The sequence below is a fragment of the Specibacter sp. RAF43 genome, assembly GCF_052114065.1.
Classification (GTDB): Bacteria; Actinomycetota; Actinomycetes; order Actinomycetales; family Micrococcaceae; genus Specibacter.
The window spans coordinates 1-56,684 of sequence record NZ_JBFREA010000006.1 but is presented as its reverse complement, the minus strand read 5'-3'; the positions used below and the strand labels follow the sequence as shown (position 1 = coordinate 56,684).

At 68.0% G+C, this 56,684-nt stretch carries 52 protein-coding genes, 2 pseudogenes and 1 riboswitch; of the genes and pseudogenes, 38 read left to right on the top strand and 16 right to left on the bottom strand.

The window, feature by feature from the left end; translation table 11 throughout:
- Positions 1-259 precede the first annotated feature (259 nt).
- The 5 genes from AB4Y80_RS05110 (at position 260) to AB4Y80_RS05090 (ending at position 4,975) form a co-directional block, all read left to right on the top strand.
- Positions 260-1,543: an ABC transporter substrate-binding protein gene (locus AB4Y80_RS05110; RefSeq protein ID WP_442212321.1), complete on the top strand. Its 1,284-nt coding sequence runs from the start codon at positions 260-262 to the stop codon at positions 1,541-1,543.
- 118 nt (positions 1,544-1,661) lie between these two features.
- Complete coding sequence (locus tag AB4Y80_RS05105) at positions 1,662-2,690, top strand: carbohydrate ABC transporter permease (RefSeq protein WP_442212319.1); 1,029 nt, start codon at positions 1,662-1,664, stop codon at positions 2,688-2,690.
- On the top strand, positions 2,687-3,577 hold the full coding sequence (locus AB4Y80_RS05100) for a carbohydrate ABC transporter permease (RefSeq protein WP_442212317.1): 891 nt from the start codon (positions 2,687-2,689) through the stop codon (positions 3,575-3,577). Before AB4Y80_RS05105 ends, AB4Y80_RS05100 begins: the two co-directional genes overlap by 4 nt.
- Positions 3,578-3,835 (top strand): hypothetical protein, encoded by a 258-nt coding sequence (locus tag AB4Y80_RS05095; RefSeq protein WP_442212316.1) that lies wholly within the window; start codon positions 3,578-3,580, stop codon positions 3,833-3,835.
- 126 nt (positions 3,836-3,961) lie between these two features.
- Positions 3,962-4,975, top strand: coding sequence for a LacI family DNA-binding transcriptional regulator (locus AB4Y80_RS05090; protein WP_442212314.1), 1,014 nt, complete (start codon positions 3,962-3,964; stop codon positions 4,973-4,975).
- A 202-nt stretch (positions 4,976-5,177) separates the two neighbouring features.
- Here AB4Y80_RS05090 and AB4Y80_RS05085 read toward each other — a convergent pair whose 3' ends face one another.
- From AB4Y80_RS05085 to AB4Y80_RS05065, 5 genes are all read right to left on the bottom strand, one after another.
- Complete coding sequence (locus tag AB4Y80_RS05085) at positions 5,178-6,020, bottom strand: hypothetical protein (protein WP_442212312.1); 843 nt, start codon at positions 6,018-6,020, stop codon at positions 5,178-5,180.
- A 3-nt stretch (positions 6,021-6,023) separates the two neighbouring features.
- Complete coding sequence (locus AB4Y80_RS05080) at positions 6,024-6,827, bottom strand: exodeoxyribonuclease III (RefSeq protein WP_442212309.1); 804 nt, start codon at positions 6,825-6,827, stop codon at positions 6,024-6,026.
- Positions 6,828-6,878: 51 nt separating this feature from the next.
- Positions 6,879-8,603, bottom strand: coding sequence for an AMP-binding protein (locus tag AB4Y80_RS05075; RefSeq protein WP_442212307.1), 1,725 nt, complete (start codon positions 8,601-8,603; stop codon positions 6,879-6,881).
- A gap of 111 nt (positions 8,604-8,714) precedes the next feature.
- Positions 8,715-9,536 (bottom strand): ammonia-dependent NAD(+) synthetase, encoded by an 822-nt coding sequence (gene nadE, locus AB4Y80_RS05070; protein ID WP_442212304.1) that lies wholly within the window; start codon positions 9,534-9,536, stop codon positions 8,715-8,717.
- A 76-nt stretch (positions 9,537-9,612) separates the two neighbouring features.
- Positions 9,613-10,407 carry a FadR/GntR family transcriptional regulator gene (locus AB4Y80_RS05065; protein WP_442212302.1) on the bottom strand — a complete coding sequence of 265 codons (795 nt, stop codon included), beginning with the start codon at positions 10,405-10,407 and terminating at the stop codon, positions 9,613-9,615.
- A gap of 137 nt (positions 10,408-10,544) precedes the next feature.
- Here AB4Y80_RS05065 and AB4Y80_RS05060 point away from each other — a divergent pair, with 137 nt between their 5' ends.
- From AB4Y80_RS05060 to pyrE, 5 genes are all read left to right on the top strand, one after another.
- The gene (locus AB4Y80_RS05060; protein WP_442212300.1) at positions 10,545-11,825 is read left to right on the top strand and encodes an ABC transporter substrate-binding protein; all 1,281 of its coding nucleotides are present in this window, start codon (positions 10,545-10,547) and stop codon (positions 11,823-11,825) included.
- Between the two features lie 136 nt (positions 11,826-11,961).
- The gene (locus AB4Y80_RS05055) at positions 11,962-12,858 is read left to right on the top strand and encodes a carbohydrate ABC transporter permease (protein WP_442212298.1); all 897 of its coding nucleotides are present in this window, start codon (positions 11,962-11,964) and stop codon (positions 12,856-12,858) included.
- The gene (locus tag AB4Y80_RS05050) at positions 12,859-13,749 is read left to right on the top strand and encodes a carbohydrate ABC transporter permease (RefSeq protein WP_442212296.1); all 891 of its coding nucleotides are present in this window, start codon (positions 12,859-12,861) and stop codon (positions 13,747-13,749) included. It begins immediately after the preceding gene.
- Positions 13,750-13,762: 13 nt separating this feature from the next.
- Positions 13,763-14,911 (top strand): galactonate dehydratase, encoded by a 1,149-nt coding sequence (gene dgoD / locus AB4Y80_RS05045; protein WP_442212294.1) that lies wholly within the window; start codon positions 13,763-13,765, stop codon positions 14,909-14,911.
- 25 nt (positions 14,912-14,936) lie between these two features.
- Positions 14,937-15,503, top strand: coding sequence for an orotate phosphoribosyltransferase (gene pyrE / locus AB4Y80_RS05040; RefSeq protein WP_442212292.1), 567 nt, complete (start codon positions 14,937-14,939; stop codon positions 15,501-15,503).
- 102 nt (positions 15,504-15,605) lie between these two features.
- Here pyrE and AB4Y80_RS05035 read toward each other — a convergent pair whose 3' ends face one another.
- Positions 15,606-15,854, bottom strand: coding sequence for an SCO4226 family nickel-binding protein (locus AB4Y80_RS05035; RefSeq protein WP_442212289.1), 249 nt, complete (start codon positions 15,852-15,854; stop codon positions 15,606-15,608).
- 163 nt (positions 15,855-16,017) lie between these two features.
- Here AB4Y80_RS05035 and AB4Y80_RS05030 point away from each other — a divergent pair, with 163 nt between their 5' ends.
- Complete coding sequence (locus AB4Y80_RS05030; protein WP_442212287.1) at positions 16,018-16,644, top strand: thymidine kinase; 627 nt, start codon at positions 16,018-16,020, stop codon at positions 16,642-16,644.
- A 15-nt stretch (positions 16,645-16,659) separates the two neighbouring features.
- Here AB4Y80_RS05030 and AB4Y80_RS05025 read toward each other — a convergent pair whose 3' ends face one another.
- Complete coding sequence (locus AB4Y80_RS05025; RefSeq protein WP_442212285.1) at positions 16,660-17,454, bottom strand: HAD-IIA family hydrolase; 795 nt, start codon at positions 17,452-17,454, stop codon at positions 16,660-16,662.
- Positions 17,455-17,547: 93 nt separating this feature from the next.
- On the opposite strand from AB4Y80_RS05025, the gene AB4Y80_RS05020 reads away from it, so the two are divergent.
- From AB4Y80_RS05020 to AB4Y80_RS05005, 4 genes are all read left to right on the top strand, one after another.
- Positions 17,548-18,216, top strand: a complete 669-nt coding sequence (locus AB4Y80_RS05020) for a TrmH family RNA methyltransferase (RefSeq protein ID WP_442212283.1) — start codon at positions 17,548-17,550, stop codon at positions 18,214-18,216.
- A 103-nt stretch (positions 18,217-18,319) separates the two neighbouring features.
- Positions 18,320-20,344: a S53 family peptidase gene (locus AB4Y80_RS05015; protein ID WP_442212281.1), complete on the top strand. Its 2,025-nt coding sequence runs from the start codon at positions 18,320-18,322 to the stop codon at positions 20,342-20,344.
- Between the two features lie 224 nt (positions 20,345-20,568).
- The gene (gene fbaA, locus AB4Y80_RS05010; protein WP_442212279.1) at positions 20,569-21,588 is read left to right on the top strand and encodes a class II fructose-bisphosphate aldolase; all 1,020 of its coding nucleotides are present in this window, start codon (positions 20,569-20,571) and stop codon (positions 21,586-21,588) included.
- Between the two features lie 4 nt (positions 21,589-21,592).
- Entirely contained in the window at positions 21,593-22,018 is a 426-nt protein-coding gene (locus tag AB4Y80_RS05005; RefSeq protein WP_442212277.1) for a DUF3151 domain-containing protein, read from the top strand.
- Between the two features lie 130 nt (positions 22,019-22,148).
- Here the strand turns inward: AB4Y80_RS05005 and AB4Y80_RS05000 are convergent, their stop codons facing one another.
- Positions 22,149-22,892 (bottom strand): DUF2249 domain-containing protein, encoded by a 744-nt coding sequence (locus AB4Y80_RS05000; protein WP_442212275.1) that lies wholly within the window; start codon positions 22,890-22,892, stop codon positions 22,149-22,151.
- Between the two features lie 61 nt (positions 22,893-22,953).
- On the opposite strand from AB4Y80_RS05000, the gene AB4Y80_RS04995 reads away from it, so the two are divergent.
- The 18 genes and pseudogenes from AB4Y80_RS04995 to AB4Y80_RS04910 all read left to right on the top strand — a co-directional run.
- Entirely contained in the window at positions 22,954-23,703 is a 750-nt protein-coding gene (locus AB4Y80_RS04995) for a helix-turn-helix transcriptional regulator (protein ID WP_442212272.1), read from the top strand.
- A complete protein-coding gene (locus AB4Y80_RS04990) occupies positions 23,700-24,869 on the top strand; it encodes a hypothetical protein (RefSeq protein WP_442212270.1) in 1,170 nt (389 codons plus the stop codon). Before AB4Y80_RS04995 ends, AB4Y80_RS04990 begins: the two co-directional genes overlap by 4 nt.
- Entirely contained in the window at positions 24,866-27,556 is a 2,691-nt protein-coding gene (locus tag AB4Y80_RS04985; RefSeq protein WP_442212268.1) for a multicopper oxidase domain-containing protein, read from the top strand. The genes AB4Y80_RS04990 and AB4Y80_RS04985 overlap by 4 nt, the downstream gene beginning before the upstream one ends.
- Before the next feature lie 44 nt (positions 27,557-27,600).
- On the top strand, positions 27,601-27,936 hold the full coding sequence (locus AB4Y80_RS04980; protein WP_442212266.1) for a hypothetical protein: 336 nt from the start codon (positions 27,601-27,603) through the stop codon (positions 27,934-27,936).
- An 83-nt stretch (positions 27,937-28,019) separates the two neighbouring features.
- Entirely contained in the window at positions 28,020-29,219 is a 1,200-nt protein-coding gene (locus tag AB4Y80_RS04975; protein WP_442212264.1) for an FAD-dependent monooxygenase, read from the top strand.
- Positions 29,220-29,310: 91 nt separating this feature from the next.
- Entirely contained in the window at positions 29,311-29,667 is a 357-nt protein-coding gene (locus AB4Y80_RS04970) for a hypothetical protein (protein ID WP_442212262.1), read from the top strand.
- A 305-nt stretch (positions 29,668-29,972) separates the two neighbouring features.
- Positions 29,973-31,262 (top strand): adenylosuccinate synthase, encoded by a 1,290-nt coding sequence (locus tag AB4Y80_RS04965; RefSeq protein ID WP_442212260.1) that lies wholly within the window; start codon positions 29,973-29,975, stop codon positions 31,260-31,262.
- Between the two features lie 203 nt (positions 31,263-31,465).
- On the top strand, positions 31,466-32,272 hold the full coding sequence (locus tag AB4Y80_RS04960) for a carbon-nitrogen hydrolase family protein (RefSeq protein WP_442212258.1): 807 nt from the start codon (positions 31,466-31,468) through the stop codon (positions 32,270-32,272).
- A 61-nt stretch (positions 32,273-32,333) separates the two neighbouring features.
- A complete protein-coding gene (locus AB4Y80_RS04955; RefSeq protein WP_442212256.1) occupies positions 32,334-33,011 on the top strand; it encodes an SUKH-4 family immunity protein in 678 nt (225 codons plus the stop codon).
- Between the two features lie 237 nt (positions 33,012-33,248).
- The gene (locus tag AB4Y80_RS04950; RefSeq protein ID WP_442212254.1) at positions 33,249-34,241 is read left to right on the top strand and encodes a type IV toxin-antitoxin system AbiEi family antitoxin domain-containing protein; all 993 of its coding nucleotides are present in this window, start codon (positions 33,249-33,251) and stop codon (positions 34,239-34,241) included.
- Positions 34,242-34,379: 138 nt separating this feature from the next.
- Positions 34,380-34,796, top strand: coding sequence for a CoA-binding protein (locus tag AB4Y80_RS04945; RefSeq protein ID WP_442212252.1), 417 nt, complete (start codon positions 34,380-34,382; stop codon positions 34,794-34,796).
- Positions 34,797-34,815: 19 nt separating this feature from the next.
- Positions 34,816-35,739 carry a polysaccharide deacetylase family protein gene (locus AB4Y80_RS04940; RefSeq protein WP_442212250.1) on the top strand — a complete coding sequence of 308 codons (924 nt, stop codon included), beginning with the start codon at positions 34,816-34,818 and terminating at the stop codon, positions 35,737-35,739.
- A gap of 36 nt (positions 35,740-35,775) precedes the next feature.
- Positions 35,776-36,372 (top strand): dihydrofolate reductase family protein, encoded by a 597-nt coding sequence (locus tag AB4Y80_RS04935; RefSeq protein WP_442212248.1) that lies wholly within the window; start codon positions 35,776-35,778, stop codon positions 36,370-36,372.
- Positions 36,369-36,773, top strand: a complete 405-nt coding sequence (locus AB4Y80_RS04930; protein ID WP_442212246.1) for an MmcQ/YjbR family DNA-binding protein — start codon at positions 36,369-36,371, stop codon at positions 36,771-36,773. The genes AB4Y80_RS04935 and AB4Y80_RS04930 overlap by 4 nt, the downstream gene beginning before the upstream one ends.
- On the top strand, positions 36,757-37,338 hold the full coding sequence (locus tag AB4Y80_RS04925; RefSeq protein WP_442212244.1) for a DUF1990 family protein: 582 nt from the start codon (positions 36,757-36,759) through the stop codon (positions 37,336-37,338). The genes AB4Y80_RS04930 and AB4Y80_RS04925 overlap by 17 nt, the downstream gene beginning before the upstream one ends.
- 70 nt (positions 37,339-37,408) lie before the next feature.
- A riboswitch (SAM riboswitch) is annotated at positions 37,409-37,522 on the top strand.
- Between the two features lie 191 nt (positions 37,523-37,713).
- Positions 37,714-38,985 carry an acyl-CoA dehydrogenase family protein gene (locus AB4Y80_RS04920; RefSeq protein ID WP_442212242.1) on the top strand — a complete coding sequence of 424 codons (1,272 nt, stop codon included), beginning with the start codon at positions 37,714-37,716 and terminating at the stop codon, positions 38,983-38,985.
- Between the two features lie 19 nt (positions 38,986-39,004).
- Positions 39,005-40,447 carry an APC family permease gene (locus AB4Y80_RS04915; RefSeq protein ID WP_442212240.1) on the top strand — a complete coding sequence of 481 codons (1,443 nt, stop codon included), beginning with the start codon at positions 39,005-39,007 and terminating at the stop codon, positions 40,445-40,447.
- Positions 40,444-41,706, top strand: a pseudogene (locus AB4Y80_RS04910) (LLM class flavin-dependent oxidoreductase); the annotation flags it as partial. The gene AB4Y80_RS04915 and the pseudogene AB4Y80_RS04910, both read left to right, overlap by 4 nt.
- Positions 41,707-41,757: 51 nt before the next feature.
- On the opposite strand, the gene purL reads toward AB4Y80_RS04910, so the two are convergent.
- From purL to purS, 3 genes are read right to left on the bottom strand one after another with little or no spacing between them, the layout of a single operon-like run.
- A complete protein-coding gene (gene purL / locus AB4Y80_RS04905) occupies positions 41,758-44,082 on the bottom strand; it encodes a phosphoribosylformylglycinamidine synthase subunit PurL (RefSeq protein ID WP_442212238.1) in 2,325 nt (774 codons plus the stop codon).
- Positions 44,083-44,847, bottom strand: a complete 765-nt coding sequence (purQ, locus tag AB4Y80_RS04900; protein WP_442212236.1) for a phosphoribosylformylglycinamidine synthase subunit PurQ — start codon at positions 44,845-44,847, stop codon at positions 44,083-44,085.
- A 2-nt stretch (positions 44,848-44,849) separates the two neighbouring features.
- Complete coding sequence (gene purS, locus AB4Y80_RS04895) at positions 44,850-45,101, bottom strand: phosphoribosylformylglycinamidine synthase subunit PurS (protein WP_442212234.1); 252 nt, start codon at positions 45,099-45,101, stop codon at positions 44,850-44,852.
- A 346-nt stretch (positions 45,102-45,447) separates the two neighbouring features.
- On the opposite strand from purS, the gene AB4Y80_RS04890 reads away from it, so the two are divergent.
- Positions 45,448-48,138 carry an exo-alpha-sialidase gene (locus tag AB4Y80_RS04890; RefSeq protein WP_442212232.1) on the top strand — a complete coding sequence of 897 codons (2,691 nt, stop codon included), beginning with the start codon at positions 45,448-45,450 and terminating at the stop codon, positions 48,136-48,138.
- Positions 48,139-48,241: 103 nt separating this feature from the next.
- Here the strand turns inward: AB4Y80_RS04890 and AB4Y80_RS04885 are convergent, their stop codons facing one another.
- Together AB4Y80_RS04885 and AB4Y80_RS04880 are read right to left on the bottom strand one after the other, a co-directional pair.
- Positions 48,242-49,153, bottom strand: coding sequence for a 3-methyladenine DNA glycosylase (locus AB4Y80_RS04885; protein ID WP_442212230.1), 912 nt, complete (start codon positions 49,151-49,153; stop codon positions 48,242-48,244).
- A gap of 28 nt (positions 49,154-49,181) precedes the next feature.
- On the bottom strand, positions 49,182-49,643 hold the full coding sequence (locus AB4Y80_RS04880) for a MarR family winged helix-turn-helix transcriptional regulator (RefSeq protein WP_442212228.1): 462 nt from the start codon (positions 49,641-49,643) through the stop codon (positions 49,182-49,184).
- Positions 49,644-49,750: 107 nt separating this feature from the next.
- Between AB4Y80_RS04880 and AB4Y80_RS04875 the strand changes: the two genes are divergently transcribed.
- Both AB4Y80_RS04875 and AB4Y80_RS04870 read left to right on the top strand, forming a co-directional pair.
- A complete protein-coding gene (locus AB4Y80_RS04875) occupies positions 49,751-49,975 on the top strand; it encodes a hypothetical protein (protein ID WP_442212226.1) in 225 nt (74 codons plus the stop codon).
- 99 nt (positions 49,976-50,074) lie between these two features.
- Positions 50,075-50,302 carry a hypothetical protein gene (locus AB4Y80_RS04870; protein ID WP_442212224.1) on the top strand — a complete coding sequence of 76 codons (228 nt, stop codon included), beginning with the start codon at positions 50,075-50,077 and terminating at the stop codon, positions 50,300-50,302.
- A 134-nt stretch (positions 50,303-50,436) separates the two neighbouring features.
- Here the strand turns inward: AB4Y80_RS04870 and AB4Y80_RS04865 are convergent, their stop codons facing one another.
- Complete coding sequence (locus tag AB4Y80_RS04865) at positions 50,437-51,723, bottom strand: aspartate kinase (RefSeq protein WP_442212223.1); 1,287 nt, start codon at positions 51,721-51,723, stop codon at positions 50,437-50,439.
- Between the two features lie 315 nt (positions 51,724-52,038).
- On the opposite strand from AB4Y80_RS04865, the gene AB4Y80_RS04860 reads away from it, so the two are divergent.
- Both AB4Y80_RS04860 and AB4Y80_RS04855 read left to right on the top strand, forming a co-directional pair.
- Positions 52,039-52,992 (top strand): ABC transporter ATP-binding protein, encoded by a 954-nt coding sequence (locus AB4Y80_RS04860; RefSeq protein WP_442212221.1) that lies wholly within the window; start codon positions 52,039-52,041, stop codon positions 52,990-52,992.
- Entirely contained in the window at positions 52,989-54,167 is a 1,179-nt protein-coding gene (locus AB4Y80_RS04855) for an ABC transporter permease (protein ID WP_442212219.1), read from the top strand. Before AB4Y80_RS04860 ends, AB4Y80_RS04855 begins: the two co-directional genes overlap by 4 nt.
- 45 nt (positions 54,168-54,212) lie before the next feature.
- On the opposite strand, the gene recR is transcribed toward AB4Y80_RS04855, so the two are convergent.
- Both recR and AB4Y80_RS04845 read right to left on the bottom strand, forming a co-directional pair.
- Positions 54,213-54,812 carry a recombination mediator RecR gene (gene recR / locus AB4Y80_RS04850; RefSeq protein WP_442212218.1) on the bottom strand — a complete coding sequence of 200 codons (600 nt, stop codon included), beginning with the start codon at positions 54,810-54,812 and terminating at the stop codon, positions 54,213-54,215.
- Between the two features lie 76 nt (positions 54,813-54,888).
- Positions 54,889-56,684: pseudogene (locus AB4Y80_RS04845) on the bottom strand (hypothetical protein); the annotation flags it as partial.

Here is a 56,684-nt window from a genome sequence, read left to right as displayed (position 1 = left end):
CCCGCCGCGTTACCGTCGCCGGTCGAACGCGGAAAAGTCGGGTAAGCCCGATAAATTGCGGCGCCAGCGCATCATGGGGCGCGGCCGATTCGGGCCGGGAAGCCATGGGCTGGTCCGTTCATAATGAAATGGTCACAATTTTGCGTAAGCGCTTGCACTGGTGCCTTTCCCGTTACTAGAGTGAGCCGCATCACCTCAAGACCGCACGCAAGCACCGGCGTGCCGTTGCTCCACTTTTACTTACGGGAAAGAGTTTGGAATGAGACACTCAACCAGATTTGCGGGATTGGCCGCTGCATCGGTCCTGGCCATGACGCTGGCGGCCTGCGGCGGGGGCGGCAGCGGCGGAACCGGGGGAGGCGGCGGGGATGCCGCGAACAACCTGGACGGCCGCGGGCCGATCACTTATGTCCAGGGCAAGGACAACTCCAACGTCGTCCGTCCGCTGGTGGACAAATGGAACGCCGCGCACCCGAACGAGAAGGTGACCTTCAAGGAGCAATCGGACAAGGCAGACCAGCAGCACGATGACCTGGTCAAGAACTTCCAGGCCAAGACGGCCGGTTACGACGTCGTGGACGTTGACGTGGTGTGGACCGCGGAATTTGCGGCCAAGGGCTGGCTGCAGCCGCTCAAGGACAAGCTGGCCTTTGACACCTCAGGGTTCCTGCCGGCCACCGTGGCCACCGGAACGTACAAGGACGTCCTCTATGCGGCCCCGCAAACCTCCGATGGCGGCATGCTGTACTACCGCAAGGACCTTGTCCCCACCCCACCCAAGACCTGGGAGGAGATGATGGGCATGTGCTCCATCGCCAAGGCCAAGAACATTGACTGCTACGCGGGCCAGTTCTCCCAGTATGAGGGCCTGACCGTCAACGTGGCCGAGGCCATCAACACCGCGGGCGGCACCGTGGTCGATAAGAACGGCAAGGCCACCGTGGACAGCGCCGACGCCAAGGCCGGGCTGAACAACCTGGTGCAGGCCTACAAGGACGGCAACATCCCCAAGCAGGCCATCACCTACCAGGAGGAGCAGGGCCGGCAGTCCTTTGAGGCCGGCAAGCTGCTGTTCCTGCGCAACTGGCCGTATGTGTTCAACCTGGCCAAGACCGACGGGTCCTCCGTGGTCAAGGACAAGTACGCCGTGGCCCCGCTGCCCGGCAAGGACGGCCCCGGCGCATCCTCGCTGGGTGGCCACAACATGGCGATCAACGTCTACTCCAAGTACAAGGCCACGGCCAAGGACTTCCTGGCGTTCATGACCAGCGTTGAGACGGAGAAGTTCTACGCGACCCAAGGCTCCCTGGCCCCGGTTCGCGCCGAGCTGTACAAGGATGCGGCACTGGTTGCGAAACTGCCGTACCTGCCCGTGCTGCTGACCTCGATCGAGAACGCCGTGCCGCGCCCCGTGAGCCCCTTCTACCCGGCGGTCACGCTCGCCGTGCAGCAAAACAGTTTCGCCGCCATCAAGGGTGACAAGACCGTTGACCAGGCCCTGGCGGACATGCAAAACGCCATCAACTCGGCCGGCGCGCAGTAACCATCGGCGTCTTCCGCGTGGTGTGCCGGCCACCTGTGTTGTAGGGCCGCCGGCACACCATCGGAACGCTTCACCGCTGCGGTGGTGAAAAACGTTTTTGTGGTGAAAGGAAGCAGTCATGACAACACAGGTTGAACCCGGCGCCAGGCGGGGACGCACGACGCCCCGTGCCGGTGGGCCGGACAAGGAAGTCGGCCAGGACCGGAAGGAAAAAACCCAGGGCCGTGCCGCGGCGCTCTTGGTCATCCCGTCCCTGATTGTGCTCTCGATCGTGATCCTGTACCCCGTGGTGAACGCGATCATCATGTCCGTGCAGCAGGATCAGGGCCTGGACCCGGTCACCGGGACCTTCGTGGCCGGCGGGTTCGCCGGCGTGGCCAACTACACGCACTGGCTCTTGCAGCAGTGTGCCTCGCCCAACGGCACCGCCACCTGTCCGCCGGGCACGTTGGGCGCACAATTCTGGAGCGCCACCGGTGTCACATTCTTCTTCACCGTGGTCACCGTTGCACTGGAAACCCTGCTGGGGTTCTGGATGGCCATCATCATGGCACGCACATTCCGTGGTCGCAGCGCCCTTCGTGCCGCCGTCCTGGTCCCGTGGGCCATCCCCACCGCCGTCACCGCCAAGCTGTGGTTCTTCATCTTCGCCTTTGACGGCATTGCGAACACCCTCTTCAACACCTCCATCCTGTGGACCGGGAGCGACGGGCCGGCACGGGCCGCCATCATCATCGCCGACGTCTGGAAAACGACGCCGTTCATGGCACTGTTGATTTTGGCGGGCCTGCAAATAATCCCCGCCGAGGTGTATGAGGCGGCCAAGGTGGACGGTGCCTCGGCCTGGCAGCGCTTCACGCAAATCACGCTCCCGCTCGTCAAGCCGGCCCTGATGGTCGCCATTTTGTTCCGCGTCCTTGACGCGCTGCGCATGTACGATCTCCCGGCCATCATGACCGGCGGCGCGAACGGCACCACCACCTTGTCAATTCTGGTGGTCAACCAGATCGGCGTCGGCTTCAACTCGGCCGCCGCCCTGTCCACCATCACGTTCTTGATCATCTTCATCGTGGCGTTCATCTTCGTGCGTTTCCTGGGGGCCAACGCCGTTGAATCCGCCAGCGGCGGAGCGAGGGGGAAGAAATGAGCACCGCAACATCCACCGTCAGTGCGCACACGGCGGCCGCCAAGTCGGTGGCCCGCAGACGCGAAAACTGGGCAAGCACCCGGACCTACACCAGCGCGGCCGTCATCTTCATCTGGTGCCTGCTGCCCTTCTACTGGATGATCGTCACCGCGTTCCGCGACGTCGGCTTCACCTTTGACTCGGCCCCGTTCTTCACGCACGTGACCTGGGACAATTTCGTGACCGTCTTCTCCGAGGACCTGGGAAACCACTTTGCCCGGAACCTGTGGAATTCCTTCTTCATCTCGTCCGTGACAACCGTGGTGGCCTTGCTTTTCGGCGTTTTCGCCGCCTATGCCCTGGCGCGGCTGAACTTCCGCGGAAAGTTCCTGGTGCTCGGCTTCATTCTGGGAGCCTCCATGTTCCCGGGGGTTGCGATCGTCACGCCGCTGTTCCAACTCTTCACCGACATCGGCTGGATGGGCAGCTACCAAGCCATGATCATCCCGAACATCTCCTTTGTCCTGCCGCTGACCGTTTACACGCTCACATCCTTCTTCCGCGAAATGCCGTGGGAACTGGAGGAGTCCGCGCGCATCGACGGCTGCACCCAGGGGCAGGCATTCCGCAAGGTGATCATGCCGTTGGCCGCACCGGCCGTCTTCACCACCGCCATCCTGGCCTTCATCGCCTCCTGGAACGAGTACCTGATCGCCAACCTGTTCTCCAATGAAGCGACGAAGACCGTGACCGTGGCAATTGCCTCCTTTGCCGGCTCCCAACCACACCAGGAACCGTACACCGCCGTCATGGCGGCAGGTACCGTGGTCACCATTCCGCTGGTCATCCTGGTGTTGGTGTTCCAGCGAAAGATCGTCGCGGGCCTGACCGCCGGGGCGGTGAAATAGATGCCGGCGCGCGCGCCCAAGGACTCGGGCCTGCACGCCCCCGCGTCCCGGCAGCGCAGTGCCGAAGATTTTGACATGATCATCGGCTTCCTGGGGTTTTGGACGTTGGTCGTCCTGGCGATCACCATCTGGTTGGAGGTGACCGGGCAGCCCGCCATACTCTGGGCGCTGGGCCTGCTGGCCATGGTCCTGGGACTGTGGGGGATGATCCGGCTCCGGCGGAGGCTGCCACCGCGCGTGGGGAGGCGCCCCCGCTAGGGCACCGTGAGCGGGTCCGGCGTCGAGCTTGATAAGCTACTGCGGCGACCCGTTCCGGGACAAAAGCGCCGGACCGGTGAGTATCCGTCGGGACGACGACCGTGGATATTAGTTGGGAAAGTGAAAATGGGCGTCAGCATCGATGACGTTGCCGCGCGCGCGCAGGTCTCCACCGCAACGGTGTCGCGCGCCCTGCGGGACCTGCCCCGGGTCCGGGCCTCCACCCGGGCCAAGGTGATGGCGGTGGCGGCCGAGCTCGGCTACGTCCCGTCCCCGTCGGCCACGGGCCTGGCCACCGGGCGCACCAAGACCGTTGGCGTACTGGTGCCGTTCGTGGACCGCTGGTATTTTGGGCACGCGATCGAGGGCATCGACCAGGTGCTGCGCGAGAATGGCTACAACCTGCTGCTCTTCAGCCTGGGCGGCTACGTGCACGGACGCCAGCGATCCTTCACCGAGACCATGGTCCGCAACCAAATCGACGCCCTGGTGGTGCTCTCGCTGGGGCTGACCCCCGAGGAGCTCAGCCAGCTTCAGCGCACCGAGATCCCCCTGATATCCGTGGGCGGCCCGGTGGAGGGCTGCCTGGGCGTGCACATCGACGACGACGCTGCCGCCACGGCCGCCACCTTGCACCTGGTCGGACTGGGCCATCGCAAGATCGGGCACTTGCGCGGCGGTACGGAGGGAGAATACAACTTCAAGGTTCCGGCGCTGCGAAACCTCGCCTTCGAGCGTGCCATGGCCGCGGCCGGCCTGGACGTGCGCCCGGAGTGGAGCGTGCCGGGGGACTTTACCGTCACGGAGGGTGTGCGCGCGGCCGAGAAAATCTTTGACGCGCCGGGAGACGCCCCGACGGCGGTTTTTTGCGGTTCTGACGAGATGGCCCTGGGGCTGATGTTCGTGGCGCGCCGCCGCGGCATCCGCATCCCGGAAGACCTCTCGGTCATCGGGATCGACGACCACGACTTTTCGGCCCCCGCCGGGCTGACCACCATCGCCCAGAAGCCGCTGGAACACGGGCGGACGGCCACCGAAATGCTGCTGGCCGAACTGCGCGGGAAACCGGCGGCCATCCAGGACCGCGTCCAGCCGTTTGAGCTGGTGATCCGTGAATCCACGGCCCCGCCGCAGCGCTGAGCCCGCGGGCTGCCCCGGCGCGCTCCAGCGCCCCGAAGCGTCCCCAAAGCGGCGCCGAGTGCGTAGATAAGGTTGTTCCCAACGGCGGGAACGACGTTATCTACGCACTCGGCAGCTCAGCACTCGGCAGCTCAGCACCCGGCTCTCTGCACCCGGCAGCTCAGCGTTCGGCAGTTCTGCACCAAAGGGGACGGAGCGGACCCTAATTGGCGCGGGCAAGCTGGCGGATGGGAATCCACCGGGACGCGAGCCGGCGGTATGCCGCGGCGGCTCCGGTGAGGTCGCCGTCGGCCAGGCACTGCAGCCCGGTGTGGACGTCGGCGGGGGACTCGTCCGGGTGGACCCGGTTCGCGACCGGCCCGTAGTCCAGCTCCACCACGCCGTCATCGCTGAAGCCGTCCAGCCATTCATGGAGCTCGGCCAGCTCCTCAAAGAGGTCCAGCTCCGGCGCCATTTCCGCGAGCATCTTCAGCGTCCGCCCGCTCCGGCCGACGGCCACCGGCAGCGGCACCTGGATGCGCACCGTGAGCACCCGGCCATTCGCCTCCACCACCTCCATGCGGTCGTTGGCGTACACCAGCGTGAACCAGCTAAACGGGATCCCCCACGTGGAGGTGCGGGTCTGCAGCGGGCCGATCAGTTGCGGCACGGCCCCGGCCCGGGTCACGTGGGTGCGCCACTCCGTCTCCGGCACCACCAGGTGCGCCAATGGTGCGGTGGCGCCGCTGAGCAATTCAACGGCCGCCGCCACGGCCCGCGCGGCCACCTGGTTCGGCGCGTACAACAGCGGGGAGCCCTGCGTCATCTGCAGGATCCGCACCCGATCCACCGCCGGGGTGGGCAGCGGGTTGGGCGAGTTGCGGCTGACCCGCCCGAGCGAGTCCGCCAGTTCCTGCGCGTCCACGCTGACCGGGTTTTGTTCGGCGTCCAGCCTGCCCTGGAGGTAGGCGAACTGTTCGGCCGTGTACGCCTCGCGGGGCAAATAGATGCGCAGGCTGGAAACAAACGGCAATTGCACGCCGCCCAAATACAGCCCGTTGCGCATGGCCTAGCTCAGCTCCACAATCACCGGGGCATGGTCCGAGGCGCCCTTGCCCTTGCGTTCCTGGCGGTCAATCCGGGCGTCCGTCACCCGGGCGGCCAGGGCGGGCGAGGCCATGACAAAGTCAATGCGCATGCCCTCCTTCCGTGGGAAGCGCAGCTGCGTGTAGTCCCAGTAGGTGTAGACGCCCGGTCCGGGATGCAGGGGCCGGACGACGTCGGCAAATCCTGCCGCGACAAATGCGCCAAAGGCCGCCCGCTCCGGTTCGCTGACGTGGGTCAGGCCCTCGGTGCGGAAATAGTCGATGTCCCAGACGTCGTCGTCCTGGGGGGCAATGTTCCAGTCACCCATGAGGGCGATCTGGGCCCCGGGATCGGCGGCCAGCCAACCCGTGGCCTGGCTCTTCAGCTCGCTGAGCCACTGCAGCTTGTAGGGCATGTGTTCATCGTTGAGCGCGCGGCCGTTGGGCACGTACAGGCTCCAGACGCGCACGCCGTTGCACGTGGCACCGATGGCGCGCGCCTCCTGGACCGGGTCCTTGCCGCCCTTGCCAAACACCGGCTGGCCGGCAAAGGTGCGCTCGACGTCCTCGAGCCCGACCCTGGAGGCGATCGCCACGCCGTTCCACTGGCTCAGCCCGAAGTGGGCCACCTCGTAGCCGTTGTTTTCAAAGAGCTCCCAGGGGAAGTTCTCATCCCGGCACTTGGTTTCTTGGATGGCCAGCACGTCCACGTCGGTGCGGCGCAGCCAGTCCTCCACGCGGTCGGCTCGGGCGCGCAGCGAATTCACATTCCAGGTAGCAATCAGCACGTACCCAAGCTATCAAGTTATCGGGCCCGGCGCGCCGGCCCGGCGGCGGCGTTATTTGTCCGTGAACTCGGTGTCCGAATATTCCCGGCCCAGGCCGGTCGGAACGGCCGCGCCGCCGTGGCGCTGCTGTTCATGCGCCCGCAGCTCCACGCGTCGGATCTTTCCGGAAATGGTCTTGGGCAATTCCGCGAATTCCAGCCGGCGGATCCGCTTGAACGCGGGCAGGTGGGCGCGGCAGTACGCGAAGATCTCACCGGCCAGCGCGTCGCTGGGCTCGTAGGCGGCCGCCAGCACCACGTAGGCCTTGGGCACGTTCAGGCGCAGGGCGTCGGGGGACGGGACGACGGCGGCCTCGGCCACKGCCGGGTGCTCGATCAGCACGCTTTCAAGCTCGAACGGGGACAGTCGGTAGTCGGAGGACTTGAAGACGTCGTCGCTGCGCCCGATGTAGGTCAGCACGCCGTTCTCATCCCGGCTGGCAACATCCCCCGTGTGGTAGTAGCCGCCCCGGAACGCCTCCGCCGTCTTTTCGGGGTCGCCAAAGTAGCCCTTGGTGAGCCCCACGGGGGCCGGATCCAGGCGCAGGCAAAGTTCGCCGTCGTCTCCCTCCTCCCCTGTGAGCAGGTCAACCAGGGCCACGTCGTAACCCGGCAGGGGCCGGCCCATGGAGCCGATCTTGATGGGCACCCCGGGGGTGTTGGCGACCTGCACGGTGGTCTCGGTCTGGCCAAAACCGTCGCGGATGGTCTGGCCCCACGCGCGCTCGACCTGCTCGATCACCTCCGCGTTCAGCGGCTCACCGGCGGAAACCACCTTGGTGGGCGGGTTTTTCAACAGGGTCAGGTCCGCCTGGATGAGCATGCGCCACACGGTGGGCGGGGCGCAAAAGCTGCTCACATGCTCGCGGTCCATCTGCGCCATGAGGGCCTTGGCGTCGAAGCGGGCGTAGTTGTAGATGAAGACGGCGGCCTCGGCGATCCACGGGGTGAAGACGTTGGACCAGGCGTGCTTGGCCCAGCCGGGCGAGGCGACGTTTAGGTGGACGTCCCCGGGCTCGAGCCCAATCCAATACATGGTGGACAGGTGGCCCACGGGGTAGGAGGTGTGGGTGTGCTCGACGAGCTTGGCCTTGGAGGTGGTGCCGGAGGTGAAATAGAGCAGCATGGTCTCATCGGCCAGGGTGGGTGCGGTCGCGGTGAAGTCCGTGGCGACGCGGGCCGCATCCGCATAGTCCAGGACCGGCCGGCCGACGTCCCCATCCCGGGCCCCGGCGCCGATGCCGATCAGGGTGTAGTCACCGGGCACGTGCGCAAATTTGGCGAGGTCCTCGGTCCGGGCGCCGACCCAGCGGGCGGCGCCGCGTTCCACCCGGTCCCGCAGGTCCGCCGGGCCCATCATGGTGGTGGTGGGGATCATGACCACCCCGAGCTTGATGCAGGCGAGCATCAGTTCCCACAGTTCCACCTGGTTGCCGAGCATGATGATCATGTGGTCCCCGCGGGCGATGCCCTTCCCGCGCAACCAGTTGGCCACCTGGTTGGAACGGGCGGAAAGGTCGGCGAAGCTCCGGCGCATGGCGCGCCCGTCCTCCTCCACAATGACCAGGGCGGGCTTGGCGCCCCGGATCGGGTCCCGGGCGATCGCGTCGATCCAGTCCAGGGCGAAGTTAAACTCGGTGAATTGCGGCCACTGGAATTCCCTGTTGGCCCGGGCGTAGTCCAGGCGCAGCGCCAGCAGGTGGTCGCGCGCTGCACGGAATTCTTCAGTGACGTTCATGGTGTTCACCTTTCGCCTGCGCTGCCGGCCTGTGGCGCGGCACCAGCGGGACTCAATTCACGGTCGTTGACTCATCTTGAAATATACGCGCRCCTCGGCGAAGTTGGCCCGCTAGTGCCACCACGTGTCCAGCAGGGAGACCGGGGTGGTGCGCTTGTGCCGGGTCCGCACGAAGCGGCGCTCGATCGACGCAGCGGCAGCCTCGGGGATGTCCCTGCCCTCCAGGTAGTCATCGATGTCGTCATAGCTGACGCCGAGCTCGTCCTCGTCAGTGCGCCCGGGCCGCCCATCCAGCAGGTCGGCGGTCGGAACCTTGTTGTAGAGCTGCTCCGGGGCGCCAAGCTCGCGGAGGAGGGCCCGGTTTTGGCGCTTGTTCAGCGTGAACAGGGGCAGGATGTCGGCGCCCCCGTCGCCAAACTTCGTGAAGAAGCCCGTGACCGACTCCGCGGCGTGGTCGGTGCCGATCACCAGCAGGTTTTCCTGCCCCGCCAGCGCGTACTGGGCCACCATGCGGGAGCGGGCCTTGATGTTGCCCTTGTCGAAGTCGCTGATCACCCCCTCCGCAGTCGTGGCGAACGCGGCCGCAAACCCGTCCACGGCCAGGGCGATGTCAAACGTCTTCGCGGTCTTGGGCCGGATGAAGTCCATGGCCGCCCGGGCGTCGTCTTCGTCGTGCTGCACCCCGTACGGCAGGCGCACGGCGATGAAGTTGGCCTCGATTCCCTCCTCGGCGAGCCGTTCGACGGCCAGCTGCGCCAGCCGCCCGGCCAGGGTGGAGTCCAGCCCGCCGCTGACGCCCAGGACGAAGCCCCCGGTGCCGGTGGCCTTGAGGTAGTCCACCAGGAAGGACACCCGCCGGGTGACCTCCGCGGCCGGGTCAATCCGGGGCTTGACGCCAAGTTCTGCAATGATTTGTGCCTGGAGTTCGCGCATGGGACCAGCGTAGCGCGTGAGAGATGTGGCCACGCCGGGCCGGGGGCGTCCCCGCCTATCGCTTTCGCGCTCGCGGCTACGCCGCGGGCGGGTGGTCCTTTTGCCAGATGACGGCCGTCTCGTCGATGGATTGTTCGACTATTTTAGTCATGGCCGCATGCGCCGCGTCGCCGTCCCCGCGCTGGATGGCGCCGGCGACGTCCACGTGAAATTGCAGGGCCAGGCGGTTGGGCGTGTGCGGCATCAGGCCATGTTCGTTCCGGCCCTTGAGGACCTCGGCCACCACGTCGTTGAGCTGGGCAAACATTTCATTGCCGGAGGACTGCAGGACCTTGGCATGGAAGAGGACATCCAAGGCGAGAAATTCATCCATGCGGGAGGCGTGGCCGGCGGCCCACATCTTGGCGGAGAGGGAGACCAGGTCGCTGGCGTCGGCCAGGCTGGCCCGCAGTGCCGCCAGCTTGGCCGCCTGGGGTTCAATGGCGGAGCGCAGCTCGCTGAGGCTGCGCAGCTGTTCGAGTCGCGCGTCCGAGGCCAGGCGCCAGCGGATGACGTGGGCGTCGTAAAGATTCCAGCCCGACTTCGGCTGGACGACCGTGCCCAGGCGCCGCCGGGAGGCCAGCAGGCCCAGCGAGGACAAGACCCTGATGACCTCGCGGATGACGGAGCGGGAAACGCCATAGCGCGCCTCGAGCTCCTCAATGCTCAGCACCGTGTTGGGCGGGAAGTCCCGGGTGACCACCGCCAGGCCGAGTTTGTCCACCAGCGCGGAGTGCAGGTAACCGCGCGGCGGCACGGGTGGGGGCGCCGCCGACTCCGCCCCCGGGGTGTGCTTGGGGGTCGGCGCATCAGCGGTCCGGGACGTGGTCATGGAAGCATCATACAGATCAGGCGTGCCCTTGATAAGTATGCTTTATGTGACTACCATCTCAGATACGGCATATGTGTTACCGTGCCGGCGACCTTGTCCGGGGCCCTCGTTCCGGCTTAATCGAAAAGGAAGTCGTAATGAAGCGACGCTCTGTACTTCAGCTCCTGGCTGTTGCGGTTGTTGTTCCGTTTGGAGTGGCAGCTTGCGGCAGCAGTGGCGCCAAGACCTCGGGCACGGTCCGTGTCACGTTGGCCAACCATGTGTGGACGGACGGCATCAAGGCCGCCATCCCCGAATTTGAAAAAGAGTCGGGCCTGAAGGTGGAGCTGACCCAGCTCGGCGAAGACCAGCTCTCGGACCAGTACAACGTCAAGCTCAACGCCGGCAGCGATGAAATTGACGTCATGATGTACCGCCCGCTGCAAGAAGGCAAGTCCTTTGCGCGGAACAAGTACCTGGCGGACCTGACCAAAAACGTCAACGCCGATGCCGGCTGGGACTGGAAGGACTTCCAGAAGGGTCCGGTGACCGCCTGCACCTTTGAAAACAAGGTGGTCGGCGTGCCGATCATCACCGAACGCGAGGTTTTGTATTACCGCAAGGATCTGCTGGAGGCCGCCGGTGTGGCGGTTCCCAAGACCATGGAGGAGCTGGAAGCCGCGGCCAAGAAGATTGCCGCGGCCAACAAGGGCGTTGCCGGCTTTGTGGCCCGGACCGGGAAGTCCGCGGCCGTCACGCAGTTCTCCAGCTTCCTGTACAGCTTTGGCGGGGACTTCATGGACGACGCCGGCAAGTCGACCATTGCCACACCCGAGGCCAAGGCCGCCTACGCGTTCTACGGCGGCTTGATCCACAATCACGGTCCGGCCAATGTCAGCACCGACATGAGCTGGCCCGAGGCCATGGCCATCTTCACCCAGGGCAACGCCGCGTTCTATACGGAGGCCGACTCCCTGTACAAGAACGCGACGGACACCAGCAAGTCCAAGGTGGCGGACAAGGTGGGCTTTGCCGCACTGCCGGCCGGGCCGGCCGGGTCGAAGCCGTACAACGTCCCCTCCTGGGGCCTGGCCATCAACGAGGCCTCCGGCAACCAGGAAAACGCCTGGAAGTTCATCCAGTGGGCAACGTCCAAGGCGCGCACCCTGGCGGCACAGAAGGCCGGCGTCCCCGGCCCGCGTGCGTCCGTCTGGGCCGATCCGGAGGGCACCTCGACGTATCCGAAGGACCTGGCCGAGGCCATCGCCTTCAGTGCCGAACACGGGATCGGCCACGACCGTCCCCTGGTCATTGCCGTGGGCAAGGCCCGGGAAATCGTGGGTGAGCCCATCGTCACGGCCATCACCGGAGGCGACTCCGCCGCCGCGGCAACCTCATCCAATGACCAGTTCCAGAAATTCCTGGACAGCGATTCCTAACAGCTCCGGGTGTGGCAGGGGCAACGTAGCGCACCTGCCACACCGGCCGCGCGGCCGGCTGGCGCAAACCGATTTCTCACGACTCCTTAGGTGAACCATGTCTGTTTCCGTTAAATCCCACGCGGCTCCCAGAACTGTGGCGAAGTCGAGTGCTTTTTCCGACTGGGCCAACAAGCACAGAAAGTGGCTGTTTGCCTCCCCGGCGATGATCTTCGTCGGGCTCTTGATCATTTTTCCGCTGGCGTGGACCATCTACCTGAGCCTGACCGACTCGCGGGGCTCCGTGCGGGCGCCATCGGAGTTCATCGGCCTGGGAAACTACCTGACCGTCCTCTCCGACACGGACCGGTTTTGGCCGGCCGTCGGGCGCACCGCCTACTTCACCGTCACCGCCCTGGCCGTGGAAATGGTCCTGGGCATGATCATCGCGCTGCTGCTGTGGCGCCCGTTCCGGGGCGAGAAATGGGTCCGCGTCGCCATCCTGCTGCCCCTGGTGGCAACCCCCGTGGCCGTGGGCATGATGTGGCGGCTGATCTTCGATCCCAACATGGGTTTCGCCAACCAGATGTTGTCCTGGGTGGGGATTCCCGCGCAGCCCTGGCTCTCCGGCCAGGCCACGGCCCTGCCGACCACCATCTTCATGGATATTTGGCAATGGACGCCCATGGTGGTTCTAATCCTGCTGGCCGGATTGACGTCGCTTTCGGACGAACCGGACGAGGCCGCGCGGGTTGACGGCGCCAACGCCTGGCAGCGATTCTTCTTCGTCACCCTGCCGCTGATGATGCCAACGGTGATTGTCGCCATCCTGCTGCGCAGCATCGACGCCCTGAAAACCTTCGACATCCTCTACGCCACCAAGGGCAAGGGGGGAGGATCCTTCCATGAGGTCGAAACGCTCAACGTGTACGCGTACGGGCTCAGCTTTGACTACAACGAATACGGGCTCTCCTCCGCCGTCCTCATCCTCTTCTTCTTGATCATCATCGGGTTCATGTGGGTTTTGACCCGACGCCGGAAAGGAAACAACTAAATGGCACCGTCAGTGATCCCGGCCGAAAACCCCAGCCTGGTTGCGGCGGATGAACCGGCCCTGCGCCGGCGCCGGAAGCCCCTGGGCGTCCGTGCCTACTCGAGCTTCCGGGTCGTTGCCCTCATCGTGGTCGTCGTGGCGTTGCTGGCCCCGTTGGCCTGGCTGGTTGCGTCCTCGCTCAAGACAAACGTGGACATTTACGATCCGAGCAAGACGATCGTCTTCACGCCGACCTTCGACAATTATGTCAACGTCCTGACCCGCAACAACTACTTCATCTACATTTTCAACAGCTTCTGGGTGGCGTTTGTCTCCACCGCGCTGTCGCTGGTGCTGGGTGTGCCGGCCGCCTATGCCATGAGCCGGTTCACCATGCACCGCTCGGCCCTGGTGGTGCTGATGGCCCGCGTCATCCCGGGCATCTCGCTCTTGGTCCCGTGGTACTACGTCTTCTCCAACATGCGCATGGTGGGCGGCTTCAGCGTCCTGATCATGAGTCACATGTTTGTGGCGCTGCCCTTGATCGTTTACATCATGATGAGCTACTTCGACTCCATGCCCCTGGAACTGGAGGAATCCGCGCAAGTCGACGGCCTGACCCCCATCGGGGCGTTCCGTTTCATCACCCTGCCCTTGTCCGTGGGCGGCATGGCGACGGCCGGCATCCTGGCCTTCATCTTCTCGTGGAACAACTTCATGTTCGCGCTGGTGCTCTCCGGCGCCAAAACCAAGACCCTCCCGGTGGCCATTTTCGACTTCGTCTCCTACGCCAGCATTGACTGGGGCGGGCTCATGGCCGCGGCCACGGTGGTCACCGTCCCCATCATGGTCATCGCCCTCTTCACGCAAAAATACATCGTCTCCGGCATGACCGCCGGCGCAATCAAGTGATAGGCGCTCCACAGTGACCCGCATCGTAAAAATTGAAACATTCCTGGTGCCGCCGCGGTGGCTGTTTGTCCGGATCGAAACGGCAAGCGGCATCATCGGATGGGGGGAGGCGACCTGCGAGGGCCGAAGCGAGACGGTGCGCACCGCCGTCGAACAGCTTGCGGAAATCCTGGTCGGTGCCGACGCCCTGCGCATCGAGGACCACTGGCAGACCATGACGAAGGGCTCGTTTTACCGGGGCGGCCCCATCCTGGCCAGCGCGGTATCCGGCCTCGACCAGGCCCTGTGGGACATTGCCGGCAAGCACTTCAACACCCCCGTGCACCAGCTTCTGGGCGGGCATGTCCGCGACCGCATCCGCGCCTACGGTTGGGTGGGCGGCGACGAGCCCGGCGAAGTTGCCGACTCGATCCAGGCCCAGCTGGACGTGGGGCTGACCGCCGTGAAGATGAATGCCAGCGGCCGGATGAGCCCCCTTGGCACGGTTGCCGAGATCGACGGCGTGATCCGCCGGGTGGCCGCGGCCCGGGAGGTCCTGGGCGAGCATCGCGACGTCGCCGTCGACTTCCACGGCCGCTTCTCCCTGGCCAACGCCCGCCGGGTGGCGCCGCTGCTGGAGCCGTACCGGCCGTTCTTCCTCGAAGAGCCCGTTGTCCCGGAAAACACGCACCTGCTGCGCGACTTCACCACCTCCACCACCATCCCCGTCGCCACGGGGGAGCGCCTGTACAGCCGGGCGGAGTTCCTGCCCGCCCTGCAGGCCGGGATCGCCGTGGCCCAGCCGGACCTCTCGCACGCCGGCGGGATTACCGAGGTACGCAAGATTGCCTCCCTCGCCGAGGTTTACGGCGTGCAATTGGCGCCGCACTGCCCGCTGGGCCCGCTGGCGCTGGCCGCCTGCCTGCAGGTGGGCTTTGCCACGTCGAACTACCTCATCCAGGAACAGAGCATCGGCATCCACTACAACCTGGGCGCGGAAGTGCTCGACTATGTGCTGGATAAGTCGCCGCTAAAATTTGTCGACGGCCATTTTGAACGCCTGCTTGGCCCGGGACTGGGCATCGAGGTGGATGAACATGCGGTGCGCGTGGCCGACAAACGCGGCCATGCCTGGCGCGGGCCCGTGTGGCGGCATCCCGACGGTTCGTTTGCGGAGTGGTGATCCGCCCGCCATTAGGATGGAAGCCATGACCCAGACACTTGCCGCCGACCGCGCCCGCCTGCTCGACCTCATTAAGGAACTGGCCGTGGTGCGCGGCAAGGTGATCCTGTCCTCCGGCAAGGAGGCGGACTACTACATCGACCTGCGCCGCATCACCCTCCACCATGAGGCGTCCCGGCTGGCCGGGCGCGTCATGCTCGCCCTCCTCGATGATGCCGGCATCGAGTTTGAGGCCGCCGGCGGGCTGACCATGGGCGCGGACCCGGTGGGCACGGCGCTCATGCACGCCGCCGTCGACGCCGGCCGCGCGATCGACGCGTTCGTGGTGCGGAAAGCGCAAAAGTCCTATGGCATGGGCCGCCAGGTGGAGGGCCCCGGCGTGGACGGGCGCGACGTCGTCGTCCTGGAGGACACGTCCACCACCGGCGGCAGCGCGTTGGCCGCGGTGGAGGGCGTGCGCAAGGCCGGCGGCAACATCAAGGCCGTCGCCGTGATCGTGGACCGCGACACCGGCGCCAAGGAGCGCATCGAGGCCGAGGCCGGGGTGCCGTACCTGTTTGTGTTCGGCAAGGCCGAGCTCGGGCTGGACTAGTCCCCACGCCCTCCCACATGAATCCGCCGGCGCGGCTTCACGCGGGTCCCTCGGACGCGTGGGCCCACCCGCTGGTTGGGAAGCTCGCCGCGAGACCGCCGCTCAGACGACCAGGGTGATCTGGTGGATTTCGTCGGCCGGATGGCCCGTGTGCTCGTGCACGCGCCGCACGGCGTCCGCCGACGGCCCCTCGGACAGGCAGAACACCTTGCCGCTGTTGGGGTCGGCCCACGCTTGCTTGAACACCACGCCTTCCTCGCCTTGGGCGGCGAGATCGGCGGCATGCGCCTCCCGCAGGCCTTCCTCGGTAACACCCTTCATGTTGTTGTGGACGTCCATGAACTCAGGCATGGCAACGCTCCCTTCACAGTGATGATGCTCACAACTGTTTGCTGTAAATTCAACTATATGGTAAAGGAATTTTCCCCGGAAGGCGGCGGCCGGAATTTCGCGGCAGGACCCGCCGGTGCGCCCCTGGTTACACGGTGAACGCCGTATCTATGAAAGGACAGTCTTGGCCAAGCTTTATTTCCGCCACGGTGCCATGAATTCCGGCAAGTCCGCCGGACTCCTGCAGGCCGCATTCAACTACGAGGAACGCGGCCAGCGCGTCCTGCTCGCCAAACCCGGCGTGGACACCAAGGGCGAGAATGCCATCGTGTCCCGGCTAGGGGTCAGCCGCGAGGTGGACTTCGTCATCCCGCCCGGCGCCGACGCCCGGGCACTGTTCGCCGCGCACGCGGCCGGCGACGACCCCGACGCTCTGCTCAAGCACGTGGACCTGGCCCCCGTCGCATGCCTGCTCGTGGACGAGGCCCAGTTCCTGGACGCCGCCCAGGTCGATGAGCTGTTTCGGATCGCCGTGCTCGACGGCGTGCCCGTGCTGGCCTACGGGCTGCGCACCGACTTTCGCACCCGCGCGTTTCCCGGCTCGGCGCGGCTTTTGGAGATCGCCCACTCACTTGAAGAGCTCAAGACGATCTGCCGGTGCGGACGCAAGGCCATGTTCAACACCCGCCGGACGGGGGAGACCATCTTGTTCGACGGCGACCAGGTCGCCATCGAGGGAGCCGACATTTGGTACGAGTCCCTGTGCGGCAACTGCTATCTGGACGCCTCGGGCGGAAAGCTCCTCAGCTAGCCGCACCAGTCAAAGCTAGATGTGGGCGATCAGGTCCGCGACGGAGTTCATGGCCTGGTCCGGGCGAAACGGGAAGGCATCCACGTCCTCCGGCCGGGTGATGCCCGTGAACACCAGCACGGTATGCAGCCCGGCCTCCATGCCGGCGACGATGTCGGTGTCCATGCGGTCCCCGATCATGGCGGTGGTCTCCGAGTGCGCCTCGATCCGGTTCATGGCCGAGCGGAACATCATGGGGTTCGGCTTGCCCACGATGTACGGCTCCCGGTTGGTGGCCTTGGTGATCAGCGCGGCAATGGCGCCGGTGGCCGGCAGCGGGCCCTCGGCGGAGGGGCCGGTGGCGTCCGGGTTCGTGGCGATGAACCGGGCGCCGTCGCCGATCAGCCGGATGGCGCGGGTGATCGCCTCAAAGGAGTAGGTGCGGGTCTCGCCCAGCACCACATAGTCCGGGGCCTGGTCGGTGAGGATGAAGCCGGCCTCGTGCAACGCCGTCGTCAGCCCGGCCTCGCCGATGACGAACGCGCGCCCGTGCGGCATCTGCGACTTCAGGAACTGCGCCGTGGCCAGCGCCGAGGTCCACAGGTTCTCCTCCGGCACCTGAAGGCCCGAGGCGCGCAGCCGGGCGGCGAGGTCGCGCGGGGTGAAAATGGAGTTGTTGGTGAGCACCAGGAACCGCTTGGACGTGTCCACCCAGCGCTGGATCAGTTCCGCGGCCCCGGGGACGGCGCGGTTCTCGTGGACCAGGACGCCGTCCATGTCGGTGAGCCAGCATTCAATGTCGGCCGGCTTGCGATGGTTCAACGTGCTCATGGTGCCTCCTGGTGGCGGGCATGCGATCTGGTCCAAGTCTTGCAGATTTCGGCGTTGCGGATCCGTCGCCTTGCGAACGGCTAAAATTGAACGGTGAGTATTCCCGTCCCCGCCCCAGTCCCTGACGCCGCCGACCCCGAGGACAACCGGCACGAGGTCGGGGTTGGCCCGTGGGAGGGGGAGCTGCCCGAGGGCGAGCAGTGGGATCCGGAACTGCTCGCCGGCGGGGATCGCCGCAATGTCCTGGACGCGTACCGCTACTGGAGCATGGATGCCATTGTTGCCGAGCTGGACACGCGCCGCCACGACTTTCACATCGCCATCGAAAACTGGCAGCACGACATGAACATCGGCACCGTGGTGCGCACCGCCAACGCCTTCCTGGCCAAGGAGGTCCACATCATCGGCCGACGCCGGTGGAACCGTCGCGGGGCCATGGTCACCGACCGCTACCAGCATGTCCGCCACCACCCCACCGTGGCCGACTTTACGGCCTGGGCCCGGGGGGAGGGCCTGGCGATCATTGGGGTGGACATTTTCCCGGACTCGGAAAAGCTGGAGACGTACGAGCTGCCCCGCCACTGCGTCCTGGTTTTTGGCCAGGAGGGCCCCGGGCTGAGCGAGGAGGTCCATGCCGCGGCGGAGGCGACGCTGTCCATCGAGCAGTTTGGCTCCACCCGGTCCATCAACGCCGCCGCCGCGGCCGGAATCGCCATGCACGCCTGGATTCGTCGCCACGTCTTCGACCAGTCCGTCGGCTAGGGCGAAACACCGTGATTTCCCAGATCCCGGCCCCGGAATTCGCGCGGGTTTAGGCTCGAGCTTGTGCGGGCGCACAAGGTGCCCAACTGCTGAAGGGTTCCGTGTGAAGCCAGCTTTCAAATCCCAAAGGATCATCACAAAAGTCTTGGCCTTTGGCGCGGCCACGGCCTGCGTGCTCACCTTTGGAGCCACCGGGGCCATGGCGTCCCCGGCCTCACCGGATACTTCCTTTCCGGGCGCCGTCCCGAGCTGGGCGCAGCCGGCCAATGACGCCGGCGCCGCCGCGGCGGGTGCCTCCGTCGAGGGAAAAATGTACCTTCCGCTGCGGGATCGCCCCGGTGCCGAGGCGCTGGCCCGCTCGGTCTCCACCCCCGGGCACCGCGACTACCAAAACTGGCTCAGCCCGGCCCAGTGGATCGCCCGCTTTTCACCCACCCAGGGCGACTATGACGCCGTCGTCAATCACCTTAAATCGCGGGGCCTTGCGATCACCGGAACGCCGGACAGCCGCCAATACGTGGTGTTCCGGGGTACGGTGGACCAGCTGAATTCCGCGTTTGAGACCCGGCTGCGCAACTACTCCTTTGAGGGCACCACGCTGGTGGGCCCGTCCGATGCCCCGAGCCTGCCCGCCGCCATTTCCGCCAAGGTGGCCGGCCTCATGGTGGACCAGGGCAGCCTGATGACCCGGCCGAACTCCGTGCGCCCGGGCGACGGGCTGCCGGAGCCGGTCCGCGCCGCGGCCCCGCAGGCTCGGGCCGCGGTCCCCAAGGCCGGCAACGCGGCCACCACGGCCGCCTGTTCGTCGTACTACGGCCAAAACACCACCGCCATTCCGGAGGCGTACGGCAAGACCACGGCCCCGACCTTCATCTGCGGCTACACGCCCGGGCAGATCCAGTCCGCCTACGGCAGGGACGCGCTGGCGAAGTCCCTTGCCGCCGGCAAGCACGGCACCGTGCCGGACGGCAGGGGCCAAACGGTGGCCATCATCGGCGCCTACGCCTCGCCCACCATGCTCGCCGACGTCAACGCCTACTCGCAGCGCTACGGGCTCCCGGGCATGGATGCCGCCAGTTACCGCGAAATTGTGCCCTCTCCGGCGGAGTTCATGGACCAGGCGCTGTGCCGGTTCCCCAGCGGCTGGCAGGGCGAGCAGGCCCTGGACGTGGATGCCGTCCACGGCACCGCGCCCGGCGCCACCATCCTCTACGTTGGCGGGTTCAACTGCGGCGGCGGCCTGGACATCGCCATGTCCAAGATCCTGGACAACAAGCTGGCCACGATCGTCAGCAACAGCTACGGGAACGTGGGGGAGGCATTGCCCGCCGACTCCATCGCCGGGGCGGTGAACCTGCACCTGCAGGCGGCCGGCGAGGGCATCGGCCTGTACTTCTCCAGCGGCGACAACGGTGACCAGGCGGCCAACCTGGGCTACGCGTCCCCGGACTTCCCGGCCAGCTCGCCGTGGGTCACCGCCGTGGGCGGCACCAGCCTGGCGGTGGACAAGAAGGGCGCCTACCAGTTTGAAACCGGCTGGGGCGGCATCCTGGATAGAATCGTCGACGGCGCCTACACGGCGCCGCTGCCCGGCAACGTCTACGGGGGCGGTGCCGGCGGCGGCGTCAGCGGCGTGTTTGCGCAGCCGGACTACCAAAAGGGCGTCGTGCCGGCCTCACTGGCCAAGGGCATGCGCGTCGCCCCGGACATTTCCTCCCTCGCCGACCCCTACACCGGCTACGTTGTGGGCCTTAGCCCCATCACCGACAACGCCACGTTGGCCACGGGCCCGTTCATGACGCAGACCGTGGGCGGCACGTCCTTGGCCGCCCCGCTGTCCGCCGGCCAGATGGCTGTCGCCCAGCAGGTCTCCGGCGAGACGCTCGGCTTCGCCAACCCGGCCATCTACGCCGCGTACAAGCAGCAGCCGCGCGTATTCAACGACGTGGTGCCGCAGAAGACGCAGCCCGTGCTCGCGTACACGAGCGCCCGCTCCGGCAGCCAGTACCTGCTCTCGATGGACCATGACACGTCCCTGGCCACGGCCAAAAAGTACGACGCCGTCACGGGCGTGGGCAGCATGAGCTACCGGTTTGCGCTGGCCCTCAACCGGCACGGCCGACACTAGTTCCCCCGGGCATCGGCAGGACCCGACGCCCGACGCGGGCCCCGGCACCCACGCCGGGGCCCGCCGTCGTGCCTCCCGGGAGTCCACCCGGCGGGCGGGACCTTCATCCTCTTCGACACCGTGGGCGCAATCGCTAGGATGGGGGGAGACATGGGGTGGGCGGCCAGGTGCCGGCCTCGCGTGTATCGACAAGCGTTGTACCGATTAGCCCTGAGGAGCTTTCAATGCCTATTGCATCACCGGACAAGTATGCCGAAATGATCGACCGCGCCAAGGCTGGCGGTTTCGCCTACCCGGCCGTCAACGTGACCTCCTCCCAGACACTCAGCGCGGCACTGCAGGGCTTCGCCGACGCCGGCTCCGACGGCATCGTCCAGGTCTCCACCGGCGGCGGCGCCTACTGGTCCGGCGCCGGCGTGAAGGACATGGTGGCCGGCTCCCTGGGCTTCGCCGCGTTCGCCCGCGAAGTTGCCAAGAACTACCCCGTCAACGTGGCCCTGCATACCGACCACTGCCCCAAGGACAAGCTGGACGGCTTTGTGCTGCCGCTCCTTGAGGAGTCCGAGCGGGCGGTGAAGGCCGGGCGCGACCCGATCTTCAACTCGCACATGTGGGACGGCTCCGCCGAGACCCTCGAGGAAAACCTGCGCATCGGCCGCGAGCTGCTGGCCCGCACCTCCGCCGCGCACATCATCTTGGAGGTGGAGATCGGTGCGGTCGGCGGCGAGGAGGACGGCGTGGAAAACGCCATCAACGACAAGCTGTACACCACCGTGGCGGACGGCCTGGCCACGATCGAGGCGCTGGGCTCGGGCGAACACGGCCGCTACATCACGGCCCTGACCTTTGGCAATGTGCACGGCGTGTACAAGCCCGGCAACGTGAAGCTGCGCCCGGAGATCCTCAAGGACATCCAAGAGCAGGTCGGCACCAAGATCGGCAAGGACAACCCGTTTGACCTGGTCTTCCACGGCGGTTCGGGTTCCTCGGAGCAGGAAATCAAGGACGCCGTCTCCTTCGGCGTCATCAAGATGAACATCGACACCGACACCCAGTACGCGTTCACGCGCCCGGTGGTGGACCATTTCATGAAGAACTACGACGGCGTCCTGAAGGTGGACGGCCATGTCGGGAACAAGAAGACCTACGACCCCCGGGTGTGGGGTGCGCTGGCCGAGCAGGGCCTGGCCGCCCGCGTGGTGGAGGCCGCACAGCAGCTCGGCTCCGCCGGTCAGACGTTCTAGCCCGATGAGCGACGAATTTCGCAAGAACCTCCTCGGTCCCGAGCCCACCTTGCTCCCGGCCGAAGAGGACGTCGACACCCGGCTCGCCGCCGGCGACGAGGCCCTCGACCTGGCCGCCAAGCACCCGACGTCGTCCCTGCTCTGGGCCATCCTGGCCGATGAGGCGTATGCGGAGGGCCGCACCATCGAGTCCTACGCGTATGCGCGCACCGGCTACCACCGCGGCCTGGACGCGCTGCGCCGCAACGGCTGGCGCGGCACCGGTCCCGTCCCGTACGCGCATGAGGGCAACCGCGGGTTCCTGCGCGCCCTGTACGCGCTGGGACGGGCGGCCGGGGCCATCGGCGAGGCCGACGAGGCCGCCCGGATTGCCTCGTTCCTCAACGACTCGGACCCCCTGGCGGCGGCCGCGATCGAGGCCGCCCTCTAACCGCCGACTGACCCTCTAACCGCCGACTGACCCTCTAACCGCCGACTGACCCGCAATAGATGTCGAGAAACCCCGAAAATTCGGGGTTTCTCGACATCTATTGCGGGTCAGATGACGGGGGCGTGCGGGATCAGTTGCGGACCATGCTCAGCTTCCAGTTCTCCGGGCCGTTCTCGACGTAGTCGACCGTGAACTTGCCGGCGGCGCGCTGCTCGAGCTGGGCAAGCAGCGGCAGCGGGTTGTGATTGGCGATCAGCAGGATGCCGCGGCCGGCGGTGAGGCCCTCGAGGGCCCCGAAGATCGTGGCGTGCCGGATGGCGTGCGGGATGACGCGGGTGTCGAGCTCGGACAAGCCCGGCTCGTCATGCCCGCCGCAGGCGCAGCCGCCCGTTGCGGGGGCCGCGGCCGCGACGTCGGCGGTGCGCTCGGGCAGGACGCCGGCCAGCGTGATCGACGGGTTTTGCGCCAGGGCGGGAACGATCAAGTCGGCGGCCTGGGCCAGGAACGCGGCGCCCGCCTCCTGTAGGCGAGCCCCGGCGTACACCATCTGCAGGGGCGCTTCCTGCTGCTCCAGCGTCTTGGCCGCGTCGATCAGCCGGGTGCTGTGTGCCGCGGCCAGCCCGGCCACGACGCCGCCCACGTCCTTCAGTGCCGCGGCAAACGCCGCGGCCAGCGGCAGCAGTTCCTTTTCGGCGAAGTCCACCAGCTTGGTCTGGTCCGCCTCGGCGAGCTCGCCGCCGCGCTGGTTGGCCGCGGCGGAGACAAGGTTGGTGGCCAGGGTTCCCAGCGTGCCGCCGGCCTCGGCGATGCGGGTGCGGGCCTCGTCCAACGCGGCAGCGTCGGTGGAGGAGGAGGCAAGGACTAGATTATTCACGGCGGCAACCTTACGGGGGTTCGAATGGAGATTGTGGGATTATATTACTACAATAAATTCCGTGGAAAATAATCAGTCAGGACTGCCGCCGCGCGGACCCAAGCCGGGCGGCACGGAGTCCGTCGCGCCGATGTCCAGGGCCCGCGCGGCGGTGCTGGAGCGGCTGCGCGCCGCCGATGGCACCCTTAGCGTCGAGACCCTCGCCGCGGAAACCGGCCAGCACACCAACACCGTCCGCGAGCACCTGGACGCCCTGGTGGTGGCCGGATTTGCCACGAGGGCGACGGCGGCGCGCACGGGTCGCGGCCGGCCCGCCTGGCTCTACCGGGCAGCAACACCCGCGTCCCGCCCCGCCGGCTACGCCGCTCTGGCCACCGCCCTGGCCCGCCAAATCGCCGCCACCAGCGAGGACCCCGCGGGCGCCGGCGACCTGGCCGGCCGGCAGTGGGCGCACGTGCTGAACGCCCGCCCGGCGGGATCCGGCCCCGCCGCCCCCGGCTCCTCCGGCCCCGCCGAACAGCGCCTGGCCCGTCGCGGGGTGGTGGACGCCTTGCGTGAAGCCGGCTTTGGCATCCACGGCAACGCCGACGCCACCGACCTCACCCTGACCACGTGCCCCATCGTGGAGGCGGCCCGGGAAAACCAGGACGTGGTGTGCGCCGTGCACCTGGGGCTGGTCAAGGGACTGCTGGAAGGCAGCGGCGTGCCCGAGGACGGGGTCCGGCTGGTCCCCTTCGCCGCACCCGGCGTATGCACCCTGCGCCTGCCCGCCAACCTGCCCGCCACCCTGCCCGCGAACGCGGGCCGGTGAGCGGCGGACGGGCCGCCGCCCTTGCCGCCCAGGCGCCCCAGCGCAAGAAGCCGCCGCGTCAAGGGTCCCGGCGCACCACGGCGTTCCTGCGCAGGCCCGCCTTCAGGATGCTGTTCCTGCTGCCGGCCGGTGCCGCCCTGCTGGTGGGCCTCAATGCCGGGCTGCAGCTGCTTGGTGCCGATGCCCCGGTGGACATCGGGCGGTTCCCGCAAGTTCACGGCATGCTGCTGGTGCTGAGCTTTGTGGGCACCGTGATCGCCCTGGAACGCACGGTCGCGCTCGGCAAGGCGGCCGGGTACGCATCCCCGGCGTTGCTGGGCGTGGCGGGGCTGCTGTTGATTTCCCCCCTGCCATTGTGGATCGGCAAGACGGTGCTGCTGRCCGGCACCGTCGCCATGGCACTGGTCTACCTCCCGTTGTGGCGGCGGCAGCGCGACAACGTGGTCCTGATCCAGATCCTCGGCTCCGTGACGGCCATCGGGGCCGCCGCACTGTGGCTGCGAATCCCCGCCATCCCCGTGCTGCTGCCGTTCCTGGTCAGCTTCGTGGTGCTGACCATCGCCGGGGAACGGCTGGAACTCGCCCGGATCGGCATCGCCAGCCCCCGGGCCGAACCGCTCCTGACGATCCTGGCCTTCGCCATGACGGCGGCCACGGCGGCCACCCTCTTGTGGCCCGCCGTCGGCTACCCTCTCTTCGGGCTGACCCTGCTGGCGATGGTCGGCTGGCTCGTGGGGTACGACGCCGCCCGCAAGACCATCCGCGGCCAGGGCCTGCCCCGCTACATCGCCGCCTGCCTGCTGGCCGGCTACAGCTGGCTGGCCATCGCCGGGGTCGTGCTGGCCCTGCACCAGGGCACCCTGACCGGGGCGTCCTACGACGTCGTCGTCCACTCGGTCTTCCTTGGCTTCACCATCTCCATGATCATGGCCCACGCGCCCGTCATCCTGCCCGCCGTGTTGCGCAAGCCGCTGCCGTACACCGAGCTGTTCTGGGTTCCGGCCGGGCTCTTACACCTGTCCCTGCTGATCCGGCTGGGCCTTGGCGACGCCGCCGGCCTCCACGGCGCCTGGGTGAGCGGCGGCGTGCTGAACGTGATCGCCATCCTGCTCTTTGCCGTCATGGCCGTCTGGCAGGCCACCCATCCACCGAAAGTCCTGGCGTGAACCTCAATCTGACCCCTCCCGGTGCGGGCGGGCAGCCGCCTGCCGCCATGAGCCGGGCCGGATGGCACCTGCGCGCCAACGCCCCGGCGGTGTTCTGGCTGGTGGCCCTCGTGGTGGTGGTGCTCATCCACCGCAACATCCCGGCATCGGGCTGGCTCATGGTGCACCTGCTGCTGCTGGGCGCGGTGACCAACTCGATCCTGGTGTGGAGCTGGCACTTTGCCCAGGCGCTGCTGCGCGGCCCCAACCCCAGCTCGCGCGGCATGGTGCTGCGGCTGGTGCTGCTCAACGTGGCCGTGCTGGCCGTGGTGGTCTCCGTGCCGGCCAACATCTGGGCGCTGACCTTGGCGGGCAGCATCCTGGTGGGCGGCGTCGTGGCCGCACACGCCGTCACCTTGGGACGGCGGGCCCGCACGGCCCTGCCCTCCCGCTTTGGCGCGACCGTTTGGTACTACGTCGCCGCCTGCCTGCTGCTGCCCGTGGGGGCCGGGGTGGGCGCCGCGCTCGCCTCCGGCGTGGGCGGCGAGGCGCACGCGAGGCTGCTGCTGGTCCACCTGACCGTTAACGTCCTGGGCTTTGTGGGGCTGACGGTGCTGGGAACCCTGATGACGCTGCTGCCCACCATGCTGCACACCCGGGTGGCCGACGGCGCCGAATCCGTCGCGCGGCACGGTGCCGTGCCGCTGCTGGCCGGCGTGCTGGTCACCGCCGCCGGCGCCGCGGCCGGTGCGACATTCCTGTGCACCGTGGGGCTCCTGATCTACCTGGGCGCGGTGGTGTACGTCTGCGTGCCGCTGGCCAAGGTGGTGCGGGGCAGGCCGCCGGTCACCTTTGCGCCGCTGTCCGCGCTCGCCGCCGTCGCCTGGCTGGCGGTATCGCTGGTATGGCTGGTGCTCCTGACCGTCACATCGGGCGGCTGGGAAGCCCTGCACCACGGCATCGAGGTGGTGGCCCCCGTGCTGGCCGCCGGTTTCGCGGCCCAGGTCCTGGGGGCCGCCCTGACCTATCTGGCGCCCGTGGTGTTGGGCGGCGGGCCCTCGATTCTCCGGCACCGCGCGGCGATGTTGGACAAGGCCGCAGTGTTCCGTGTGGTCCTGACCAACGGCGCCCTCCTGGTCTCCCTGCTGCCCGTGCCCAGCCTGGTTCGCGTGGGCACGACGTTCCTGGTCCTGGCGGGGCTGGCCTGGTTCCTGCCGCTGCTCGGGATGGCCCTGTTGAAGAAACCGTCCCAGGCCCCGGGCGCCGGTCCGACGCCGACCCCCCGGCCCGGGGTTGTGGCCTATGACCCGGCCCCGGGCAGCAGGTGGGGGATGGCGGCGACCGGGCTGGCCGTCGTCGTGCTGGTCATTGTGGCCGGCATCATGGCCGACCCCGCCGCCCTGTCCGGGCTGAACCGGGCCGGGGCGCAAACCGCCGCGCACGCCACCGGGCAGACCACCACGGTGGAGATGACCATGAAGAACATGCGCTTCCACCCGGACAAGGTGTCGGTCCCCGTGGGCAACAAGCTGGTCATCAACGTCACCAATGAGGACACCATGGTGCATGACCTCGTCACGGCCGGCGGTGCGGAATCCGGACGGCTGTATCCGGGCGAGAAGGCGAGCGTGGCGGTGGGCGTGGTCGGGACGGGCATGGACGGGTGGTGCAGCATCGTCGGGCACCGCCAGCAGGGCATGGTGTTCACGATCGTGGCCACCGGCGCGCCCGCCCCTGCCTCCGGGTCCACGCCGCCACCGGCCGATGCGGGGGGCATGGCGGGCATGGACCATGGCACCCCCGCCGCCGGTGCGCCAAGCGCCGCCTCGCTGCTGGACTTCATGAAGGAACCGGCCGCGGACTTCACCGCCCGCGACGCCGCGCTGCCGCCGCTGCAGCCGGGCACGGTGCATGAGCTCACCCTGACGGTCTCCGAGGCCGAGCGCGAGGTGGCCCCGGGCGTCAGGCAAAAGCTGTGGATGTTCAACGGCACCGCCCCCGGACCCACGCTGCACGGGAAAGTGGGGGACAAGTTCAAGATCAAGCTCGTCAACGACGGGTCCCTGGGGCACTCGATCGACCTCCACGCCGGCGCCCTGGCCCCGGATCGGCCCATGCGCACCATCAACCCGGGTGAGTCGCTGACGTATACGTTTACCGCCACGCGGGCGGGGATCTGGATGTACCACTGCAGCACCATGCCCATGAGCCTGCACATCGCCAACGGCATGTTCGGCGCCGTCGTCATCGACCCGCCCAAGCTGCCGCCGGTGGCCAGGGAGTACGTCCTGATCCAGTCCGAGCTGTACCTGGGCACGCAGGGCGGGGTGGCCGACCTGGCCAAGATCCAGGCGGACACCCCGGACGCGGTCGTCTTCAACGGCTACGCCAACCAGTATGACTCGCGCCCGCTGGCGGCCAGGGCCGGCGAGCGGGTGCGGGTCTGGGTGCTCGACGCCGGACCCAACCGGGCGTCGTCGTTCCACATCGTCGGCGGCCAGTTCGACACCGTGTGGAGCGAGGGCCGGTACCTGATCGACGGCTCCGACCCCGCGGCCGGCTCGCAAACCCTGGGGTTGGCGGCCGCCCAGGGCGGATTCGTCGAGCTCACCTTCCCCCAGCCCGGCAACTACCCGTTTGTCTCGCATGTGATGGTCGACGCCGAACGCGGCGCCCACGGACTGTTCAAGGTCGAGGCCGGCGGCTGAGCCCGGCCTCGACGCGGGGATGCCGGATCCGGCATGATTCCCCTATGGAGAAACTAGTGCCCTCGGCGGCCGCCGTGGCCGCCTTTGAGGTCCTTGCCGCTGACTTGGCGGATGCAGGAGTCACGGTGGGAAAAATGTTTGGCGCCACCTCGCTGATGATAGGCGGCAAGGCGATCGGCTGCCTGCACGGCGACGCCGTCGCCTTCAAACTGGGGCAGGACTCTGCGGGCCATGCGGCGGCCCTCGCACTGCCCGGGGCCGCGTTGTTCGACCCGTCCGGAATGAGCCGGCCCTTCAAGGACTGGGTGGTGGTGCCGCTGGCGTCGGCGGAGCGCTGGCCGGCGCTGGCGGATGCCGCCCTGACCCTGACGGGCGGCTGACCCTGCCGGGCCGCATGGGTACCTTGAGGGACGGAAGCGGGGCACGGATGGGCATGGCCGGGACGAGAGGCACTGGAGCGGGCGTGATCATTGTCGGCGGCGGGCCGGTCGGGTTGATGCTCGCCTGCGAGTTGGGGGACGCGGGCGTCGCCTCGATCGTCCTTGAGCGTGCGGTCGAGCACAGCGCGATGCCCAAGGGCAACGGCCTGGTCGGGGAGATCGTGACCATCCTGAGGCGGCGGGGGCTGCTGCGCGGGCAGAAAGGACTGCACGCCATTCCGGTGCCCCGCTATTTCTTCGGGACGCTGCCGCTGAGGCTGAACCCGGTGAGGCCCAACGCCCTGCGGGTGCTGCCCATACCGCAGCATCGGCTCGAAGCGCTGCTGGAAAAACGCGCCCGCGCCCTGGGCGCCGACGTCCGCCGCGGGCACGCCGTGAGTGGATTTCACGACGACGGTGAACGGGTGGTCGTGGACGTCCGCGCCGACCACGGCGACTACGCCCTCGACGGCGGATTTCTCGTCGGGTGCGACGGGGCCCACAGCTTCGTGCGCCATCACCTCGGGGTCGGCTTTCCCGGTACCACCGGCGACCAACTCGTGCGGATCGGGCGAGTGGCGATTCCTGCGGGTGTGCGCCGCCGGTCCAGGCACGTCCTCGAGCTGGCCGACGGGCGGACCCTGTTCCTGTTTCGGCCCAACCACCTGCCGTCGGGCATCCTCACGCTCGCCCCGGTGTCGGACCTGGACCGCGGCGCCCCGGCGGATCTGTACATCGTCGGCACCCACGAGCCGCGGGACGGCCAGGAACCGGCCGAGCAGATTTCCCTGGACGAGATGCGGGCCAGCATCCAGCGAGTACTCGGCAGTGACCTCCCGATCAGCGGCGGGCAGTGGCTGCGGTCCATGATCGCCAACAGCCGCCAGGCCGAGCGCTACCGAGTCGGGCGGGTGTTCCTCGCCGGCGACGCCGCGCACGTGTTCTCCGCCGGCGGCTCCTCCTTGAACACGGGGATGCTCGACGCCGTCGACCTCGCCCCCCGGCTCGCCGCGGTGCTGGCAGGCGCGGCCTCCGTCGAAACCCTCGAAAACTACCACACGGTCCGCCACGAAGCAGGCCGGCAGGCGATCGTGCAGACCCGGGCGCAGGCCGCCCTGTCCGCTCAGGGCGCCGAGGCCGAAGCCCTCCGGCAAGTTCTCGGCGCCGCGCTGCGCACCCGCAATCCCCATCGGTATCTGGCCACCCTGCTCATCGGCAAACCGACCAGGGCGCCGCGGCGCTGACACCCCGGTGGGACACAACGCCGCCATTCCCCGGATCGGCGCCTGCACACTAGGGTTGGTTCCCAACAAAACGCGAGGAGAGGAACCAACCATGAACGACACCGACAAGACCGCCACGGGCGCCACGACGCACGAACGATTCACGGACGAGGAACGAGCCGCGATGAAGGAGCGCGCGAAGGAGCTCAAGACGGCCACCCGCCGCGGAGCGCGCGGTGCCGCGGTGGACGGGGAAAATGACGTGCAGGAGAAGATCGCCGAGATTCCGGAACCGGAACGGGCCCTCGTCGCGCGGGTCCATGCCATCATCAAGGCCAGCACGCCGGAACTCTCGCCGAAAACCTGGTACGGGCTACACAACGATCGGCTTCAACGACTCGGCAATCCTGGACGAGGGCACCATGTGGCCGACCGCCTTCGCCCTGACGGAGCTGAGCGCCGCGGATGAGGCGAGGATCGGCGCGCTCGTCAAGAAGGCCGTCGGTTAAGGACGGACTCTCCGCGCCGCGCCCCGGCGGCGAGCCGGAACGCAAAGGCCGCACCGGCGTCGTCCCTTCCACCACCCAATGTGCGCCCGCCGCACCGTTCCGGTAAACTTGGGACGCAAGACCCCCTTGATTGCCTGCCGGTACAGCATTGCTGGAGACGGCAGGTGGTTCCCAAGGGGTATTTTAGTGTCCGGACGGTGTACGGCGGAGCGACCGCCGAACCATGCAGCGACCGGCTCAACTTTTGAGCAAGGGGGAGGATCCCATGCCAGCAATCGTAATCGTCGGCGCCCAGTGGGGCGACGAGGGCAAGGGCAAGGCCACAGATCTTTTGGGCCACCGCGTCGACTATGTGGTCAAGCCAAACGGCGGCAACAATGCCGGGCACACCGTCGTCGTCGGCGGTGAGAAGTACGAGCTCAAGCTCCTTCCCGCCGGCATCTTGAGCCCCAACGCCGTCCCCATCATCGGCAACGGCTGCGTGGTGAACCTGGAGGCCCTGTTCGAGGAAATTGAGGGCCTGGAGGCGCGCGGGGCGGACACGTCCAAGCTGCGGATTTCTGCCAACGCCCACCTGGTGGCCCCGTACCACCAGGTACTGGACAAGGTCACCGAGCGCTTCCTGGGCAAACGGGCCATCGGCACCACCGGGCGCGGCATCGGCCCGGCGTACATGGACAAAGTGGCCCGCCTGGGCATCCGCGTCCAGGACGTCTTTGACGAGTCCATCCTGCGCCAAAAGGTCGAGGGCTCACTGAAGCAGAAGAACCAGCTGCTGGTAAAGGTGTACAACCGCCGCGACGTGCAGGTCGATGAGATCGTGGACTACTTCCTGGGCTTCGCCGACCGCCTGCGCCCCATGGTCATCGACGCGACCTATGTGCTCAACACGGCCCTGGACGAAGGCAAGGTGGTGCTCATGGAGGGCGGCCAGGCCACGTTCCTGGACGTCGACCACGGCACCTACCCGTTCGTCACCTCCTCCAACCCCACCGCCGGCGGGGCGTCCGTGGGCTCGGGGATCGGCCCCACCCGGATCACCCGCGCCGTGGGCATCATCAAGGCCTACACCACCCGCGTGGGCGCCGGCCCGTTCCCCACCGAGCTCTTTGACGAGATGGGGATCTACCTGCAAAAGACCGGCGGGGAATTCGGCGTGAACACCGGCCGCCCGCGCCGCTGCGGCTGGTACGACGCCATCCTGGCCCGGCACGCCTCGCGCGTCAACGGCTTCACCGACTACTTCGTCACCAAGTTGGACGTGCTCACCGGCATCGAGCAGATCCCGGTCTGCGTGGCGTACGACGTCGACGGCGTTCGGCACGACGAGATGCCCATGACGCAGACCGAATTCCACCATGCCGTGCCGATCTTCGAGTACTTCCCGGGCTGGACCGAGGACATCACCGGGGCCCGCACGCTCGAGGAGCTGCCGGAGAACGCGCGCAACTACATTCTGGCGCTGGAGGCCATGTCCGGCACCCGGATCTCCGCAATCGGYGTGGGCCCGGACCGCGACCAGACGATCGTGCGCTACGACCTCATCAAGGACTAGCCCCAGCCCCTTCGAGTCCACCGGGCGCCGGCCCGGCACCCAAGGCAGGACGACGGCGAACCCTGTGTTCCGCCGTCGTCCTGCCTTTTGCGTACCCGCCTGTTGCGGACCCTCGGGCCCGCCGATCGCACCGCAGCGGCGCCGTGGCGGGGCAAAACGACTAGGCTTGAGACCAGAGCAATTCACGGTGCGAGGGAGATGCCATGAAGGTCAGCGTTGGTCAGTTCAACCCGGGCGGGCGCGTCGCGGACAACCTCGCGGTGATGCGCGGGCTGGCGGTCACGGCGCAACAGGACGGCGGCCGGCTGATCATCTTCCCCGAGGAATCCATGTTTTCGGTGGGCCGGGTGGAGGGGGACTTCGTGACGGCCGTCGACGCGCAGTGGAGCACGTTCGTCCAGGGAGTGTCCCGCATCGCGGCGGACGTGGGCATCGCCGTCATCGCCGGCGGCTACGAATCCAGCGGTGAGTCCCGCCCGTACAACACCGTGGTGGCCGTGGACGACGACGGCACCATCCTGGGCACGTACCGCAAACTGCACCTCTACGACGCCTTCTCCTACCAGGAATCCACCCGGATCAAGCCCGGCGACAACGGCGTGACCCTGGTGGACATCGGCGGATTCAAGGTGGGCATCATGACCTGCTACGACATCCGCTTCCCCGAGCTGGCCCGGGCGCTGGCGGTGGAGGGCGCCGACCTGATCGCCGTGGCGGCCGCCTGGTTCAAGGGTGACCACAAGGTGGAGCACTGGGAGACGCTGCTCAAGGCCCGTGCCATCGAAAACACGTGCTGGGTGGCGGCGGCGGGCACCTCCAGCGACCACTGCATCGGGCACTCGGCCATTCTTGACCCGATGGGCATCGCCCAGGATTTTCTCGCCGACGAGGCCAACGGGGTGGCCACCTCGGACGTGACGCACAAACGCATCGAGGAGGTGCGCGAATTCCTTCCCGTGCTGCGCAATCGCCGGTTCCAAGACAACGCCGTGGTGGTCCCGGCGGGGTAAGAGTATTCCATTGACGGCACAGGCCCCGGTGGTTAGTGTCAGGACAACAGAGGAGGCACGCATGAATGATTCCAAGATCTGGGCGGCATTGGAACCAATGTATCCATCTGCCCTTGAAGACATTCCCCTGGACGGTGCCTGGCTGAAGCCTCCTTTCTCCAACGACCCCAGCGGCCGTGCCGTGATCTGCAACGACGGTGATTTCCAGTTCGTGGTGGTGGACCGCAAGAAAGGCGCCGTGCTGTTCGTCTGCGAGGACGACGAGTCCGTGATTGCCTCTTCCCTGGAGCAGTTTGTGCGGATTGTTTCCGCCTGGGAGTCCATTGACCGGGACACCGTGGGGCCCGAAGACGACGACGACTTCGCCACCGTGCGCAAAACGTTTGAGACGCTGCTCAAGGAAATCGACCCCCTCGCGGCCGGACCCAACGAGTTTTGGTCGCTGTACACGGAGGAACTCACCAGCGAGGACTACGTGGACGTCGATGATCTCGACGAGGATGACGACGAACTGGAAACCGACACCGGCGACAACGACCGGCCTGGTCTCAGCGAGCCGGGTTCGGCCTCCGGCTCCGACTCCGATAATTTCGACGACTCCGACGACTCCGACGACGACATCGACGACGACTCGGAGGACGACGCGGACTCGGAGGATTTCGACGACAACCCCGACGAGCTGGAAGATCTTGACGACTACTCCGGCAAGGCCGCGCGCGAGATCCGCGTCGACTCCTGACCGCTGCCCCGCCAAACGCCCCTGCGCCGCTTGAGCGCTGCCGGCCCGCTTGAGCGCTGCCGGCCCGCATGAGCGCTGCCGGCCGACAGCGTTGGAGCGCCGCCGCAGCGTTTATCCGGCTCCCCGGGGTTCGCGGGCGGCTCCGGCGGCTCCTCCACAGCCCCGCTTGACGGCCGTCTTGTGCACCCCGGCAACGCCACCCGCGTCGGCAGCTCACGGTTCGGGCCATCATGAATCATGGAACGCGCCGACTTACAGGAAATGCTGCAGCAACGGTGGCCGGTGCGCGCGGTGGACGGCATTGCCACGACCCGGATGCTCGCGGACGCCGGCATCACCGACCGTGCCCTGACGGCCGGAATCCGCTCCGGGATCATCCGGCGGCTGCACCGCGGCTCCTACATCCCCGCCGTCATGTGGAACCAGGCGTCGCCGTGGACCAGGGACAGCCTGGTGCTGACGGCGCACGTCCTGGCCGCCCAGGGCGACGGCGTGTACAGCCATGCCAGCGCCGCCCGCCTGCACGGGCTGACCACCTGGAACTGCGGCCCGCGCATCCACTTGACCCAGCCGTACGCGATTGGCCGGGGGAGCCACAGCCCGGACGTTTCCGGGCACCGCCAGCTACTTCCGGCGGAACAGATCCTGCCCCTGCGCGTCGGGCCCGCGCTGGTCCGGGTGACCTCCATGGCGCAGACGGTCCTGGATGCGGCGCGATCCCTCGACACCCAACGCGCCGTCATCATTGGCGACAGCGCCCTGCGACGCGGGGTCACCGCGGCCGCTCTGCAAACACTACTGGACACCAGCCCGGTGGTCCGCGGGTCCGCGCGGGCGCAACGGACCATCGCCCTACTCGATGCGCGAAGCGAATCAGCCGGTGAGTCCCGCACCCGCGTCGTGATGTCCGCAATGGATCTGCCCATGCCCCGCCTGCAGCTGGTGGTCCAGACACCCGATGGCGAGTATCGCGGCGACTTCGGATGGGAAGAGGTCCGGCTCCTCATGGAGTTTGACGGGTGGGGAAAGTATTTTGACTACCGGCCGACGGACGTTGCGATCGCCAGGGAACGGAAACGCGAGAAGGCGCTGATGGAGTCAGGGTGGCAGGTGCTGCGGATCCACTGGGAGGACCTGGATGATCCACGCGAACTCGAGGCGCGCATCCGGGCCGCGCTGGAACGGGCAGCCTACGCGGTCCGCCGGCGCGGCCTGGGGCGGCCGGCCTGAGCGCCGCCTTCCCGCACGGGCGCGGCGGCCCCGCACGGGCGCTGTGGCCCGGCAGCGCCCAAGCGGGTAAGCAGCGCCGAAGCGGGAAAGCGGCGCCCAAGCGCCGCCGTCCACAGCCCCAGGGGCTAGGCTCAATCCATGGCCCACGTAAACGACCCCGCTGTTGTCCGCCGACTCCTCACCACCCCCGCCCGGTGGGCCGTGGTTGGCCTGTCCACCAATCCCCTGCGCGCCGCCCTGGATGTGTCCTCCTACCTGCACAGGCACCTGGGCCAGGAGATCATTCCGGTCAACCTGAAGGGCGAGGACGTCCACGGCGCACAGGGCTACAAGACCCTGGCGGAGATCCCGGGAAACATTGATGTCGTTGACTGTTTCGTGAATTCGACAAAGGTAGGATCGGTGGTGGATCAGGCGATCGCGGTTGGTGCCAAGGCCGTCTGGCTGCAACTGGGCGTCGTGGACGAGGCCGCCGCCCGGCGTGCGGCCGACGCCGGCCTGGACGTCGTGATGAATACCTGCCCCAAGATCGAAGCGCCCGCTCTCGGCCTCTAGCCCCCAGTGGAAGGTCCGCATGCCCCGCCACCTGCACAATCCGGCTGCCGCCCGCCGCTGGCTGGCCGCGGTCATCATTGCCGTGGTGGTTGCCGGCGCTGTCGTCGGGGGACTGTGGTGGACCGGCTCCAGGGGGACGACGACGGCCGCAACGGACACGTCCGCCCTGCCTTCAGCGCCGGGCCCGTCGGCAAGCACCTCCGCCAGTGCCGGGCCGGCGAGTCCAACGGGACAAACGTCGTCGCCCGCCCCGGCGGCCGCCACCGCCCCGGCGACCACCCCGGCCCCGGACCCGAAGACCGGCCGCGTCAGCACCCTCGGCGGGCTGGTCCCGGACTTTGCCCTGCCACCGATTGAAAACGGCCTGGCCCCGGTCCTGACCAGGATTCCCACCAAGCAGAAAGTGGTGTTCCTGACCATCGATGACGGAGCCATCAAGCGCGCATCGGACTTGGCCCTGCTGGAAAAGAACGGCATCAAGGCCTCCCTGTTCCTGGCCCACACGTTCATCGCCGGCCATGCCGACTTTTACCAGGGCTACCTGGCGGCCGGGCACCTGGTGGAGAACCACTCGATGACCCACGACCTGGGCTTCATCCACCTGGGCTACGCGCAGCAAAAGGCCGAAATCTGCCAGATGGCCGACTTCGAGGAAGCACACTTTGGCCGGCGCCCCGTGTTTTTCCGCCCCCCGGGCGGCCCCTACACCGACTCCGTCCGCAAGGCCGTGGCCGACTGCGGCCTGGCGGCCGTCGTGGACTGGGAGGCGAAGGCCAACGCCAAGTCGATGCAGTACCAGGTGGGCCAGGCGCTGCGCCCGGGGGACATCGTGCTGATGCACTTCCGGCCCGAATTCCCGCAAGACCTGGCGGCCTTCGTCAAGGCCCAGAAGGCGGCGGGGTTGAAGGTGGTCCTGCTGGAGGATTACCTGGGCGTGAAGTAGCCCCGCATCGGGCGGCGCCCCGGTAACGTTGATGCCATGACACGGATTGTCTATTACACCGCAAGCACCATGAACGGCTTCCTGGCCGATCCCGAGAACTCGCTGGCATGGCTCTTTGCCGTGGACACCACGGAGGCGCCGGACCTGGCCGGGCTCATGGACGGCATGGGCGTGTTTGTCGAAGGCTCCACCACCTATGAGTGGGTGCTCCGGGAGGAAAAGCTGCTGGAGAACCCGGCCAAGTGGCGGCAATTCTACGGCGAGAAACCCACCTATGTCTTCACCAGCCGCCAGCTGCCGGTGCCCGACGGCGCCGACGTCCGGTTTGTCAGCGGTTCCGTCAAAAACGTCCTGCCGGACATCGTCGCCGCGGCCGGGGAGAAGGACGTGTGGGTGGTGGGCGGCGGCGACCTCGCCGGCCAGTTCCTGGACATCGACGCACTGGATGAAATCACCGTATCCATCGCACCGGCGCTCCTGGCCGGAGGCGCGCCACTGCTGCCGCGCATCGTCGGCCCCGACCGACTGGTGCTGCGCAGCGCCCTCCAACAGGGCCAATTCGCGACCCTGAGCTACGGGGTCCGGAAAACGGACGCCGGGACCGTGACCGGCTCCGGCGCGGAGCCGGCATGAACCTCACGGGCGCCGGACTCCGTGCGGCCGCGCTGAAACTGCCCGGCGCCTACGAGGACTACCCGTTCGGCCCGGAGACGGCCGTGTTTAAGGTGCTCGCGCCCAGCGGCTCCGCCCAAAGGGTGGGCAAGATGTTCGCCATCGCCAACCTGAACCGCCCGGGCCTGTCGGTGGGCCTTAAGTGCGACCCCGAGCTGGCGCCGCAGCTTCGCCTGGCCAACCCCGCCATCACGCCCGGCTACCACCTGAACAAACGGCACTGGAACTCCGTGGACTGTACCCGCCTGGAGGCCCGGACGGTGCTGGACATGCTGGAGGATTCCTACGACCTGGTGGTGGCCGGACTGCCCAGGCAGCAACAAGACGCCTTGAAATGGAGTGCGCGTGCCACTGAAGACTGAACGGGGCGGCCTGAACTACCCGCAGCTGGGCCGCACGCGCATCCTGGCGGGCGAACCGACGGGTGCCGGAAACTGGCCGGACGGCTTTGACCACGTGGACCTGCAGATTCGCGTGGGCACCGGGGACGCCGACTTCACGGCGCTGGCCGACGGCATCATGACCTGGCAAATTCAGCGCCGCGCGGGGCTGCGCGTTTCGGCGCCGCCGCGCGCCGCCGTGGGCGCCGTGATCGTGAGCGGCTTCGGCGTCGGAAATCTGCGCGTGCCCATCCCGTGCGAGGTCGTGTGGGCGGAGGAACCGACGGGGATCGTGCGCACGGACGGTCTGGAGGTGGAGCTGGCCGGCTTCGGCTACGGCACACTGCCGGGACACCCCGCGCTCGGCGAGGAGTCGTTCATCGCCATGAAAACGCCCGACGGCGGCGTGTACTTCCGCCTGTTGGCCTTCAGCAAACCCTCGCGCCTGATCTTCAAGCTGGGCTCCCCGGTCACCAGGTTCACCCAGCGCGGGGTCACCAGGAGCTACATGCGGGCCGCCCGCTCCCTCGTCGCGAAGCTCGTCTAAAAACGTCATTTCGACCTCTTTCTTCACATTTGTTGTTCATGCGCCGCGGACGTGTGGATACTTGAGCCAAGATCATGAGTCCCGATGACAAGCCCTGGCTCGTCGGGCGGCAACCCTCTTCCGTAGCGGGGTGCCCCAGGTGATGATCTGGTTGTCCGGCCATGCCGGACGGCAAGTACGGCGCCACCGACGGCGTCCCAACCGTGAAAGGCGCCCAGCACAAATTGCATGCCCGCAGGGGACCGGTGTCCCCAACCGCGGCACCCCGCGGAGTTGCCCCCCAGCCCATCCCGCGCAGCCGGAATCCCCCGCCGCGTGCGGCTCGGTCATGCCCGCGGCCGCATTCAATTCCATTGACCCGTTCCAGGAGTACCCATGAGCATCCCCCAGAGCACCTATGAGAGCACCATAGAGAGCACCATCGGAGGGTCGGCCTTTTCCGCTGCCGCCTCAATCTACCGGCCCATATTCGACCGGATCGCCGCCGGGGCCGCCGTGCGCGAACGCGAGCGCACCCTGCCGTTTGAGCAGATCGGCTGGCTCCGGGACGCAGGCTTCGGCGGGGCCCGGATCCCCGCCGAACTGGGCGGCAACGGCCTAAGCTGGGAGGAATTCACCGCCCTGCTGATCGAGCTGGCCGCCGCGGACAGCAACGTCCCGCAGGCCCTGCGCGCCCATATTGCCCTGGTCGAGGAACACCTCTACCACCACACCGTCGACGCCGGTCGCGCACCGTGGCTGCGCCGGTTCGCCGCCGGGGAGATCGCCGGCAGCGCCTGGACGGAGCCGGGCGCGGGCGGCACCGCGACCACGCTGGATGATTCAAGCGGCACCCCGCTGCTGACCGGGCGCAAGTTCTACACCACCGGCACCATCTTCGCCGACTGGGTGGACGTCACGGCTCGGCGCCCGGACGGGTCCGAGGTTTCCGTGGTCGTCTCCACCCGGGCGCCGGGCGTGGAAACCCTCGACGACTGGGACGGATTTGGTCAGCGCCTGACCGGAAGCGGCACCACCACCTTCCACAACACCCCGGTGGACCCGGCCAACGTCTCCGACTTCGCCGACCGCTTCCCGTACCAAACGGCCGTCTACCAGCACCTGCTGCTGATCACCCTCGCCGGAATCGGGCGCGCGGTGGTGGCGGACGCCGCCGAACAGGTCCGCGGCCGGACCCGCGTGTTCGGCCACGGCAACGCCCCGCTGGTGCGCGAGGATCCGCAGATCCTGCAGATCGTGGGCGAGATCAGCGCCAAGGCGTATGTCGCCGAGGCCGCCACGCTGCGCGTCGCCCGGTCCCTGGACAACGTGTACGCGGCCAGGCACCTGGACGCGGACGCGGAGCGGACGGCGAACATCGCCGTCGAACTGGAATCCGGGCAGGCGCAGGTGGTCCTGAGCACCCTCATTCCCGACGCCGCCGGGGCCCTGTTCAACGCCCTGGGCGCCTCCTCGACCAGCACCAGCAAGCAGCTGGACCGGCACTGGCGCAACGCCCGCACCGTCGCCACGCACAACCCGTTCGTCTACAAGGCGCGCATCATCGGCGACTTTGAGGTCAACGGCACCGAGCCGCCCTACGTGTGGTCCATCGGCGAAGCCGGCGCCGACACTCACCAGCACCCGACCGCCGTCGTACCGGCCTGACCCGCGAAAGACTCCTCCCATGACCACCATCACCCGCCAAAGTGAAAAAACCGCACCCCGCCTGACCGGGCGCCTGGGCGTGACCGGCATCGTCCTGATTGTTGTTGCCGCCGCCTCGCCGCTGGGCGTCATCGGCGGTCCCGTGCCGCTGGGCATCGCCTCCGGCAACGGGGCAGGGCTGCCCACGATCTTCCTGGCCGCCACCGCCATCTTGCTGCTGTTCGCCGTCGGCTTCACCACCATGACCCCGCACGTGCCCGACGCCGGCGCGTTTTCCAGCTACATCCGGCGCGGGCTCGGCCGGCGCGCCGGAACCGGTGCCGCATTCGTGGCACTGCTGTCCTACCTGGCGCTCGAGGCCGGCGTCTACGGGCTGCTGGGCCCGGCCGTCGGTCAGGTCGTCACCGCCTACGGCGGCCCGGACCTGCCCTGGTGGCTGTGGGCCGCCGTCGCACTGGCCGCCGTCACCTGGCTCGGCCACCGCAACATCGAGCTTTCCGGCAAGGTGTTGGGCGTCCTGCTCCTGGCCGAGGTGCTGATCGTCCTGGTGCTCGACGCACGCGTGATCCTGGCCGGCGGCGGCCCGCAGGGGCTCTCCGCCGGGTTTGCCGTGCCCGCCACGGTCTTCTCCGGCGCCCCCGGGGTGGCCCTGTTGTTCGCCATCCTCAGCTTCATCGGCTTTGAGGCAACGGCCGTGTTCCGGGATGAGGCCCGCGACCCGGACCGCACGATTCCCCGGGCCACCTACCTGGCCCTGGCGCTCATTGGGCTGTTCTACGCCGTCTCCACCTGGGCCCTGCTGAGCGCCTGGGGCGACGACGCCGCGGTGGCCCGCGCCCTCTCCAACCCCGGATCGATGCTGGCCGACACCGCCGGCGCCTACCTCGGCCCCGTCGGCGCGCACCTGGTGCAGGTGCTGCTGACCACCAGCCTCTTCGCCTGCATCCTGGCCTTCCACAACATCGGGTCCCGGTACTTCTTCCAACTGGGCGCCAGCGGGGTCCTGCCCGCCACCCTGGCCGGCACCCACCCGGTGCACCGGTCCCCGCACCGCGCCTCCCTGGCGGACAACGCCGTCGTGGCGATCTTCCTCGCCGCGGCCCTCGTCACCGGCTGGGACCCAATCAATGAGTTCTACACCTGGTTTGCGGGGTTCGCCTCGCTCGGGATCGTGGTGCTCATGACGTTGACCAGCGTCGCGGTGGTCGTGTTCTTCCGGCGGCGCGGGGCGCCGTGGGTGAACTGGCGCCGCAGCGTGGCCCCCACCCTTGGCTTTCTGGGCCTGCTGGGAATCCTGGCCCTCATCCTGTCCAACCTGCCGGCCCTGCTGGGGGGCAGCACCCTGCTGTGCGTCGTGGTGCTCGCCGTCCTGGTGCTCGCACTGGCCGCCGGCTGGGTCATTGAAAATGCCCGCCCGGCCACCGCACCGGCCGCGACCATCACCAACGGAGAACCATCATGAGCGAAACAACCCGCCGCCACATCCGCTTCAACGCCTTTGACATGAACTGCGTGGCCCACCAGTCACCCGGGCTGTGGCGCCACCCGGAGGACCAATCCTGGCGCTACAAGGACCTGCGCTACTGGGCGGAGCTGGCCCAAACGCTGGAGCGCGGGCTCTTTGACGGCATCTTTATTGCCGATGTCCTGGGCACCTACGACGTCTTCGGCGCCTCCAACGAGGCCACGCTGCGCCAAGGCACGCAGGTGCCCGTCAACGATCCCTTCCTGCTGGTGTCCGCCATGGCCCTGGTCACCGAGAACCTGGGCTTCGGCGTCACGGCCGGGACCGCCTACGAGCACCCGTACCCGTTCGCCCGCCGGCTCTCCACCCTCGATCACCTCAGCAACGGCCGGGTCGGCTGGAACGTGGTCACCGGCTACCTGCCCTCCGCCGCCCGGAACATGGGCAACGAGGACCAGCTTGAACACGATGAGCGCTACGACCATGCCGACGAGTATCTGGAGGTGGTCTACAAACTGCTGGAGGGCTCCTGGGAGGACGGCGCCGTCGTCCGTGACCGCGAAACCGGCGTGTTTACGGACCCGAGCAAGGTCCACGAAATTGGCCACGACGGCACCTATTTCAAGGTGCCCGGCATCCACCTCAGCGAACCGTCCCCGCAACGCACCCCGGTGATCTACCAGGCCGGCGCGTCACCGCGCGGCGTCGCGTTTGCGGCCGGCAATGCGGAGGCCGTCTTCGTCGGCGCACCCACCAAGGAATTGCTGAAAGCCACGGTGGCGCGCATCCGCGATGCCGTCGCGGCCGCCGGGCGGAACCGGCACGCGGTGCGCATCTACACCATGCTGACCATCATCACCGATGAGACGGCGGAAAAGGCCCACGCCAAGCATGAGGAGTACCGATCCTACGCGAGCACCGAGGGCGCGCTGGCGCTGCTCTCGGGCTGGTTGGGCCTGGACCTGTCCACCTATGACCTTGACGAGCCGATCGGCAACGTCAAGTCCAATGCCATCCAGTCCGCCGTGGCCAATTTCGCCAAGGCGCGCAATGACGACGGCGCCGCCTGGACCGTGCGCGACCTCGCCGACTTCGCCGCCATTGGGGGCATGGGCCCGCGCCTGGTCGGCTCCGGCGCTGACGTGGCCCAGGAGCTGATCGACTGGGTGGAGGAGACCGACGTGGACGGCTTCAACCTCGCCTACGCCATCACCCCCGGCAGCTTCGAGGACGTGGTGAGGTTTGTGGTCCCGGAGCGATCCCCCCAAAACCGGGGGGATCTCGGCGCGCACCGGCTACCTCAGCGCCTAGCCGAAGTGCTTCGGCAGGGTCGCCTCATGGGCTTCGCGGAGTTCGTCCAGCGTGGCGCTGAACTGGCCCTGCAGATCCAGGGCCCCGGACGCCCCGTCCACGACACCGATGCGCGAGACCGGGAAGCGGCGGGCGGTGCACATGTCGTTGAAGCGCACCTCCTCACTGCGCGGGACGGCCACGATGGCCCGGCCCTGCGTCTCGGAGAACAGCAGCGTGAACAGGTCCACGCCGTCGCGCTGGGCCACCTCGTCAAGGGCCACCCGGGCACCGGTGTTGAAGCGCAGCGAGGACTCCACCAGGGCGGCGGCCAGGCCACCCTCGGAGAGGTCGTGCGCGGCGTCGATCATCCCGTCGCGGGAGGCGTTGATGAGGATCTCGCCCAACTCGCGCTCACGCTTGAGGTCCACCTTGGGGGCCATGCCGCCCAGGTGGCCGCGCAGGTTGGCCCACTCGGAACCGTCAAGCTCCGCGGCCGTGGTGCCCAGCAGGTAGATGGCCTGGCCGTCCTCCAGCCAGCCCGAGGGCGTGCGGCGGGCGACGTCGTCGAACCGGCCCAGGACCGCCACCACGGGGGTGGGGTGGATGGGGGTGGTGCCCGTCTGGTTGTACAGCGAGACGTTGCCGCCGGTGACCGGGATGCCCAGTTCCATGCAGGCGTCGGAGAGGCCGCGGATGGACTCGGCCAGCTGCCACATGACGTCCGGGTCCTCGGGGGAGCCGAAGTTCAGGCAGTCGCTGACGGCCATCGGGACGGCCCCGGAGGTGGCCACGTTGCGGTAGGACTCGGCCAGGGCCAGCTGCGCGCCGTGGTACGGGTCCAGGAAGGTGTAGCGGCCGTTGGCGTCGGTGGAGATCGCCACACCCATGCCGGTTTCCTCATCCACCCGGATCACGCCGGAATCATCCGGGAAGGCCAGGGAGGTGTTGCCGCCCACGTACCGGTCGAACTGGTTGGTCACCCAGTCCTTGGAGCACATGTTCGGCGAGGCGATCAGCTCCAGCACGGCGGCCTTGAGCGCCGCGGCGCCGGCGGGGCGCCCGGCGTCCTGGACCGAGCCGGTGAACACGTCGGCCTGGAGCGCATCCTGCCAGGCGGGGCGGGCGTACGGGCGGTCGTAGACCGGGCCGTCGTGGGCCACGGTGCGCGGGTCGACGTCGACAATGACCTCGCCGTCCCACGTGATGATGAGCCGGCCGGTGTCGGTGACCTCGCCCAGCCAGGAGTACTCCACGGCCCACTTGTCCATGGCGGCCTCAAAGGCGGCCACGTTCCCCGGGGCGACCACGGCCATCATGCGTTCCTGTGACTCGGACATCAGGATCTCGCCGGGGGTCAGGGTGGGGTCGCGCAGCAGGACGGAGGTCAGCTCGACCTCCATGCCGCCGTCGCCGTTGGAGGCCAATTCACTCGTGGCGCAGGAGATGCCCGCGGCGCCCAGGTCCTGGATGCCCTCCACGAGGGAACCCTTGAACAGCTCCAGGCAGCACTCGATCAGCACCTTCTCGGCGAACGGGTCGCCCACCTGAACGGCGGGGCGCTTGGACGGCTTGGTGTCGTCGAAGGACTCCGAGGCCAGCACGGAGGCACCGCCAATGCCGTCGCCGCCGGTGCGCGCGCCAAAGAGCACCACCTTGTTGCCCTTGCCCGACGCGTTGGCCAGGCGGATGTCCTCGTGGCGCATGACGCCCACGGCCAGGGCGTTGACCAGCGGATTGCCCTGGTAGATGGAGTCGAAGACCACCTCCCCGCCAATGTTCGGCAGGCCCAGGGAGTTGCCGTAGCCGCCGATGCCGGCCACCACCCCGTGCATGACGCGGGCCGTGTCCGGGTGGTCGATGGCGCCAAAGCGCAGCGGGTCCATGACGGCCACCGGGCGGGCGCCCATGGAGATGATGTCCCGGACTATGCCGCCGATGCCGGTGGCGGCACCCTGGTAGGGCTCCACGAACGACGGCGAGTTGTGGCTTTCGATCTTGAACGTCACCGCCCAGCCGTCCCCCAGGTTGGTGACGCCGGCGTTCTCGCCGATGCCCACCAGCATGTCCTTCTTCATCTCCGCGGTGACCTTGTCCCCGAACTGGCGCAGGTGGTTCTTGGAGGACTTGTAGGAGCAGTGCTCGCTCCACATGACGGAGTACATGGCGAGCTCGGCGCCGGTGGGGCGCCGGCCCAGGACCTTCACCACGTCGTCGAACTCGTTTTGCTTCAGGCCCAGCTCGGCCCAGGGCAGCTCGACGTCGGGGGTGGCCGCGGCGTTTTCCACGGTGTCGATGTTGAACTTTTTCGCCGATGCGGTGGGCAGCGGGGTCTCGGACATTTATTTGCCTCCCAGAAGCGTGTTCAGGACGGAGCTAAAGAATCCCAGTCCGTCGGTGCTGTACGTTCCCGACGCGGACAAGGGGCCGTAGCCGGCCTCGACGGCGTGCTCGGGGTGCGGCATGAGGCCCACCACGTTTCCGGCGGCGTTGGTGATGCCGGCGATGTCGCGGCGTGAACCGTTCGGGTTCCCCCCGACGTAGCGGAAGGCCACGCGGCCCTCGGCCTCCAGGGCATCGAGGGTCAGCTCGTCGGCAATGTACTGCCCGTCCTGGTTTTTCAGGRGGACGGTGATTTCCGTCCCGGGTGCGTAGGCGTTGGTCCAGGCGGTGGCGGTGTTTTCCACGCGCAGCACCTGGTCGCGGCACAGGAACTTCAGGTGGTCGTTCTTGATCATGGAGCCGGGCAGCAGGTGTGCCTCGGTGAGGATCTGGAAGCCGTTGCAAATGCCCAGCACGGGCAGTTTTGCCGCGGAGTTGGCGGCGTCCACGATCTTGCCCATGAGCGGGGCGAACCGGGCCAGGGCCCCGGCGCGCAGGTAGTCGCCGTAGGAGAACCCGCCCGGGATGATGACGGCGTCAACGTCGGCCAGGGTGGCGTCGCCGTGCCAGAGCTCGACGGCGGTGGCACCGGAGAGGCGTACGGCGCGGGCGGCGTCGCGGTCATCCAGCGTGCCGGGGAACGTCACGACGCCGATGCGGGCGCTGGCAAGCCTGGTGTCGGGCGCCGCGGTGTGCACCGCGCCGATCAGGGGAGTCTCGGTCATGGCTAGTCCGCCACAACTTCGACGTTGACGACGTCTTCGATGACCGGGTTGGAGAGCATGGTCTCGGCGGCCGTGCGGGCCTGGGCCAGGATTTCCTCGGTCACCTCCCCGTCGACCATCAGTTCAAAGCGCTTGCCCTGGCGGACGGCGGAGAAGGCGGTGAAACCAAGGCGCGGCAGCGCACCAACAATGGCTTTCCCTTGCGGGTCAAGGATCTCGGGCTTAAGCATGACGTCGACAACGATCCGGGGCATCCGTAGGACTCCTGTTTTAAAAGGGGGTGGCCGCGGGTGCCGTCTCACGCCGTCTCGGGTGTTCCTGGGGTGGGGACCTGGGAACGGGGAAAGTAGCGCTCCGCGAGCTTGCCTCACCATTCTACCGGTTCCCGGGGCGGGCTTTCCCCGTCCGGGCGGCGCCCCGGGCGGCCCGCCGCGCCACGGATCGAAAAAGGCCGGCGTAATGCATGACGGGGCTTAGCCGTGTGACGGGCAACACGGTATGTTTGTAGAACATCCCATGTCGGAGGTCTTGAAGATGGCGGCCCCCGGCGGGATGAAACGGCAATGATCGGGGCCCCGTGCGGCCCCAAGAAAGGACCACATGAAATCCATTGACACAGCCCTGCGCTGGCGAAGGGCCGGAGGCGCCGCCCTGGCCGGGGCGTTGACGGTGGGGCTGCTCGCCTCGATGACGGGACCGGCCGTGGCGCAGGACGCCGCCGCGGCCCCGGAATCCGGGCCGGCCCAGGCCGCGAGCTACACGGAACAGGTGCTGGCCCGCAACGGCGACAACGCGATCGACCCCGTACTGGGCCGCTACTACCGCATTCCCGCCTTGGCCGATCTCGGCGAGGGCGTGCTGCTGGCCTCCTATGACGGCCGACCGGACGGCGCGGACGCGCCGTCGGCGAACTCCATCCTTCAGCGCCGGAGCACCGACGGCGGGAAGACCTGGGGTGCGCCAACGTACATAGCCCGCGGCCAGGTCGGCGGGAACGGCCAGCTCAAGTACGGGTTCAGCGATCCCAGCTATGTGGTGGACCGGGAAACCGGCGCCATCTTCAATTTCCACGTGTATTCCAAGGACGTCAGCTTCCAGGGCAGCGCCTTCGGCAACGACGACGCCGACCGGCAGATCACCAGCGCCCAGGTCTCGGTCTCCACGGACAAGGGCGTCACCTGGTCCAGCGACCCGGCGAACATGCCCGTCCTCCCGCCGTCCGGCTACGACGCCGGATCCGGGTACGCCGGATTTGCCGGCCCGCTCATCACCGACGTCGTCAAGCCCGAAGGTGAAACCGTGGGATCCATCCCCAACGTCGGCGGCGTGGCCGGCGTCTTTGCCGCCTCCGGGGAGGGCATCCAATTGCGCTACGGCGCCCACAAGGGCCGCTTGATCCAGCAGTTCACCGGGAAGGTCAAGCAGGCCGACGGCAGCACCGCCTACCAGGCCTACAGCGTGTTTTCGGATGACCATGGCAAAACCTGGCAGCGCGGCGCGTTCACCGGCACCGGCATGGATGAGAACAAGACCGTGGAACTCTCCAACGGCGACGTCATGCTCAACTCCCGCACCAGCAGCGGCGAGCGGGCCCGCAAGGTTGCCATCTCCCAGGACGGCGGCGCCAGCTACGGTCCCGTCACGGTGAACACCGCACTGGTTGACCCGGTCAACAACGCCGCCATCACGCGCATGTACCCCGATGCGGCGCAGGGCTCGGCAGCGGCCAAGATGCTGCTGTTCTCCAACGCCAACAGCAACGCCGGCCGCGTCAACGGAACCATTCGCTATTCGTGTGACGACGGCGCCTCCTGGAGCCCCGGCAAGCAGTTCAAGGCCGGTGCCATGAGCTATTCCACGGTGAGCGCGCTCACTGACGGCACGTTCGGCGTCTTTTACGAGGGCGAGAACAACACCATGACTTTCGGGAAATTCAACGCCGAATGGCTGGGCGTGTATTGCGGCGCCCGCGTGGCGGCCGCACCCGTCACCGGCGCCAACGGCACCACCGTCCCGGCCCGGGTCACCGTCACCAACACCGGCGCGTCGGCCCTGGAAAACGCCTCCGTCACCTTCTCGGCGAAGACCGGCTGGACGTTCGGGGCGGCTCCGGTCCCCGAAATCGCTCCCGGCTCCTCCACCACGGTTGAGGTCCCCGTCATCATCCCGGCCTTCGCCAAGGCCGGGGCGGTGGACGTCACGGCCGTGCTGACCGTGGACAAGAACTCCGTACTCGCCGGCACCACGGTCACCATCACGGGCGGCGCCACGGAGAATATCGTAGGCCTGGAGATCCTGGGCTCCCGCACGGACTCCGACCGCGACCTGGCCACCGACCCGTACGCCGCCGGCGAGGCCGTCCCGTACCAGTTCGCGGTCAACAGCCTGGGCAACATCGCCTCCAACGCGCTCCCGGTCAGCGGCAACTTCGCCCCGCTCGTCCCGGCGGGACCGGGGAACTGCCGCTACAACAACCTGCCCGTGTGGTCTGGTTACGTGTGCTCGACGCCGCGGCACGCCGTCACGGCGCAGGAGCTGGCCAGCGGCTACTTTGTCCCGCTGACCACGTGGGAGGTCACCGGCACAGGCGCCCCCGCGCAGGCCTACACCATCACCGGTGACGAGGTGGACCTGCTGGTGCGCAAGCCCGCCCTGGCCGGCGCGGCCACCGTGACGTGGAACGACGTCGACGGTAACGCACTGGCCGGCCCGGGCGACACCGTCACCACCACGGTCACCGTCACCAACGCCGGCAACGTGACGTTGACGGACGTGGCGGCGGCCGGCGTCGGCTCCCCGGCGGCAAGCCTGGCAGCGGGGGAGACCACCGCGTTCACCACCACCCGGAACGCGACCGCGGCCGAACTGTCCGCCGGCCAAGTGCGGGCGAGCGGCGTCACGGCAACCGGGCACAACGGAACCAAGGCCGCCGTCGTCGAGCTGAGTGCCGCGGCGCTTGAGCTGCCGGTGGTCACGGCGAAGCCCACGGGCGAGCCGTCCGTGGACGGGGCGAGGGTAAAAGGCCAGCCGCCGGTCGATTTGAAACTGGGCTCCGGCAAGTACAGCGTTGGTGACACCGTCACGGTGGGCAACGCCCCGGCCAATCAGTGGGCGTACGTCTACCTGGCCAAGCACGGACAGCGGATCGGCTGGTACCTGGCGGACGCGAACGGAACCATCACGTTCACGCTCCCGCGCGGCACCAAGAACGGGAAGGACACGCTGGTGCTCCTGGACCGGGACGGCACCCAGCTCTCCTTCGGCGCCCTGCATGTGACACCCCGGGCCTAGGAAACACTTCCGCCGGGCGCCGAATCCGGCCCGGGTCTTGCGTCAGTGTCCACGCTGCGCAAAACTCGCCGCGAGTCGTGCGCCCGGCGAAAGTGCCAGGCAGCTAGAGCGCGTCAAGCGCCGCGCGCAGCCGCTCCCGCAACACGGCGGCCTCCTCGCTGAATCCGCGCTGGTGGGCCACGTAGTCGGCCTTCCCGGCGGCTGTCTCGATGGGGATCGGCGGATAGCCCCACGCGGCGAGGTCGTACGGGGAGGCCTGCATGTCCATGGCCCGGATCCGCCACGAGAGCTCAAATGCGGCCATGACGAGCTCCGAGGGCAGGGCGGGGGAGAGCTTGTACGCCCATTTGTACAGGTCCATGTTGGCGTGCAGGCAGCCGGGCTGCTCCAGGTCCCGCTGGTTCTCGCGCGTGGGCGTGAACTCGTTGAGCCCGCTGGCCTGCGGCGTGTAGAAACGGTAGGCGTCAAAGTGGGTGCAGCGAATCTTGTTCTCCTCCACCACGCGGTCGGTTCCCTCCGGTCCCAGCCGCAGCCCAAGGTACTCGTGCCGGACCAGGTTGGCCTCCTGCCGGTAGACCATGGCCCACTCGTGCAGCCCAAAACAACCGAACCGTCCGTCCCGGGCCGCCGTCCGGCCCAGGATGATGCGCGCAAAGTCCACGGCCTCCGCCCGCTGGGCCAGGAATTCCGCCGCGTCCACGACGACGGCGGCCCCCGCCCCCGGCGCCCCGCTCGCCGCACGCTCGGCGGCCGTCGCGGCACGGTAAAACTTCCAGCCCAGACGCCCGGCGGCGGCCTCCCCGTGCAGGACCACGCCCGCGCCCGGGTGCCAGCGCCGCAGCTGGCCGGGCTTTTGCGTGTAGTAGGTAAAGAGGAAGTCCTCCACCGGGTGCTTTTGGCCGGCCGCGCGGCGGGCAAGATAGGGATCGGCGTACCGGGCCACCCGCTGCTGGTGGGCGGACTCGCGCGCCTGCCACGCTTCCGCCTCAAGCCATTGCAGGGAAGGGGAGGTCATGGTCTCAATTATCCGCACAACATTATCCTCACAACGCAGTCGGCACGTCATCGGCGTGCGCAGCGGCCTCGATCAACTCCATCATGGACCGGTGGAGGGCGGCGGCCGACTTCCGGTCCAGTCCGAGCCGACGCCTCATGGTGCCGGGGACCTCCAGGGCCTGCTCCCGCAAGGCGGCGCCCGCCGGCGTCAGGTCGACGGCCAGGGCACGTTCGTCGGCGGTGGACCGCCGGCGGCTGACATAGCCAAGTGCCTCGAGGCGCTTGAGCAGCGGGGACAAGGTGGCCGATTCCAGCAGCAGGGCCGCACCGAGCTCCTTCACTGTGCGCGGGGCCCCTTCCCAAAGCGCCAGCATCACCAGGTACTGGGGGTGCGTGAGCCGCAGCGCCGCCAGGACGGGCTTGTACGCGGCGATGACGCTGCGCGAGGCAACACTGAGGCCGAAGCAGAGCTGGCGCTCAAGCAGGAGATCATTTTCCGGGGCAGGCAACAGGGACGTCCTTTGGGGCAGTTGGAGGCGACACCAAATTGGTTAGTGCACTAACCAACAGGGTACTATGGCTGGCATTGCCATTCATCCACTGCAAGGGAAGCCAGATGTCCGACGAGCGATTTGTCCACAGGCTCATGCGTTTCACCGGCCGGTTGCGCGCCATCTTCGGCCCAGCCCAGAGCAGCCCCCTGGACCATGAGATGACCCCGGAAAACAAGGACCTGCTCTCCCGCCAGGAGGCGGCCACCGAGCAATGGGTCTCGGTGAGCCGAGCCGACGGCAGCACGTACCTGGTGCCCCGGGACCCCACCGACCAGTCGCTGCGCTGACCGGGGCGCCCCTGCACTCCAGTGCCTTTGCGCCCCATCCGGCGTAGCATTAAGAGAGGTGCATCACAGGACTTCTAGGGTGGAGAGGAGGTGCTGATGATGACGAAGGACGAAAAATTTGTGGACAAATTCATGCGCGCGACGGACAAGTTCCAAAAAGTCTTCGGTCCGGCGGAGCAGGGCGACATGGATGCCCCGGTGGTACACCGTCACGACGAATTTGAGGACGAAAGCGACCTTGAACTGTCCCAGGTCGAGCAGCGAACGGACTCCGAAGGCCATCACTACGCGGTCCGGAAGTCGGATGAGGACGAGGCAGAGGCATAATTGCGCCCCTTCGGGCTAGTATGGGAAGACACAGGGGGTGTGTTGTTTTAACGGCTCAGCGTCGAAACAACGCACCCCCTGCTGTATGCCTAAAAGGATGCACGCCCAAAAGGATGCACGCCCAAAGGGCGCCGTCAGCGGCCGGTGCCGCCGTACACGGTGGCCTCGTCGTCGCCGTCGAGCCCAAATGCCTTGTGCACGGCCCGGACGGCGGTATCGAGCAGGTCCGCGCGGGTGACCACGGAAATGCGGATCTCGGAGGTCGAGATCAGGTCGATGTTCACGCCGGCGTCGGAGAGGGCCTTGAAGAAGCTGTACGAAACGCCCGGATTGGAGCGCATGCCGGCGCCGATGAGGGAGAGTTTGCCGATCTTGTCGTCGTAGATCAAGTCCTCGAAGCCCACGGCGTCCTGCTGGGCGCGCAGGGCGGCCAGCGCCTCCTCCCCCTCCACCATCGGCAGGGTGAAGGAAATGTCCGTCTTGCCGGAGCCGTGGGTGGAGATGTTTTGCACGATCATGTCGATGTTGGAGTGGGCGCCGGCGATGATGCCAAAGATCATGGCGGCCTTGCCCGGGATGTCCGGCACACCCACAACGGTGACTTTGCCTTCGGACCGGTCGTGGGCCACGCCGGAGATGATTGGCTGCTCCAAGGCAACTCCCTCTGTGAACTTGATTTTGTCGTCGGGGCTGGGCAGCACCCAGGTTCCTTCATGGTCGCTGAACGAGGACCGCACGTGGATGGGCAGCCCGAAGCGGCGGGCGTACTCCACGCAGCGAAGGTGCAGGATCTTGGCACCGGAGGCCGCCATCTCCAGCATTTCCTCACTGGAAATCTTGTCGATCTTCTGCGCGCTGGACACCACGCGCGGGTCGGCCGTGTAGACGCCGTCAACGTCTGTGTAAATCTCGCAAACGTCCGCGTTCAGGGCCGCCGCCAGCGCCACGGCCGTCGTGTCGGAGCCGCCCCGGCCCATGGTGGTGATCTCATGGGTGGTCCGGCTCATGCCCTGGAAGCCGGCCACGATCGCGACCTTGCCCTTGTCCAGGCAGGTGCGCACGCGGTGCGGGTCCACGTCGATGATGCGGGCCTTGCCGTGGATGCCGTCGGTGATCATGCCGGCCTGGCTGCCCGTGAACGACTGCGCCACGCCGCCGTGGGCGCTGATCGCCATCGCCAGCAGGGCCATGGAGATGCGCTCGCCGGCGGTCATGAGCATGTCCAGCTCGCGGGCCGGCGGGTGCTCGGCCACCTGGGCGGCCAGGTCCAGGAGTTCGTCCGTCGTGTCGCCCATGGCGGAAACCACCACCACCACCTCGTGGCCGGCCGACTGGGTCTCCACCACGCGCCGGGCGACACGGAGGATCCCCGTGGCGTCGGACACGGACGATCCGCCATATTTTTGAACGATCAAGCTCATGGGTGCACACTCATCGGCTAACCTAACGCAACATCTTGATGATTTCGGTGATTCCTTTGCTGCCGCTCGCGCCCGCACGCGTCAGCGCGAACGGCCTTTGCGGCATCTTCAGCGCGGCAGGCAGTCGTGCCAAGTTTAGCCCCGGGCCGTCCCCAAGATGGAATTGGGGTGTCCACATGACGGACAGGTGCCGGCATCTCGGACCCCCGGGGCCGCCGTGTTCAAAGATGCGACGGCGGGATGATGCCCTCCGCGGCCGGCCCACCTTAGGATGGGGCAAAGGCCGCCTCCGCGGCTCCGGTGCGGGAGGGACGCATGGCAAAGGAAGCAGTGCAGCACGGCGAGGCGGTGTTCCGGGGGCTGTCGGCGTCGGGCCTCTCGCGCCGCTTTGGCCCGGTCACGGCCGTTGTCAACATGGACCTGCAGGCCCCGGCCGGTGAAGTCACGGCGCTGATCGGGCCCAACGGCGCCGGCAAGACCACCCTGTTGCTGATGCTGGCCTCGCTGCTGGCCCCGGATGCCGGCACGGTAAGCGTCATGGGCATCGACCCGACGCGGGACCCGGTCGCGGCCCGGGCCAGGATTGGCTGGATGCCGGACACCCTGGGCGTGTGGGAGTCGCTCACCGCCCGCGAGATTCTCACCGTGATGGGCAGGTTTTACCGCCTCCCGGCCAAGGACATTCCCGGCCGGGTGGCCGAACTCCTGGCCCTGGTGAACCTCGTCGAGCTGGCCGACCAGCAGGCCCGGGTGCTCTCCCGCGGCCAGCAGCAGCGGCTCAGCCTTGCCCGCGCCCTGATCCACAACCCGGACGTGCTGCTCCTGGATGAGCCGGCGTCCGGGCTGGACCCGGGATCCCGGGTGTCCCTGCGCGGCATCCTGCGAGGGCTCGCGGCGGAGGGCAAGGCCGTCGTCGTCTCCTCCCACGTCCTGGCGGAACTGGATGAGATCGCCGACCGGGCCGTGTTTGTCAGCGCCGGGCGCTCGGTGCTGGCGCAAACCGTGGGGCAGGCCGCATCGCAGGGCCGGCGATATTCCATCGCCGGGCTGGATCCGGCGGCGCTGGCGGCGGAGTTGGGCCGGCAGGGCGTGCCGTTTGCGGCGGGCACCGGGCGGCGGGACTCGGTGCAGGTGCTGCTGGGCACGGAGGCCGATGCGGCCCGGCTGCTGGCCGGGCTCGTGCGGGCGGGGGTCGCCGTCACGTCGTTTGCCCCCGCGGCGGGTGCCCTGGAGGAAACATACATGAGCATGGAGGTGGAGCAGCGATGAGCACCATCACGGACGGGTCCCCCGCAGCGCCCGGCCAGCCGCAACCGCGCGCGGACCGCTTCGGGGCGTACTGGGCCGGCGTCGGCGCCGTGCTGGGCATGGAGCTGCGCCAGCGGCTGCGCTCCCGCGGCTGGTACATCATGCTGGTCATCTGGTTTGTGGTCATTGGCGCCGTGACGGCGTTGACCTGGTTCAGCTGGGACATCCAGCGGGGCCATCAGGACAACCCCGGCTTCGTGGCGCCGGACTCCGGCTCGCTGATCTTTGAAATTGTCCTGGCCTTTGTGCTCCTCTTTGCCTTGCTGGTGGCACCGGCGTTTTCCGCCAATGCCGTCAACGGCGACCGGGCCGGGGGCACGCTGGCCATCTTGCAGGTGACGCTGCTGCGGCCGGGGCAGATCCTGTGGGGAAAGTTCCTGGCGTCGTGGGTGGCCGGCCTGGCGTTCCTGGTGGCCAGTGTCCCGTTCCTGGTGTTTGCCATTCTCCAGGGTGGGTTGGGCGCCGGCCACATCCTGGTCGCCCTGCTGATGCTTGCCGTGGAAATAGCGCTCGTGTGCGCCCTGGGGGTTGGGATTTCCGCGCTGGCCAACCGGCCCCTGTTCTCCATCGTCGTTACTTACCTGGTGGTCTCCGCCCTGCTCGCCGGAACGGTCATCGCCTTTGGGCTTGGCATGCTGGTCAGCGACGGCACCGTGCGGGCCAACCAGATCTATTACAAGAATTCCGGCGTGTACTACCCGAACGGTGAGACACCGCCCGCCATGCCGGCCCCGCCGGGGAACATCACCGATCAAAACGACGAGTATGCCTGCTACGGCCCGCTGGTGGAACAGCCGGCCCAGCGGTCCGACCGGGTCGCCTGGATGCTGGCCATGAACCCGTATGTGGTGGTGGCCGACGCCATCCCGTACCCGGACCGAACCGGGAACGTCAGCTACTCCACGGGGGCGCTCGAATCGATCAGTCAGGGCGCGCGTTTTGCCCAGGCCGGGCCGGACGCAACGTACCAGTGCGCCAACGGGCGGGTGACGGCGTCGTACCTGGGGCAAACCACGCCGCTTTGGCCGCTAGGGCTCGGGCTGCAGCTGCTGGTGACCGCCGGGATCGTGGCCCTGGGCCGGCGGGCATTGCGGACCCCGGCCGGAAAGCTGCCGAAGGGGACCCGCGTCGCCTAACGGCACACGAGGTTTGGCGCCGCCGCGGGTGCCGTGAGAGGCGGCTTACGTCAGGGCGTTGCGCCGGCCCTCGAAGGCGCGGCCGAGCGTGATCTCGTCCGCGTATTCCAGGTCCCCTCCCACGGGCAGTCCGGAGGCCAGACGGGTGACGGCGATGCCCAGGGTTTTCAGCATCCGTGACAGGTAGGTGGCCGTGGCCTCGCCCTCCAGGTTGGGGTCGGTGGCGATGATGATTTCCTGGATTTGGCTGTCGTTGAGCCGGGTGAGGAGTTCACGGATGCGCAGCTGCTCGGGACCGATCCCGGCGATCGGGTTGATGGCGCCGCCGAGCACGTGGTAGCGGCCCCTGAACGCGCGCGTGCGTTCGACCGCCAGGACGTCCTTGGACTCCTCCACCACGCAAATCACGCTCGGATCGCGCCGCGGGTCGCGGCAGATGTTGCACGTTTCGGCCTCGGTGACATTGCCGCACACGGTGCAGAATTTCACCCGCTCCTTCACGGTGATAATGGCCCGGACCAGTCGTTGCATGTCCTCGGTGTCCGCCTCCAGGATGTGAAACGCCAGCCGCTGCGCCGATTTGGGGCCGATGCCCGGCAGGCGCCCCAGCTCATCAATGAGCTCCTGAACTGCTCCCTCGTACACAATGGCTCTTTCCTGGTGGTCAAAATATGGGGGGCGATCCGGCTGTGGGGCCGCATCGCATGCGGGCGGTTGCCGGTCAGAGCGGCCGTTCCTCGATCAGCGCTCCGCCAAGGATACGCTCCACGGCGGCCTGTCCCACCACACCGGACTCCTCAAGGGTGACATCATCCGGGCTGGGGACGTCGTCGGCGTACTGCGTTTCGAGCGCCCGGGCCGGCGCCTGCGCGCGACCGGCCTGCGCCTCGGCACTGTTGGCGAGCCGCTGGTACATGCTGATCTTTTCGCCCGGGACCGGCGGCGCCTGTTTCCGGGACGACGCCGCCCGCGCGGACACGTCCGGTGCCCCGCCGCGCGGGCTCTGGTCGGAACCGGGCGTGCCCGCCGTTCCCCGGCCCGGCCCGGTCCGGGCGGAGTCGGTCTGGGCGGGATCGGCGTTGGCGGGGCCGGCTGGAACGGGGTCCGTCTGGGCGCGGTCGGGTTGGGCGGGGTCGGGTTGGGCCCACTCCGGCACACTTGACGGTGCCCCCCATCCCGGGTCCGCAACCGTGGATCGTACGTCCGCGCCGAGCGACACGCCCCAATCCTGCGGGGCATTCCCGGTCCGAATCCGATGGTGGGCAGGGTCGGCCGGCTCGGCGGCCCCCACGGGTTCCGGGGCGGGTTTGGAATCCGGCATGTCCCAGCCGGACGTCCACGCCGAAATGGGTGAAACCTTGGGCCGGTGCGGCACGGGCTCCGGCCCGGCCGTGCGCCCGTTCGACATGGCCGTGGGCCCGTTCGGCATGGCCGCCGCCTGGTTATTGGGCAGGCTTTCGGGCAGGCTTGCGGGCAGGTTTTCGGGCATGGCGCCGCCAACCTGCCGCCCCCCATCCGGAGGCGAGCCGGCTGGACGCTCGCCGGCCGTGCCCATGTCCTCGCCGCTTGGGGTTGCGGCCGTTGGCGCCGGGCTGGGCCAGACGGAGTCCATGGGAGCCCCGTCGTCATTCGGGGGTTCGGTGGGCCACGGCGGCTCGTCCGGAAGGGGATCGGGCCAACCGGCAGTCGCGACCGGTGCAAGGCCACTTTGCGCACCACCCGCCGCGGCCGGAACAAGCGTCAGCGGACCGGGCGCCTGCGCCGCGGGTAGCCCGGTTCGCGGTCCGGCGGACGGGGCGGAGTCAGTGGGAACTTTTGGGTTTGGCTCAGAGCTCTTTCCGGGCGCGGGCCCGTCCCCGGTCACGGTGACGATCTGGCACGTGATGCCCAAGGTGGTGTGAATTGCCTGCCGCAAGTTATCGCTGTGCCCACCCGCCGTGAACGTTTCGATCAGGCCCGATGAGGGCAACGCCAGGCGCAGGGTCTGGCCGTCAAAGGCCTGCGGGACGGCGTTGGCCTTGACCAGCAGGAACGACACCTTGCGGATGCTGCTCAGGCTGTCCAGGATCTCGGGCCAGGCACGGCGGATGACTTCCACGCTGCTGGGCCCGGGGGCGCCGGCCGGGACCGGCTGTTGGGCGGGCGGTGCCTGTGCCGGGGGACCCTGGTGTCCGGGGGCGGCGGGGTTGGCGCCCCGGCCGGGCTCGGTGGCTGCCGGGGAGTGGTCCGGTGCCGGCGCCCAGGGATCCTGGCGCAGCGGCTGGGCAGGCGTGGCCTGGCGGCCATCCCCAGCGGCCTGGCGTCCGTCCCCGGTGGCGTGCGGCGGGGAGACGTGATCGTTGGAGGGCCGGCCGTGATCCTGCGTGGCCGGTTGGGGCGCGGCGTTCGTCTTGTGGCGGCTGGCCACCGCCTCCCCGGCGGCCTCCTTGGCCCGGGCGAGCTGGGCGCGCACGGCAGCCAGTCCGCCGCCCGCCGCTTGCGCCGGGGCCGGCGTCGTACCGGGGGCGGCCCCGCCGG

What these genes read in the sequence shown, in the direction of transcription:
- AB4Y80_RS05110 (WP_442212321.1), top strand. Translation starts at nt 260, where the DNA reads ATGAGACACTCAACCAGATTTGCGGGATTGGCCGCTGCATCGGTCCTG.
- AB4Y80_RS05105 (WP_442212319.1), top strand. Translation starts at nt 1,662, where the DNA reads ATGACAACACAGGTTGAACCCGGCGCCAGGCGGGGACGCACGACGCCC.
- AB4Y80_RS05100 (WP_442212317.1), top strand. Translation starts at nt 2,687, where the DNA reads ATGAGCACCGCAACATCCACCGTCAGTGCGCACACGGCGGCCGCCAAG.
- AB4Y80_RS05095 (WP_442212316.1), top strand. Translation starts at nt 3,578, where the DNA reads ATGCCGGCGCGCGCGCCCAAGGACTCGGGCCTGCACGCCCCCGCGTCC.
- AB4Y80_RS05090 (WP_442212314.1), top strand. Translation starts at nt 3,962, where the DNA reads ATGGGCGTCAGCATCGATGACGTTGCCGCGCGCGCGCAGGTCTCCACC.
- AB4Y80_RS05085 (WP_442212312.1), bottom strand. Translation starts at nt 6,020, where the DNA reads ATGCGCAACGGGCTGTATTTGGGCGGCGTGCAATTGCCGTTTGTTTCC.
- nadE (WP_442212304.1), bottom strand. Translation starts at nt 9,536, where the DNA reads ATGCGCGAACTCCAGGCACAAATCATTGCAGAACTTGGCGTCAAGCCC.
- AB4Y80_RS05065 (WP_442212302.1), bottom strand. Translation starts at nt 10,407, where the DNA reads ATGACCACGTCCCGGACCGCTGATGCGCCGACCCCCAAGCACACCCCG.
- AB4Y80_RS05060 (WP_442212300.1), top strand. Translation starts at nt 10,545, where the DNA reads ATGAAGCGACGCTCTGTACTTCAGCTCCTGGCTGTTGCGGTTGTTGTT.
- AB4Y80_RS05050 (WP_442212296.1), top strand. Translation starts at nt 12,859, where the DNA reads ATGGCACCGTCAGTGATCCCGGCCGAAAACCCCAGCCTGGTTGCGGCG.
- pyrE (WP_442212292.1), top strand. Translation starts at nt 14,937, where the DNA reads ATGACCCAGACACTTGCCGCCGACCGCGCCCGCCTGCTCGACCTCATT.
- AB4Y80_RS05035 (WP_442212289.1), bottom strand. Translation starts at nt 15,854, where the DNA reads ATGCCTGAGTTCATGGACGTCCACAACAACATGAAGGGTGTTACCGAG.
- AB4Y80_RS05025 (WP_442212285.1), bottom strand. Translation starts at nt 17,454, where the DNA reads ATGAGCACGTTGAACCATCGCAAGCCGGCCGACATTGAATGCTGGCTC.
- fbaA (WP_442212279.1), top strand. Translation starts at nt 20,569, where the DNA reads ATGCCTATTGCATCACCGGACAAGTATGCCGAAATGATCGACCGCGCC.
- AB4Y80_RS05005 (WP_442212277.1), top strand. Translation starts at nt 21,593, where the DNA reads ATGAGCGACGAATTTCGCAAGAACCTCCTCGGTCCCGAGCCCACCTTG.
- AB4Y80_RS04980 (WP_442212266.1), top strand. Translation starts at nt 27,601, where the DNA reads ATGGAGAAACTAGTGCCCTCGGCGGCCGCCGTGGCCGCCTTTGAGGTC.
- AB4Y80_RS04970 (WP_442212262.1), top strand. Translation starts at nt 29,311, where the DNA reads ATGAACGACACCGACAAGACCGCCACGGGCGCCACGACGCACGAACGA.
- AB4Y80_RS04960 (WP_442212258.1), top strand. Translation starts at nt 31,466, where the DNA reads ATGAAGGTCAGCGTTGGTCAGTTCAACCCGGGCGGGCGCGTCGCGGAC.
- AB4Y80_RS04955 (WP_442212256.1), top strand. Translation starts at nt 32,334, where the DNA reads ATGAATGATTCCAAGATCTGGGCGGCATTGGAACCAATGTATCCATCT.
- AB4Y80_RS04950 (WP_442212254.1), top strand. Translation starts at nt 33,249, where the DNA reads ATGGAACGCGCCGACTTACAGGAAATGCTGCAGCAACGGTGGCCGGTG.
- AB4Y80_RS04945 (WP_442212252.1), top strand. Translation starts at nt 34,380, where the DNA reads ATGGCCCACGTAAACGACCCCGCTGTTGTCCGCCGACTCCTCACCACC.
- AB4Y80_RS04940 (WP_442212250.1), top strand. Translation starts at nt 34,816, where the DNA reads ATGCCCCGCCACCTGCACAATCCGGCTGCCGCCCGCCGCTGGCTGGCC.
- AB4Y80_RS04935 (WP_442212248.1), top strand. Translation starts at nt 35,776, where the DNA reads ATGACACGGATTGTCTATTACACCGCAAGCACCATGAACGGCTTCCTG.
- AB4Y80_RS04930 (WP_442212246.1), top strand. Translation starts at nt 36,369, where the DNA reads ATGAACCTCACGGGCGCCGGACTCCGTGCGGCCGCGCTGAAACTGCCC.
- AB4Y80_RS04920 (WP_442212242.1), top strand. Translation starts at nt 37,714, where the DNA reads ATGAGCATCCCCCAGAGCACCTATGAGAGCACCATAGAGAGCACCATC.
- AB4Y80_RS04915 (WP_442212240.1), top strand. Translation starts at nt 39,005, where the DNA reads ATGACCACCATCACCCGCCAAAGTGAAAAAACCGCACCCCGCCTGACC.
- purL (WP_442212238.1), bottom strand. Translation starts at nt 44,082, where the DNA reads ATGTCCGAGACCCCGCTGCCCACCGCATCGGCGAAAAAGTTCAACATC.
- purS (WP_442212234.1), bottom strand. Translation starts at nt 45,101, where the DNA reads ATGCCCCGGATCGTTGTCGACGTCATGCTTAAGCCCGAGATCCTTGAC.
- AB4Y80_RS04890 (WP_442212232.1), top strand. Translation starts at nt 45,448, where the DNA reads ATGAAATCCATTGACACAGCCCTGCGCTGGCGAAGGGCCGGAGGCGCC.
- AB4Y80_RS04885 (WP_442212230.1), bottom strand. Translation starts at nt 49,153, where the DNA reads ATGACCTCCCCTTCCCTGCAATGGCTTGAGGCGGAAGCGTGGCAGGCG.
- AB4Y80_RS04875 (WP_442212226.1), top strand. Translation starts at nt 49,751, where the DNA reads ATGTCCGACGAGCGATTTGTCCACAGGCTCATGCGTTTCACCGGCCGG.
- AB4Y80_RS04870 (WP_442212224.1), top strand. Translation starts at nt 50,075, where the DNA reads ATGACGAAGGACGAAAAATTTGTGGACAAATTCATGCGCGCGACGGAC.
- AB4Y80_RS04865 (WP_442212223.1), bottom strand. Translation starts at nt 51,723, where the DNA reads ATGAGCTTGATCGTTCAAAAATATGGCGGATCGTCCGTGTCCGACGCC.
- AB4Y80_RS04860 (WP_442212221.1), top strand. Translation starts at nt 52,039, where the DNA reads ATGGCAAAGGAAGCAGTGCAGCACGGCGAGGCGGTGTTCCGGGGGCTG.
- AB4Y80_RS04855 (WP_442212219.1), top strand. Translation starts at nt 52,989, where the DNA reads ATGAGCACCATCACGGACGGGTCCCCCGCAGCGCCCGGCCAGCCGCAA.